Here is a 57,671-nt window from a genome sequence, read left to right on the forward strand (position 1 = left end):
CGTGTGCCATACTTTACAATGCAAACTGAACAAAGCGTCAGTTTTTTTGACCCATCGTTCAGACATCGAACAATTCCAAGAAATGGCGCTCACCGACCCTGCGAGGTGAACGAGGCGTATGAAAAAATACATCCAGACTCTAACCACCCTGTCACTGATGGTTGCCACCGGTGTTGTGATTGGCCAGAACACTCGTTTCAGTGATCCAGATACCGTGATCAAAAACGAGTTCTGGAATAACCTTTATGCCACCGGTGGCACTTCTTTCTTTTGTGAAAAAGCGTTCAAGAAGAAAGGCTTCATGCTCCAGGATGGCTATATTTATCCGTTGTCAGACATTCGCACCGCACTCGATTGCGGGACATCACGCCAGTGCGAGCAGGACAACCGATACCGACAGATAGCCTCAGACCTGCACAACATGGTACCGGTCAAAAGCCGACTGGAAATGAAGCGGCAAACCGTGCGCTACGAGCAGCTTGACTCCCACGCCAACAGCGAAGACTGCGGCATTAAGGAGCAGGCAGGCTTTTTCGAACCACCCGAACGGGTAAAAGGGGATGTGGCGCGCACCATGGCTTACATGGTAGACACCTATGGCCTGCCCTGGCTGGGACGCCCTCCGATATTCAAAGACTGGAATCGCCAGGACCCGCCCGACGACACAGAGCTTAGCCGTCATAGCAAAATTGCCGAAGTCCAGGGTAACGAGAATCCGTTTGTCACCAACCCGAACCGAATCGAAAGACTGTAGCAGACCGGATAGAGACATAAAAAAAGCAGGCCCGAGGGCCTGCTTTTTTTATTGCGCTTCTGACCGCTTAGAACTCGTCAGCGGTCAACGCCATCATGGAGTCACTGCCGCTGCGGATCGCTTCGGCGAGAGACACCGTCTTCGGCAACAGGCGATCAAAGTAGAAACGCGCCGTTTTTACTTTGCCTGAATAGAAGCCGGAGGCGTCATCGGCGGCTTTCGGGGCTGCAGTCTTGACGATCTTGGCCCACATGTAGCCCAGTGCAGTCAGACCAAACAGGTCCAGATAGTCCACAGAAGCTGCGCCAACCACATCCGGGTTATCACCGGCCTGGTTGATAACGAAGTCGGTCACGTCTGACAGACGCTCAAACGCCGCTGCCAGAGGCTCCAGGAACGGACGCAACGCTTCGTCGCCACTATTCACTTCGATAAAGGCCGCCAGATCCTGAGCAAACAGCTCGTACAGCTTGCCCTGGCTGGCAACAACCTTACGCCCCATCAGGTCCAGAGCCTGGATACCGTTGGTGCCCTCATAAATCTGGGTGATACGACAATCACGAACCAGCTGCTCCTGGCCCCACTCACGGATAAAGCCGTGGCCACCGAACACTTGCTGACCCGCAATACAGGTTTCCAAACCGCGATCGGTCAGGAAGGCCTTGGCAACCGGAGTCAGCAGAGCAACCATGCCTTCTGCATGCTCGCGACGCTCATCATCATCCGCGTATTTGGCGATATCCAGCCACTGGGCAACGTAGGTCGAGAATGCGCGGCCGCCTTCGACATAGCTCTTCATGGTCAGCAGCATGCGGCGCACGTCCGGGTGCACCAGAATCGGGTCAGCGGCCTTTTCAGGCTGCTGTGCGCCGGTCGGGGCACGGCTCTGAATGCGCTCCATGGCGTATTCACGAGCACTCTGCAGAGAAGCTTCAGCGGCACCAATACCCTGGATTCCCACGCCCAGACGCTCGTAGTTCATCATGGTGAACATGGCCGCCAGGCCCTTGTTTTCTTCACCAACAAGCCAGCCCTTGGCACCGTCGAAGTTCATCACACAAGTGGCAGACGCCTTGATACCCATCTTCTTCTCAATGGAGCCGCAGCTCAGGGTATTGCGCTCGCCCAGGGAACCATCGTCGTTAACCAGGAACTTGGGTACCAGGAACAGGGAAATGCCCTTCGGACCCTTCGGCGCATCCGGTAGCTTGGCCAGCACCAGGTGGATGATGTTTTCCGCCATGTCGTGCTCGCCCCAGGTGATAAAGATCTTGGTGCCAGTCACGTTGAAGGAGCCATCGCCGTTTGGCTCAGCCTTGGTGCGGATAATGCCCAGGTCCGTACCGGCGTGCGGCTCGGTCAGGTCCATGGCACCGGACCAGACGCCCGAGTACATGTTCGGCAGGTATTTTTCCTTCAGTTCCTGGCTGGCGTGGGCGTCCATCGCCAGGCAAGCACCGGCTGTCAGCATCGGCGCCAGGCCAAAGGCCATGTTCGCGCCCTGCATCATTTCCTCGAACTGGGCAACCAGGGTCTTGGGCATACCCATACCGCCAAACTCCGGATTACCACCCAGGCCGTTCCAGCCGCCTTCTACGATGGTCTGGTAAGCCTCTTTGAAACCCTCTGGCGCAGTGACTTCGCCGTCATTCCAGCTGCTGCCCTGCTCGTCACCCTCGCGGTTCAGTGGCGCCAGCACGCCACCACAAATTTTTCCAGCCTCTTCCAGAATCGCGTCGGCCGTTTCCGGATCTACGTTTTCCGCAACCTTGGGCAAGGAAGCCCACAGTGAGGGCGCGTCGAAAACTTCATTCAATACAAAGCGCATGTCACGCAAAGGCGCCTGGTAATCGGCCATCTGTACTCTCCAGCATCTCTGTCAGTGTTATCGGGCGATGGTGCACATCTCACAACCAGCGGAGCCGGTCATCAGTACCAAATGCCCATCACGCGTTTAAAACGGGCGACTATATTACCCCAATCGTCCTGTTTAATTCACGAAAAAACCCGCCTCCAGGGAGAGCGGGCTTTTCTAGGATCGTCCTTCGAAACGCCTATCGCTTAGAAAGCGAAGGCTTCCTCAGGCATATCCATCAGGCTGTCAGCACCAGCCAGCATCATTTCAGCGTGCGCCTTGGAACGCGGCAGCATGCGCTTGAAATAGAAGCGAGCGGTCTGAACCTTGGCGTTGTAGAACATCTCTTCAGATGTACCTTCAGCCATGGTGTCCAGAGCAACCTTGGCCATGCGAGCCCACAGGTAGGCGAACACGGCATAACCGGAGTACATCAGGTAATCAACAGAGGCCGCACCGACTTCCTCACGGTTCTTCATGGCGCTCATGCCGATCTTCATGGTCAGCTCGCCCCATTCCTTGTTGATCGCTGCCAGCGGCTCGATGAATTCCTGGAGCTGCTCGTTGTCGGCGTTTTCCTTGCAGAACAGGTGAACCTGCTTGGTGAAGCCTTTCAGAGACTCGCCCTGGGTCATCAGCACCTTACGACCCAGCAGATCCAGCGCCTGGATACCGGTAGTACCCTCATAGATCATACCGATACGGGCGTCACGAACGTTCTGCTCCATGCCCCACTCGGAGATAAAGCCGTGGCCACCGAATACCTGCATACCCAGGTTAGCCGCTTCGTGACCGATCTCGGTCAGGAACGCCTTGGCGATCGGTGTCAGGAAGCTCAGTGCTTCGTCAGCCGCCTTACGCTCTTCTTCAGTCTTGCCACCGTGAACGATGTCCACCTGCTGTGCAGTCAGGTAGATCAACGCACGCGCGCCTTCTGCAACCGCTTTCTGGGTCAGCAGCATGCGACGAACGTCCGGGTGAACGATGATCGGGTCAGCAATGCCTTCCGGGTTCTTCGGTCCGCTCAGGGAACGCATAGCCAGACGCTCTTTGGCGTAGACCAGTGAGCCCTGGAAGCTCAGCTCGGAAGCACCCAGACCCTGGATAGCGGTACCGATACGAGCGGTGTTCATGAAGGTGAACATGCAGTTCAGACCCTTGTTCTCAGGTCCGATCAGCCAGCCCTTGGCGCCGTCGAAGTTCATAACGCAAGTGGCGTTACCGTGGATCCCCATCTTGTGCTCCAGAGAGCCACAGGAAACCGCGTTACGCTCACCGGCAGATCCGTCTTCATTCGGCAGCTGCTTGGGCACGATGAACAGAGAGATACCCTTGGTGCCTTCCGGAGCGCCCGGCAGACGCGCCAGAACGATGTGGACGATGTTCTCGGCCATATCGTGCTCACCAGCGGAAATAAAGATCTTGGTACCGGAAATCGCGTAGGAACCATCAGCGTTCGGCTCGGCCTTGGCGCGCAGAGTCCCCAGGTCAGAACCACAGTGCGGCTCGGTCAGGCACATGGTGCCGGTCCACTCACCGCTGATCAGCTTGGTCAGGTAAACCTGCTTCTGCTCTTCGGTGCCGTGTGCTTCAATGGTGTTGGTAGCGCCGTGGCTCAGGCCAGGGTACATACCCCAGGACCAGTTGGAAGTACCAACCATCTCGCTCATAACCAGACCGAGAGAGTGAGGCAGGCCCTGACCGCCGTAATTCGGATCCGCAGTCATGGAAGGCCACCCGCCTTCTACGTACTGCTGGTAAGCTTCTTTGAAGCCAGTCGGCGTCTTAACGCCGTCTTCGCTCCAGGTGCAACCTTCCTTGTCACCCACCTGATTGAGCGGAGACAAAACCTGCTCACAGAATTTGGCTCCTTCCCCGATAATGGCATCAACCATATCCGGAGTAGCATCCTCTGCACCCTCCAGGTTGGCATAGTGCTGTTCACTGCTCAGCAGCTCGCTCATTACGAATTTGATATCACGCAGGGGCGCTTTGTATTCAGGCATGTAATCAACCTCAGTTCGCGGACTTAGCTGAACAGGATGCAGCTATAAGCCTTGGGTTTACTCAGACACTGCAGCGACGGGCGCCACAGCCTTAATTAAACACTTGTTTGAAACATACGTTTCGAGGCACAGAATTGTCAATAGCCAGGCAAGAAATTTGTGTTGCCGTACGTCACCCATGGATGCAAACGCGAGCGCATACGTAAGGCCGCCCTCGGGCCAACCATGAATTCAGGCAGTGAAGAAGGGAATCAGGCCCTGAGGGAGCCCAAAAGAGATACAGAACGCCAGCCATCTGCAACGATGGCGGCGACTGAACGAAAAGTGTCGGTTGCGCTGAAGCTTTTGATAGTTGTAGGACACAGAACCCGCATACTGGCCCTGGCGATTCTCCTGGCGGCACCTTCCATGCCCACCGTGCCATTCCGAGCCCCTTGAACCCCTGTCGATAGCGCGTTACTGATCATTGACTCAAGCAAGCAACGCTTCAGGTCAATTTTCAAATAACGGACTGATATTCAAGTGCGCAGATAGGGTGACAGCATCCGCCTCCGGATTCCAGGGCAGGCTGCCCAGGCAGGGCGCGCCGATATGACCAAGAAGATAGTCGAAGGTTTCCTGTTCACAGCTCATGGTGTCCTTTTCCGGGCGATTGGCAACCCAGCCAGCCAGGCGAAGACCATCAGCGCGTACGGCTTCTGCCGTCAGCAATGCATGGTTAATGCATCCCAGCTTCAGGCTAACTACGAGAATAACCGGCATCTCCAGCTCTCTGGGGAGCGCGGCATAAGTCTCGCGCTCATTCAGGGGAACCCGCCAACCACCGGCCCCCTCAACCAGCATCAGATCGGAAGAACGCATTTGCAGCCCGCGGCAGTACCCCGCCAGCCGCCCCGCCGTTATGGATTTTCCCGCCTGCTGAGCAGCCACATGGGGGGCAATGGCCGGCTCCAACGCGATCGGATTGACCACGTCGTAGGCAAGCTCTTCGGTCATGGCCCCCTGAAGCAGCAACGCATCTTCATTGCGCAAGCCATCAGGCGTGTTGTCACACCCCGAGGCAATCGGCTTCATCGCCAGCGTGCGCTTACCCATCGAGCGGGCGGCCTCAAGAATGGCCGCCGATACCATGGTCTTGCCCACCCCGGTGTCAGTGCCCGTCACAAAATAGGTTTTACGTGCCATGGAGCTAAAATATCCTTCTCAGTTGCGAATGCGATTACGCCTGCCAATACACCCAGGCCGCTTCGTAGCTTGCCGCCACGCTGCCGTCCGGCTGCCTGGGGTAAGCCTTGCACATGGCGCGGACACGACCTGGGCCGGTCAGCGTCTTGCGGCGGGCATCTCCCTTGAATCCGGCGCCCAGCTGTTTCAGTTCGCCCGTCAGCGCCAGTGGAGAGTCGTAGGGCAAGGCAATGGTGCGACGCACAAATTGGGCTCCGGGCAATGCCTGCGTGACCAGTTCACGCAGTCGATGCTCCGGCTCAAAGCGATTGACATGAGGACGACCCGGATCTGCTACCTCCCAGGCCTTCTTCAACTCGTTCAGCGTGCCATCCATCAGCGTCGATAGCATCAAACGGCCGCCGGGCCTGAGCAACCTGCGACACTCCAGGAGCACCGGAACAGGGTCCGAACACCACTGGATCATCAGGTTACTGAAAATAAGGTCAACACTATCATCCGGCAGGGGCAGGTGTTCCGCATCGGCAACCAGCCAAGATACATCCCCGGTTACGTTGTTGCGCGCGCGCTCAACCATGCCAGCAGAAAGATCAACGCCCGTCACCCGACCGACAGATGCCATGCCTGCCAGCGCTCTGGTGAACCACCCCGTCCCGCAGCCAACATCCAGAGCACGCTCCCCCTGGAACCCAGCCCGCGAGAGCTCGGCAATCATAACATTCCCCATCAGGCGCTGAAGCCTGGAGGCCTGCTCATACGTGGCACTGGCCACGCCAAATTCCCGGGCGATATCCACCTTATCCGCAATCGGAAGGTCGTTCTGGCATTCCGACAGGTCCGGCCCTACCAAGGTATGCAAAGCGGCATTCACAGGCCTTCCTCCGTCCCTTCCAACAGTGACCGACACGCGGACAGGCTGTCGAGCAAACGGTCAAGATCGCCATGGGTGTGCGCTGCACTCAGCGTCACACGCAAGCGGGCCTCTCCCTCCGGCACCGTGGGTGGCCGGATGGCGGTCACGAGCACCCCCCACTCTTCCAGGGCCTTACTCAGTGCCAGGGCTTTCCAGTTATCACCCACCATGATGGGCTGGATTGGGGTTTCCGAGGGCATCAGTCGGTAGCCAAAGGCCCCGGCCTCTTGCCGGAACCGGGTTATCAGACTGCCAAGGTGCTCCCGACGGGCGTCATCCCGCTCAATGACATCCAGACTGGCGCAGGTCGCCAGCGCAATGGCGGGCGGCATGGCCGTTGTATAGATGTAGGTGCGGGCCTTCTGAACCAGATACTCCATCAGCACCTCGGGCCCGGCCGCGAACGCACCACTGGTGCCCACGGCCTTGCCCAATGTACCAATCAGTACCGGCACCTCCTGCTCCGACAGCCCCAGTTCTGCCACGCTGCCCCGGCCCTGAGGTCCGAGCACACCGATACCATGGGCATCGTCCACGACCAGCAGCGCATCGTGCTCACGACACAGTCGGGCCAATTCGCGCAACGGGGCCACATCGCCGTCCATACTGAACACACCGTCAGTCACGACCAGCTTGTGTCCGGAAGTTTTCTTCAGCATCGACTCCAGAGCCGCCACATCACCATGGGGATACCGGTGCACCCGGGCACGGCTGAGAATGCAGCCGTCAATGATTGACGCATGATTCAGGCGGTCAGAGAAAATAGTATCGCCCCGCCCCGCGAGCGCGGCGATGATCCCCATATTCGCCATGTAACCGGTGGAGAAAAACAGCGCGGAACTCCGACCAGTGAACTCAGCCAGACGCTGCTCCAGTTGATGATGGGCATCGTGGTGTCCACAGATCAGATGGGATGCGGCCCCGCCCAGCCCCGTTGACGGCAGAGCCTGGCGCAAGGCATCGAGGTTGGCCGGGTGATTGGCCAACCCCAGATAGTCATTACTGCAAAAGGACAGAATTTCCCGGCCATCCGAGGTCAGCACCGGTTGCTGTGGACCAGAAATCTGACGCCGGACCCGATGGAGCCCGGCCCGCTTCCGCTCTGCCAACTCAGCTTCGAAATCTCGCAACGACACACCCCGTAAAACGTGAGTTTACTCAGACAGTTTTAGTGACGGGCCACATCAGGATGCGGCCGATTCACGGGTGGCATCGTAAAACAAATGCCGGGTCGCTTCGTGCTCCACAGCGCCGGCAATCGCCTCGATTTGCTGATCTTCCGTTGCGCACTGCTCGCGCTGTTCGGGGCGAATGCCCAGGCGCTGGAACAACCGCATATCGGCATCGGCTTCTGGGTTAGCAGTGGTCAGCAACTTTTCGCCATAGAATATGGAGTTGGCGCCCGCCATAAAGCACAGCGCCTGCATCTGGTCATTCATGTTCTCCCGGCCGGCAGACAGGCGCACGTGGGAGGCTGGCATCATGATTCGGGCCACGGCAATGATGCGAATGAATTCGAACGGATCGAGATCCTCCACATCTTCCATCGGGGTACCCTTCACCTTCACCAGCATGTTGACCGGCACACTTTCCGGATGCTGTGGCAGGTTCGCCAGCTGAACCAGCAAACCAACGCGGTCATCCTCGTCTTCGCCCATGCCCATGATGCCGCCGCAACACACCTTCATCCCGGCCTTGCGGACATTGTCCAGCGTATCCAGGCGGTCCTGATAGGTACGGGTGGTAATGATATGGCTGTAGAACTTTTCGGAGGTATCCAGGTTGTGGTTGTAATAATCCAGACCCGCATCGGCCAGCTCTTTTGCCTGATCTTCCTTCAGCATGCCGAGGGTCATGCAAGTCTCCATCCCAAGGGATTTGACCTGTTTCACCATGTCCAGCACGTAGGGCATGTCTTTCTTAGAAGGACTTCGCCAAGCCGCCCCCATACAGAAACGCGATGCGCCACGCTCCTTGGCTGCGCGGGCTTCCGCGACGACCTTCTCGATCTCCAGCAACCGTTCTTTCTCAAGCCCGGTGTTGTAATGACCGCTTTGCGGACAGTATTTGCAGTCCTCCGGGCAGGCGCCGGTCTTGATGGACAGCAGCGTGCTGACCTGAACCTCATTCGGATCAAAGTGTTCACGGTGAACGCTCTGGGCACGGAAAAGCAGATCATTAAACGGTAATTCAAACAGCGCACGCGCTTCCTGAAGCGTCCAGTCGTGACGGGGTGCAGTAGCAGTCATAAAGGAGTCCTGTTAACCTTTTCCGGCCTTTGGGTTTACGGAAGAACCAGATGATAAAGAGCACAGACATCCTGTCAACCTTGTTAACACTAAAGGTTAACCGGTCTCGCAAGGCAGGGCTCTGCGTTGCTTGCCTGGATACCTCAGCGAGAGACGGCCTGTGCAGCCCTTGCCGGCATGATCTGCCGCGCAATAATCACCCGTGCCAGACCTGCGCAATGCCAATGCCCATGTCCGGCCTGGTGTGCGGCGACTGTCTGTCCAACCCTCCGTCCTTCTCCTGCTCGATCATCCCCTGGCTTTATCGCTTTCCGGCCGATGCCATGATTCGGCGTTTTAAGGATCAGGGGCAGAGACAATTCCTTCGCCCCCTTGTGGCGGACCTGGCATCACAGCTCGAAACCCTGATGCAAGAGCAAACCATTCCCAGACCGGACGCCCTTATACCGGCGCCCATGCACCGGAAGCGTCGCCTGGCCCGCGGGTTCAACCAGGCCCAGGTAATTGCAGAGGAACTGGCGAAGCAATTGGCGATACCCGTCGCCTCCAGCCTTGTGGCACGCAAACGCCACGTCGACAGTCAGCGTGGTCTGGGGAGAGATGAACGCCTGAAAAATCTGCGCCGGGTCTTTGAGTTGAAGGGGGAAGTTCCGAGCCGCATCGCCATCATCGATGATGTGGTCACCACAGGGGCGACCGCACGCAGCCTTGCATCCGCCCTCAAGAATCAGGGGGCACAGGACATACAGGTTTGGGCGCTGGCGCGAACGCCGCTTTAGGACAACCGGGACTTCACGTACTCGGCAATCGCGAGGCACGACGTCAGTCCAGGCGACTCAACGCCAAACAGATTAACCAGACCAGCCACGCCGTGCGCCTCAGGGCCATCAATTCGAAAATCGGCAGCCGGTTCACCCGGCCCGCTCAACTTCGGGCGAATACCGGCGTAGGCGGGTTCCAGGCGGGACTCATCAACCTCCGGCCACCAGCGCCTCAGCCCCTCAACAAACCGCCTGCCCCGCCCCGGGTCGACGTGGTAACCAATCTCATCGATCCACTCCACGTCCGGGCCGAACCGGGCCTGACCGGCGAGATCCAGGGTCAGATGCACTCCGAGACCACCTGGCTCAGGCACCGGATACACGAGGCAATCCGCCGGAGGCGTGCCGCGATAACTGAAGTAAACGCCCCGGGCGAGCCACTGCCGCGGTTTGCCATGGTCAGGCAGACCCTGCCAGTGTTTTGCCAGGTTGACCGCCCCCAGGCCCGCCGCATTGATCACGTTTTCAGCACGTAACTCACAAGGCGTATCGCCTCCGATAAGCAAACGGTGACTGCCCGAACAGGACTCGGCCTCCAGAACAGGTGTTCCGAACGCAATGCGACCGCCAGCGTCCTCAAGTTCGCCCACCAGAGACACCATCAGTCCATGACTATCGACAATCCCGGTCTCCGGCGACCAGAGCGCCGAGCAGATTGAAAGCCGGGGCAGTGCTTGCGCCAGATCCGGACCGTCGACCAGCTTCAACGCCACCCCGTTTGCTTCGGCTTTTCGCGCAATCCTTTCCAGCGATACGACCTGATCCGGCGAACTGGCGACAATCCATTTGCCACATTTGCGGTGGTTTACCCGGTGCTCACCGCAATAGTCGTACAGCAACTTGCGGCCACGGACACACAAGCGGGCCTTGAGACTGCCCTCGGGATAGTAGATCCCGGCATGAATGACCTCGCTGTTGCGCGACGACAAGCCCTCACCAAAACGCGGGCCCTGCTCAACAATCACCACCTCATGCCCGGCCAGGGCCAGGCTGCGCGCAATGGCAAGACCAACCACGCCCGCACCGATCACAACCGTTTGTACCTCAAGCGACTCTGCCGACAAACCTTACTCCCTGAACATCACCGTGTAGTGGGAAAAGCATAACCGATTGATCCAGCGCACTGCAGCGCGAAGCACCCATTACTCAGTGGATCAGACCAGTTATACTCTGCGTCAGGAATACTGAAAATGTGCACGGAGCCCAGCAGGTATGTCAGACAAAAAGCAGTTTTTACTGGTGATGGTTGTAGCCGCAGTGTTCGTCAGCTGGCTCGGCTGGCGCGGCTTTGAGGTCATCAGTCTGAACGAATTGCTGAAGTCAGACCCCGTGGTTGCCGGCTACCCCTATCAACACCGGGTACTTCGCGTGGAAGGAAACACAGCCATCATGAGCTCACTGCGCTCGCACAATGTCTCTACCCAGCAGGCACTGGGTGCGGTTTTTCCAAGCATGAAAAGTCTGGCCGAAAGTGACAAAGCCTGGCAGCGCGCCGAGCGCGAACTCGCCCAAATTCAAGCCCGGGCCGGCGACATTGTTCTGGGAGCCGAAGGTATCCGGCGAATTCGCTGGGAACTGGATGAAAACTGGTATCATATTCGGGCCATGAAATCCGATTACGAGACGGACTTCTGAGTCGCTGCCCTATGACCCACGACCACCAAACTGCTACAGAATCTTCCCACCCCTACGATGCCCTGACGCCAGATACCATACTGGACGCCCTGGAATCCGTGGGCTTCGACATCAATGGGCGCCTGTTTGCCCTCAACAGCTACGAAAACCGGGTTTACCAGGTTGGCCTGGAAGAAACCACACCGGTCATTGCCAAGTTCTACCGCCCCGGCCGATGGACTGAAGCCCAGATTCGTGAAGAGCATGACTTTACCCGGGAGCTGGTTGACGCCGATATTCCCGTGGTCGCGCCACTTGAAATGCCTTCTGGGGACACCCTGGCCAGCCACTCCGGCTTTTGCTTTGCTGTGTTCCCACAGCGAGGCGGCCAGGCTCCGGATGTCAGCGTAACGGATACCCTTTATCGCCTTGGGCAATGGCTCGGCCAGCTGCACAACATTGGCGCCAAGCAAACGTTCCGGCACCGGCCGGCCCTGTCATTACTCGATGGCCTGGTTGCGAATAATCAACTGCTGGTGGAAGGCGGATGGATACCGGAAGACTTGCGCCCTGCCTGGGACAGCCTGCTCCGGGATTTGATCGAGCTGTGCGCGGCCCGAATTGATGACGCAGGACCTGTGGTAGACTTGCGCCTGCATGGCGACTGCCACGCCGGCAACATCCTGTGCCGCGACGAGCAGATGCTGTTTGTGGACCTGGACGATTGCCGCACCGGGCCAGCCATCCAGGATATGTGGTTACTGCTCAACGGAGAGGATTCAGAGCGAGGAGCCCAGCTGGGAGAGCTGCTTGAAGGCTACGAGATGTTTCGGGACTTCAACCGGAGAGAACGGCACCTGATCGAACCACTGCGTTGCTACCGGCAGATTGCCCACTGCGCATGGCTCGCCAGACGCTGGGACGACCCGGCATTTCCCCGCTTCTTTCCGTGGTTTGGCAAACCCCGCTTCTGGTCTGATCAGATTCTTGCGCTCAGGGAGCAGTTGGCCGCCCTGCAGTCACCATCGCTGTCACTCCCCGGCCAACACTGAGTCATTCAACGTTTCACAGCATTTGAGGTAAGCATGCCCGAGCAAGAGGCCCAGTATACGGTTCGCAGCCTGATTTTGACGGCCGTGGTTTCCATCGTTGTAACGGTGCTCGTCCTTGAGGCCAGCGGCCGGATTGATCACTCCGACAACAAGGACCACGTTCCGGTTGGCACTTTTGAGGCCATTCACGTCAATCCGGACCAGCCCTTCCGGATGTCACACAAAGCCTCTGAACTGCACGCTACCTGCGAGAACGGGTATATGGCCATTGCCGCCGATGTCGACCCATCATTCCGCGGCATTCTGGTGGACTACAAAAACCGGGGCGTACGCTGTTACCGTCCCTCACCAACAGCCCCCTCTGTCCCCGATGCCACTGAATCCGCGGAGCCTGCTGACAATGAGTAAACCGAAGTCTCCGGGCAAGCCACCCGAACAGGCCACCGACCGACTCTTTGCCACCGAGCGGCGACCCGACGACTTCCGCTTTGATGCATCGGTGGCTCGGGTGTTTCCCGACATGATTCGCCGGTCAGTGCCCGGCTACACCACCATCATCCCGATGATCGAGGTGATTACCGAACAGTACGCACAGGCCGGCTCCAACTGCTACGACCTCGGCTGCTCTCTGGGCGCCTCTACGCTGGCCATGCGCCATGGCATCTCCTATCCGGACTGTGCCCTGTTCGGTGTCGACAACTCCAGCGCCATGATCGAGCGCTGCGAGCACTACATCGCCCTCGACGACAATCCGATGCCGGTCACGCTCAGGTGCGAGGACATCCTGCATACCGAGCTGAGCAATGCCTCGGTCACAACCCTGAACTTCACCCTCCAGTTCATCGCACCGGAGGAGCGCTCAGCCCTGCTGACCCGCATTGCCAGGGCAACCCGCCCCGGAGGCGTGCTCATCCTGTCGGAAAAAATTCAGTTCGAATCCGAGCGGGAGCAAAATACGCAAACCCGGCTGCACCATGATTTCAAACGGGCCAATGGCTATTCCGATCTGGAAATCAGTCAGAAGCGGAGCGCCATTGAACGGGTACTGATACCTGAGACCCTGGCCGCTCACAAGCAGCGACTGGTCGACGCCGGATTCGACGATGTGATGGTGTGGTACCAGTGCTTCAATTTTGTCTCCATGCTGGCCATCAAGAACGGTTAAACATCACTCGCACCCATGACACACTTCGATTGGCAAACCTGTTACCAAAGGCTCTTCGAAGAGCTGACCGCCTCCAATGGCCCCCAGGCACGCTGGGCCGAGCAACTTCGCAAACAACTCACGCTCCGGTTTGAGGAACGGCCCCACGGCGACATGGTGCGCTGGCTGAACGCCCTTGACGGCCTTCCCGAGCTGCCTGAGGTCAACGGAAACCTCACTTGCCCGGCAGTAACACTGGAATCCCGGACGCCCCTCTCGTCCGCTCAACAGGAGCAGCTCGAAGCCTCGCTGAAGGGCCTGATGCCCTGGCGTAAGGGGCCATTCGATTTCTTCGGTATCCACATTGATACCGAGTGGCGTTCAGACTGGAAATGGGATCGGGTATCACCCTACCTGTCAGACCTGAGGGGCCGCCGAATCCTCGACGTTGGCTGCGGGTCAGGCTACCACTGCTGGCGAATGCTTGGCGAAGGTGCCGGGCGGGTGATTGGCATTGACCCCGGTCTGCTCTTCCTGTTCCAGTTCCTCAGTGTCAAACGCTATCTCGGCCATGTACCGGTTGACCTGCTGCCCATTCGAATGGAGGACCTGCCGGAGAACCTGCAGGCCTTTGACACCACCTTCTCCATGGGCGTGCTCTATCACCGCCGTTCCCCTCTGGACCACTTGCTGGAACTCAAAGGCACCCTGCGCAAAGGCGGCGAACTGGTCCTGGAGACACTGGTTGTCGACGGACCCGAGGGCTACAGCCTGATGCCCGAAGACCGGTACGGCCAGATGCGTAATGTCTGGTTCCTGCCCAGCTGCGATACCCTGCTGCGCTGGCTGGACCGCACGGGATTCGAGAACGCCCGGGTGGTGGATGTCACGGAAACCACCACCGAGGAGCAACGAAGTACCGATTGGATGCGATTCAATTCGCTGAAAGACTTCCTCGATCCCGAAGACCCGACCAGAACCATTGAAGGTTATCCGGGGCCCAAGCGGGCCACCGTCATTGCCGAAAAACCCTGACACAAAAAAGCCGCCCCGTGGGGCGGCTTTTTTGCTTCGGTAGACTTACTCGCCGAAGGGATGACGCAGAGTGATGGTTTCCACCCGGTCCGGACCGGTAGAAATAATATCGATCGGCGCCTCAATCTGCTCCTCGAGGAAGCGGATATAGGCCTTGGCGTTCTCGGGCAACTGATCGATGCCGGTCAGCCCTACGGTGCTCTCACTCCAACCAGGAAGCTCGGTATACACCGGCTCAATGTCCTTGTAGTTGTCGCAGCCGATGGGCGGGCGAGTGATTTCGCCATTCGGCGTCTTGTAGCCCACGCAGACCTTCACGGTCTCCAGTCCGTCCAACACGTCGAGCTTGGTCAGGCAGATACCCGACACACTGTTGATCTGAATGGCATGGCGCAGGGCCACCGCGTCGAACCAACCACAGCGACGGGCACGACCGGTGGTGGTGCCGACTTCGTTACCCTTGATCGCCAGATGATTTCCCATGTCATCAAACAGTTCGGTCGGAAACGGACCGGAGCCAACGCGAGTGGTGTAGGCCTTGGTAATGCCCAGCACATAATCCAGGAACAGGGGCCCGAAACCGGAACCCGTAGCGGTACCGCCTGCGGTGGTGTTGGAGGAGGTTACATACGGGTAGGTGCCCAGATCGATATCCAGCAGGGAGCCCTGAGCGCCTTCGAACAGGATATGCTCACCGCGCTTGCGGAAGTCGTGCAGCATGTCGGTCACATCCGCCGCCATCGGCAGGATTTCCTCACCCATCTGCTTCAGCTCGGCCAGAGCAGCATCAATGTCTTCGGCCTCTTCCTTGAAGTATTCGGTCAAAACGAAGTTGTGGTAGGCCATAATTTCACGCAACTTCGCTTCGAAATCAGCGGGGTTCGCCAGATCGCCAAGGCGAATACCGCGCCGGGAAACCTTGTCCTCATAGGCAGGGCCAATACCCCGACCGGTGGTACCGATTTTGTCATTGCCACGGGCGCGCTCGCGGGCCTGGTCAATGCGAACGTGGGTACGCAGGATAATCGGGCAGGCTTCCGAAATGCGCAGTCGGTCGCGCACAGCGACACCATTGGCCTCCAGCTCCCGAACCTCTTTCAGCAGCGCTTCCGGGGACAACACAACGCCGTTGCCAATCAGGCACACCACGTGTTCGCGCAGAATCCCGGACGGAATCAGGTGAAGGGCCGTTTTCTTGCCATCGATAACCAGTGTATGACCGGCATTGTGTCCGCCCTGAAAGCGAACAACCGCGGCCACCTTGTCGGTCAGCAGGTCAACAATCTTACCCTTGCCTTCATCACCCCACTGGGTGCCCAGCACAACAACGTTTTTACCCATGATTTTCTCTCAGTGCCGCTGCCCTTGGGGCAGGCATTTCATCCAAATACGTGTAATTGATGGTAGAGACCCTCGGGTCTCAACCGAGATTCTCAACGACCCATTTACCATCACGCTTAACCAGGTGACGATCACAGCCTTTGACAACAGGATTCGTTCCAGCGTCCTCCGGCAAGGCACGGATAACCGAATGGTTCGCTCTCAATTCTAGGATAGCCTCTTCCAACGCCGCATCCTCATCCGATGGCGCCCAGATGGCGCCGGCCACCTTGAAGGGACGTTCACCGAGCGACACCAGCGCCCGAATATCCAGACTGAAGCCTGTTGCCGGCCTTGCACGGCCAAAATCGCTGCCGATGGCATCGTAACGGCCGCCTTTGGCAACCGAGTCGCCATGACCGGGAACGTAGGCGGCAAACACCAGCCCAGTGTGATAGTTGTAGCCACGAAGCTCGCAAAAATCGAAGCCAAGACTCACTTCCGGATAACTTTCTGCCAGCATTTCAGACACGCGGCTCAACTTGCCCAGCGCGGCATCCAGATCCTCCGAGAAGCCGATCAGGATGTCGCGAGCCTGCTCAAGCGCCTCGCGCCCGCCACTGACCCGGGCAAGATCTCTCAGCCTGGCTCCGGGCGAACCTGCCTCGCAGTGTCCAAGCAGTTCATCCAGTTCCGGTACCGACTTGCGCGCCATGGCGTCAAAAATGGCCGCCTCAGTCTCATGACCAAAGTCCGCCGCCCCCATCAGACTCTGGTAGATGGACACATGAGCGAGATCCAGGTGAATACGAGGCAGACCAGCAACCCGCAGGCTTTCAAGCATCAACCGGATGACTTCCATATCGGCAGCCTCGGAAGCGCTGCCAAACAACTCACAGCCGGCCTGAATCGGAGTCCGGCCGGTCAGCATATGACGGGGACGGGTATGCAGCACATGACCCGCATAGCAAAGACGGGTAATGCCATCCTGTGCAAGGGTGTGAGCATCGATACGGGCAGCTTGGGGCGTCATGTCAGCCCGGACGCCCATCATCCGGCCAGTGAGCTGATCCGTCAGTTTGAAAGTCTGGAGCTGAAGATCATTACCGGTGCCGGTAAACAGCGACTCCAGATATTCAACCAGAGGAGGTATAACCAGCTGGTAGCCCCAGCGCTGGCAGGTATCCATTACATCCCTGCGCAGGGATTCGATCCGTCCGGCCAGCGGCGGCAGAATGTCTTCCACCCCGTCCGGCAGTAACCAGCGATCAGATACTGTCATGAGATAACATTGTCCGTCAGACTCGCCAAGGCATACAGCCCGTTGGCGGTTACACAGGATTTAAGGCGACTCAGGGCAGTAAAACCCTGACACAAAACCGCTCGGATTTTACACGCTTGGACGACACAAAAAAACCGGAATACCGAGGTATTCCGGTTTTCAACTCGGGCACGCGGTTTACTGGGCGCCCATAGGGTCCTTGAGGAACTTCATGAAGTCACTGTCAGAATCAATCACCATGATATCGCCTTTACCGGAGAAGGTCTTCTGGTAGGCCTGCAAGCTCCGATAGAAGCTGTAGAACTCAGCATCGGAACCGTACGCATCCGCATAGATGTTGGCGGCTTCCCGATCACCTTCACCGCGCGTCTCTTCCGACTCGGCAAAAGCTTCCGCAAGAACAACCGTGCGCTGACGATCCGCATCCGCACGAATGCCTTCGGCAAGCTCACGACCGCGAGAACGGAATTCCTGAGCCAGCTTTTCCCGCTCGGTGGCCATCCGACGATAGACGTTGTCGCTGACCTGGCCCGGCAGTTCGATGGCCTTGACCCGCACGTCGAGAACCTCGATGCCAAATTCCTGGACAGAGGTTTCGTTGACACGATCCCTCAGAGCGTGCATCAGCTCATCACGCTGACCGGAGACCACCTCGTGCATGGTACGGATACCGAATTCGTCCCGCAGGCCGTTGTCCACGCGGGACAACAGCAGAGACTGGGCCCGGAACTCATCACCACCAGTCGCCCGGTAGAACTGGTCCACGTTAAGGATTTTCCAAGCAATGTAGGAATCCACATCCAGCGGCTTCTTCTCGGTGGTCAGGTACTGGCGCGAAGGCAGATCCATGGTCAGTACCCGGATATCGAATTCCCGCACCTGATCAATCACCGGCACCTTGAAGTGAAGGCCAGCCGGGATATCAGTTTCCACCAACTCACCGAAGCGTAACAGGACACCTCGATGGGTTTCCGGAATGATATAAACACTTGAGAGAACGAGCAGGACAACAATCAGGGTGCCTGCAAGCCCCAATACACCTTTAGGTCCCATGATTATCTGCTCCTCCGTCCGTTAGTCTCCTGTCTGGAGCGAAGCTCCCGGATGACCTGCTCGGTCAACTCCTGAATATCCACGTCCCCATTTCGGTCGCCGGATGACTGGCTGTCGCCACTCCGGGAACTGCGGGGCAGCGAGGCACCCTGTGTCAGACGATCAAGTGGCAGATACATCATGTTTCCACTGCTTTCGGTATCAACAAAGATCTTGCTGCTGTTAGAAAGTACTGATTCCAGAGCCTGCAGGTACAAACGCTCCCGGGTGACTTCCGGAGCCCGCTTATACACTGACAGCAGTTCGGTGAAGCGAGCCGACTCACCACGAGCGCGCTCAATCGCTTCCTGCTTGTAAGCGTTAGCTTCCTCAATCATCCGCTGAGCCTGACCACGCGCCTCAGGAACCACCTTGTTTCGATAGGTTTCGGCTTCTTCCTTCACGCGCTGTTCGTCCTCACGGGCGCGCTGAACTTCACGGAAAGCGTCCTGAACCGCGGGCGGCGGTTGTGTGCTTTCCACGTTCACCCGGACGATCTGAAGGCCCGTACCATACTCCTGAAGGAAACGCTGGAGCCGCTGCTCAACTCGCACCGCAAGCTCAGCACGCCCCTCGGTCAGAACATCGTCCAGCGACGAACTACCCACCTCGTGGCGCAACGCACTGTCGGTTGCGAAGGCAAGAGCCTGGTTCGAATCCCGTACATTCAGGACGTAAGCCTTGGCATCCTCAACCCGGTACTGCACCTGCAGATCAACGGTAACGAGGTTCTCATCCTGGGTCAGCATCTGACCGCTGGACTCGGCTGTACGCACGTTGGTAACAAGCACTTTGGTGACATCATCAATCAGCGGCACCTTGAAGCGCAGACCTGGCTCCTCGGTGCGGTTAAATTCACCGAATCGAAGGACTACTGCCCGCTCCTGCTCGTCCACCGTGTAGAAAGACTGGTAGATCACATAACCCAAGAACAGCAAAAAGCCCAGTGCCAGAACCGCACCGAATCCGCCGGAACTTCCGGAACTTCCGGAACCGCCTCCGTCGTTGCGGGAGCCTTTGCCACCCAGCATTTTGTTCAGCTTTTCGATACCTTTCTTTAGCGCTTCGTCGAGGTCTGGCGGCCCCTGATCATCGCCGCGCCGACCTCCGCCAGTTCCCCAGGGGTCGTTGTCATTGCGATTTCCACCCGGTTCGTTCCAGGCCATAGTGCTCTCCGTTCCTTACGTGTAGATGGCTGCAAATACTAGGGATTTATCATCGCCCCGGCAATAGCCCATGCGCTTTCAGGCATGGCGATCATCAAGGCGAACCGATTCTTCATTCATTCCTGCACGGCTGAGCAACTGCCGCCAGTCACGGTTCTGCAACCGGACCTCCAGCACCGCATCGCCGGTCTCCCGGTGCTCTTCACTCAATACCGAACCCGCCTCGTGCAACAGAGCCCTCAGTTTGCCGTCTGTTGGCCCAAGCAAGACAAAATAGTGGACGACGTCTTCGGCGAGGCGCTCCACAATCGCGTCGAACAGGTCATCGATCCCTTCGCCAGTTACCGCAGAGACCCATACCCGGATCGGGATTCCATCTTCGTTACGATCAATCCTTGGAGAAAAACCTTCAAGCAAATCAATCTTGTTGAACACCTGAAGAACCGGAATCTCGTCCGCACCGATTTCGGCGAGCACGGATTCCACCTGTTCGATATTGTCGTCCCTGCGGCTATCGTAGCAATCCACGACGTGCAGCAGTAAGGTCGCCTCGGTGGTTTCCTCAAGGGTTGCCCGGAAGGCTTCCACCAGTTTGTGGGGCAGGTGCCGAATGAAACCCACCGTGTCCGCCATCACTACGGGCCCGATGTCCGGGAGTTCCAACCTGCGCAGGGTTGGGTCGAGTGTGGCAAACAACTGATCAGCAGCGTATACGCTGGAGGTTGTAATTCGGTTGAACAGCGTAGATTTGCCTGCGTTGGTGTAACCGACCAGAGACACCGTCGGAATGTCAGCCCGCTGCCTGGCACGCCGCCCCTGATCACGCTGACGACGAACCTTTGCCAACCGTTTGTGGATTGACTTGATGCGCTCCCGAAGCAACCGTCGGTCGGTTTCCAGCTGGGTTTCACCCGGTCCGCGCAGGCCAATCCCGCCTTTCTGACGCTCCAGGTGTGTCCAGCCGCGAACCAGGCGTGTGGACATATGCTCCAACTGGGCCAGCTCAACCTGCAACTTACCCTCGTGGGTGCGGGCCCGCTGAGCAAAAATGTCGAGAATAACCCCCGTGCGATCCAGCACCCGGCACTTCAGTTCCCGTTCAATATTACGCTCCTGACTTGGGCTGAGGGCGTGATTGAACAGCACCACATCCGCCTCGTAAGCCTGGATCGCATCCCGGATTTCCTGCAGTTTTCCCTCACCCACAAAGAGGCGGGGACTTGGCTGCTTGCGGGAACCTCCTATCTGGGCCACAGGCTCCACACCGGCAGAAGTGACCAGCTCCCGGAATTCACCCGGGTCTTCAGCGTCATCGTAAGCGGTGAAATCGATATGAACCAGTACGGCGCGTTCGCCAACATCGGGACGTTCAAACAAACCAATTCAACTCCGGTGGAAACATTTCAACGGGCTATAAAAACAAACACCCGCGTCCTTGGAACCCTGAGGTTCGTCGGAAACGCGGGTGGCGATCTTCGGGCGGTCTGACAATTCAGTCTTCAGACTCACCCTCGCCTGCCGTGCCCTGCTGCGGCAGGCGAACATTGCGCGCCGGCACGACAGTGGAAATGGCATGCTTGTAGACCATCTGGCTGACAGTGTTTTTCAGCAAAATCACGAACTGATCGAAAGATTCAATCTGGCCCTGGAGTTTAATACCGTTCACCAGGAAGATGGATACCGGCACGCGCTCCTTGCGCAAGGCATTCAGGTAAGGGTCTTGTAACGAGTGCCCTTTTGACATGGGTGTTCTCCTGTTTTTAGTTAATTCAGATCGTCATCGTCAATTTTAAAAGTGGTGCGAAGCCCGATGTTTTTCAAGGCAGTCTCGGTGATCTTTGGGTCCCCGCTGTCGAGCCAGAACACATCCGACCACTTCCGCAACCAGGTCATCTGGCGCTTGGCCAGCTGCCGGGTTGCAGCAACCCCCTTGTTCACAAACGCGTCATAGTCAACGTTGCCGGCCAGGAAATCCCAGGCCTGCCGGTAACCGACACAGCGCATGGAGGGAAGATCGGGATGCAAATCCCCCCTCGCCATCAGTGAACGCACCTCATCAAGGAAGCCATGCTCCAGCATGTTTAAAAACCGCTGATGAATCCTTTCATGAAGCTGGCTCCGCGTTGACGGGGCTACAGCCAGCTGAATAACAGTATACGGTAGCTCTTCGGATTCGTCTGCCTGCCACTGGGTGAAATAGGTGAAATCCTCAACCCCATCTCGCTGATTTTGTGATGGATTGGCGAATTCAGCCTGCCAGAAGGATGAAATCGGCTTGCCGGTCAGGCGGTAGACCTCCAGCGCCCGCATCAGCCTCTGGCGGTTATTGGGGTGAATCAGGCGGGCAGCAACCGGGTCGTACAGCTCGAGCTCCCCGTGCAAGGCCTGCCAGCCTTTCTCCTCCGCTTCCTGCTGGATCGCGTGGCGGATTTCCGGACTGGCCGACGGTAAGCGTGACATACCGTGCAGCAGGGCCTTGTAGTACATCATGGTGCCGCCCACCAGCAGCGGAATGCGTCCGGCTGCACTGATGGCCGACATTTCCGCCAGGGCATCCCGGCGAAAATCCGCGGCTGAATAGGTTTCGGCCGGATCACAGATATCGATCAAACGGTGGGGAGCGGCCGCCAGCTCCTCGGCACTGGGCTTGGCGGTCCCGATATCCATGGTTCGGTAGATCAGGGCCGAGTCCACGCTGATGATGTCGCAGGGCAGTCGCTTACAAAGCTCGATGGCCAGATCGGTCTTGCCCGAAGCCGTGGGCCCCATCAGGAAGATGGCGGGCGGCTTCTGGGTAGAGTTGGCCCCGTTCTCGTGCGCCATAGGTCAGCGACCGCGTAGGAACAACTTGTCGAGCTCGGACAGGGTGACCAGCGTCCAGGTCGGACGCCCATGGTTACACTGGCCGCTGCGCTCGGTGGCTTCCATGTCCCGAAGCAGAGAGTTCATTTCAGGAATGGTCAGCTGCCGGTTGGCCCGAACGGAGCCGTGGCACGCCATGGTGCCGAGCAGCTCATGGGTGACGGCCTCCACTCGATCGCTCTGACCATGCTCGATCAGGTCCGACAACACATCCCGCACCAACTGTTCGGTGTCTGCTCCTCGAAGTAGCGCCGGCACCTGCCGAACGGCCAGGGTTTCCGGCCCTATACGCTCAATCTGCAGTCCAAGCTGTTGGAGTTCGCCTCCATGGGTCTCGACCAACGCGGCCTCCTTCTGGCTGACCGCCAGAGATACCGGCACCAGCAAAGGCTGACTCTTGAGATCCTGGTCCGCAAGCGCCCGCTTCATCCGCTCGTAGGTAATCCGCTCATGGGCAGCGTGCATATCCACCACAATAAGGCCGGCCTTGCCTTGAGCTAGAATGTAGATGCCGTGCAACTGGGCAATCGCGTAACCCAGCGGAGGCTCCTCGTCGCTGTCGGCGGGGGGCGTCGGACTTGCAACAGACAGATCGGCGATGGCGGCTGACGATTGTCCATTGGTAACGCCACCGCCAGTATTCAGCGAACTGTAGAACGCCATCTGATCGCTGGCGCGCCATTCCTGCTGGGGCTGGGAGGCCTGGTAGCCGCCGTAACCGGAAGCGCCCGGCGACGACGGCGAAGGAACCGCCGGCTGCGCAGGCTGCCCCCAGCTTGTTGCTGCGGACGTTGTGGCCTCTGCCCCTGTACCGGGCATTGCTCCCCCTTCCCGAACCACCGACTGCGCAACCGCGCCACGGAAGTGATCATCGGGCCGAACATCCGCGAGCGCCTTGTGCAGTGTCCGGAAAATGAAATCGTGGACCAGGCGACCATCCCGGAAGCGAACTTCATGCTTGGTTGGGTGCACGTTGACGTCGACCGTGGCAGGGTCCAGTTCCAGGTACAGGACAAACGCCGGATGCCGGTTATTGTACAGAACGTCGCGATACGCCTGGCGGACCGCGTGGGCCACCAGTCGATCACGGATCACCCTGCCGTTCACGAAAAAGTACTGCAGATCCGCCTGACTGCGGGAAAAGGTGGGCAATGCCACCCAGCCCCACAGGCGCAGCCCGGTCGCTTCGGCATCGATGACCACCGCGTTATCAATAAACTGCTGGCCGCAAAGGGATCCGATCCGGCGCTCTTTATCCAGCGGGGTCTCCGCGGGCCGCAGGCTTTGAACCACCCGCTGGTTATGGCGCAGGGTGAATCCGGCATCAAAACGGCTCAGGGCCTGGCGCCGGACACACTCTTCGATATGATTGAATTCAGTTTTCTCTGTGCGCAGAAACTTGCGGCGCGCCGGGGTATTGAAGAACAGATCCCGAACTTCCACGGTCGTACCGACCGGATGCGCAGCCGGTGATATGTGGGCGTCCATGTCCCGGCCTTCCACTTCCACCCTTGACGCCGCTTCCTGTTCTTCCGTGCGGGATGTCAGGGTGAGACGGGACACCGAGCTGATACTCGCCAGGGCCTCACCGCGAAAACCCAGGGACGCAACGGACTCGAGGTCATCAAGACTGGTAATCTTGCTGGTGGCGTGGCGGCTCAACGCCAGAGGCAGGTCGGATTCGCTGATACCGCTACCGTCATCCCGGATCCGGATCAGCTTGACGCCGCCCTGCTCTATTTCAACATCGACTCTGCCGGCACCGGCGTCCAGCGAATTTTCGACAAGCTCTTTGACAACCGATGCGGGACGCTCCACCACCTCGCCCGCGGCAATCTGGTTGGCGAGCCGCGGCGAGAGCAACTGAATGTGGGGCATGTTCTGGAAAAACCTCTTACTCAGGAAGCGGGTATACGAATGGTTTGCCCTACCATAACACGGTCGTCTGTCAGGCCGTTAAACTGCATCAGCTCGCTGACCGTGGTCTGGTTTTCCCTGGCTACGCCGGACAAAGTGTCGCCGGCCTTGATCTGGTAATGACTGACGGCCGAACTGCCCCTTTGTTTCTGCCACGCCAGCATGGTTCCCGGCGGCGGTGTTTTCTGGAAGTAGTCTTCAATGCCTTGCATGATCGCTGATGCCAATCGGTCACGATACCACTGGCTGTTCAGATTTTTCTCTTCCTCGGGGTTGGAAATGAAGCCAGCCTCCACAAGGATCGAAGGGATATCCGGAGACTTGAGCACCACGAAGGACGCCTGTTCTACCCGTGGTTTATGCAGCTTGGCCACGCGGCCCAGGTTACCCAGCACCGAGCTGCCCACACCGAGGCTGGCGTTGATACTGGCGGTCATCGACAAGTCCAGTAGCACGCCGGCCAGCATGTCATCCCGACCGTCCAGGGAGACTCCGCCTGTCAGGTCAGAGCGGTTCTCGCTCTGAGCCAGCCAGCGTGCGGTTTCACTGGTTGCACCGCGCTGGGACAGGGCAAATACCGACGCCCCCTTTGGCTGAGGAGTGCGGAAGGCATCAGCGTGCACCGACACGAACAGGTCGGCGTTGTACTTGCGCGCCAGCAGCGTCCGGTTTCGCAGGCCTATGTAATAGTCACCGGTACGGGTCAACTTGGCAGTGTAACCCGGCCGCTTATCAATCAGGGCCGCCAGGGTTTTTGCCATTTGCAGAACAACGTTTTTCTCGCGGGTCCCCTTCGGGCCAATAGCGCCCGGATCTTCACCGCCGTGCCCTGCATCAATTACAACAACAATATCGCGCTGGCCTCCAACGCTCTGTGTCACGGTCGGTTTGGCGGTTTTTTCAAACCTCCGGCCATTCTCGTCGATCAGGTCGACCACAAGCCGGTGGCCATACTGGCCGTTTGGCTCCAGCTGGAAGCTGCGGGGCTTGATGTCGCTTTTCAGGTCCAGCACTACCCGGAGGTCGCTACCGTTTCGGGGCGCACTCCGAATACGCTTGATAGGGCTGCCGGCCAGGTCCAGTGCTTCAAAGTCCGCGCCGAGCTCGGCATTTTTGAGATCAATAACCAGTCGCGAGGGGTTCTGGAGAGAAAAAATATTGTGGGCAACCTTGCCCGCCGTATCCAGCACGAGCCGGGTGTGGTCGGGTGCCGGCCAAAGGCGGACATCGTCCACGCGAGAGCCGGCATGCGCCAGAAAAGACACACTCAGCAGGAGTGCCGATACAGCGCCAAAAAGCGCTCTCGGGATTAATTTTTCCATACTCATACTGCTTTCCCGCCCAACCAGGCAATTGCGCAATCGTTAACTATTGCCGACCAGTTCCAGCCGGTTCAGAAGGTCCGCCCCGTCTTCTGTTCCTGCCCGTAGAACAACGGAACGGCCGTCGCCCTCACGTTCGAAGTGGATCTCGATGTCAGGTTCGGGCAGCAGGCCCTCGCCTCGCTCAGGCCACTCAATAAGGCACACATTGCCGCCTGAGAAATAGTCCCGGATCCCCATGTATTCCAGTTCTTCAGGATCACCAAGACGGTACAAATCAAAGTGATACGCCGGTACCGTGAGGTCTTCGTAGGGCTCCACCAGGGTGTAGGTCGGACTTTTCACCGCGCCCTTGTGCCCCAGCCCACGCATGATACCCCGGCTCATGGTGGTTTTGCCCATACCGAGATCACCGTCCAGAAACAGAGTAAAGCCCCGCTCGGATGCTATCACATGTCGGGCAACTTCCTGCCCAAGCGCTTCGGTTTCTGCCTCATTCTGCAAAAAAAAACGGCGTTCATTGCCGAAAACTGCCATCAATCCTCCCGACTACGGTTCGGCAAGCCCTCCGCTTCACGAAATATGAGCGGCAAGGCGTCAATCACATCACAGGGAATCAATCCCATGTAACCCTTATGTACAGAGGCCCGGTCAGCGGCCGCAAGGTGCACTGAGGCACCCAGTCCCGTTGCCCGCCGAACATCCTGCAATTGGCCGTAGAGCGCCCCTATAATGCCTGACAGGACATCGCCCATGCCACCGGTCGCCAGGCCCGGATTGCTGCCACTGACAATATCAGTCACTCCGTCGGCGGAGGCAACGACCGTGCCGGCACCTTTCAGCAGTACGGTACCGCCGAATTTTTTCTGCAGTGCCCTGGCCGCAGCAAGGCGGTCAGACTCCACCTCGGGCACCGTACATTCGAGCAGCCGCGCAGCCTCGCCCGGGTGAGGAGTCAGGACGTGATTGTCCGCCTGTATCGGAACCCGGGAGGACATCAGGTTCAGGGCATCCGCATCCAGCACCCTCGGTTTATCGCTGGTCACGACCTGATCCAGCATTTGCTGCCCCCAGAAATTAGTACCTATGCCGGGCCCACAAACAACGACCGACGCAGCCTCTAACAGCGGCGGCAACTCCGATCCGTGAATAACCCCCTGGACCATGACCGACGGGCAACGCGCCAGCGCAGCAGGAACATGCTCCGGTCGAGTTGCCAGTGAAACCAGCCCCGCGCCCGCCCGGCTGGCAGCCTCAGCGGCCAGCAATCCTGCCCCACCGAAGCCACGATCTCCGGCAACAATCAAGACATGACCAAAGCGCCCCTTGTGGGCATTGGCCTTACGGGCAGGGAGCCATGGCATGGTGCCCGGCCAGTCAATCCGGTTTGCCAACGGAATTTCACTGCAACCCTCGACAGCCTCTTCCGTATCCAGGGGATCGAACACCACCTGCCCACAACTGGCCGCCCCCTGTCCGGTGAAAAGTCCAAGCTTCAGGCCAATGAACGTGACGGTCATATCCGCCTGGATAACATCGCCAGCCGCCGCCCCGGTTGTCGCATTCAACCCAGAGGGCAGATCAATGGCCAGCACAGGGGCATTGCAGGCATTGGAACGTGCAATCATTCCGGAGAAAGGCTCGCGGGGCGCACCGGATACCCCGGTTCCGAGCATGGCATCCACCAACAGGCCGGCCTCCGAAAACAGACTGGCCAGGTGATCCTCGCCAATGTCATCGAGCTGCTGCACCTGCACACCATCGGCTGCCGCCTTCTGATACGCCCTTAGGGCATCGCCCGCCAGCTTGTCGGTCGGCGCAACGGCAAGGCAATTAACGGTCATGCCATGACGCACCGCATTGGCCGCCACCAGATAACCATCACCGCCGTTATTGCCAGCACCGCACAGCACCAAAACTTTACCTGCGTAGGGCCAGCGCGACACCAGCCGCCGGAACGCGCCGTGGGCCGCACGCTGCATCAGATCGAAGCCGTTTACACCCTGTTCGTCAATGAGATAACGATCTATTTCTCGGACGCCTTCGGCGGAATACAGTGTGTCTGGTAGACTGCTCGTGGCGAAGGGCGGCATAAGGCTCGGATCCCGTTGCAGAAAGCGGATGAAGAAAAAAAGCCAGCTATCTGGAAAGGATAGCAAAACCACCCTAAAGGTCGAAATTGAATCAGATTCACAACAAACCCCATGCGTTACAGTGAGTTGCCCTTGCCATGACAGGCACCACCAGCACCACACCGCCCCTGACCGATTCAGGCGACACACTCGCCGACGTGGCCCGACGCATTCCTGAGTGGGCGCGGGAGCTTGGCTTTTCCAGCGCCGGAATCACCACCCCGGATACGGGCGAGCACGCAGCCCACCTGCAGAACTGGCTGGCAAACGGTTATCAGGGCGAAATGGAGTACATGGGCCACCACGGGGACAAACGGTATACACCCTGCTCACTGGTGCCAGGCACCAAGCGTGTCATTTCTGTTCGCATGGATTACCTGCCCGCCCCGGACAACCCGAAAGAAGTACTCACTGACCGCGAAAAGGCTTATGTGACGCGATACGCCCAGGGTCGGGACTACCACAAGGTGATACGAAAGCGGCTGGCAACCCTGGCCAGTCGCATTGACGAAGCGGTCACCGGCCACAACTATCGCGCCTTTGTCGACAGTGCTCCGGTGCTAGAACGAGCCCTGGCTCAACGCGCCGGACTGGGCTGGATCGGCAAGAACACCATGCTCATCCATCCCAAGGCTGGCTCGTTCTTTTTTCTCGGTGAAATCTTCACCAGCGCCCCCCTGCCCGTTGATCAGCCTTTCGAGACTGAACATTGTGGCAGCTGCTCGGCTTGCCTCGATATCTGCCCGACCCAGGCATTTGTTGGCCCGTACCAACTGGATGGACGGCGCTGCATCAGCTACCTGACCATTGAGCTGAAAGGCAGTATTCCGGAGCAACTCCGACCCCTCATCGGAAACCGCGTGTTCGGCTGTGACGACTGCCAGCTGGTCTGTCCCTGGCAGAAATTCAGCAAGCCCACACAGGAAGCCGATTTCCAGCCACGCCACGGACTGGACAACAGTTCCCTGGCGGAACTGTTCCTGTGGACGGAAGAGCAGTTTTTGAAGCGCACCGAAGGTTCTGCGATTCGGCGCACGGGGTACGAAGGGTGGTTGAGAAATCTGGCGGTGGGCCTGGGCAACGCCCCATTGACCATTCCGGTTATGGAAGCCTTGAAGCGACGGGCGGACCACCCATCAGAGATGGTCCGTGAGCACGTGCAGTGGGCTCTCAGACAGCACGGTTTATAGCTGGAAGAAAGTCCCGCGATAGTGGCGGAGCTCGTTGATGGAATCGCGGATGTCGTCCAGCGCCAGATGACTGCCCTGTTTTTTCACCCCGGCCAGCACATCCGGACGCCAGCGACGCGCCAGCTCCTTGATGGTGGAGACGTCCAGGTTCCGGTAATGGAAGAAGCCCTCCAGCTCTGGCATGTACTTCACCAGAAAACGGCGATCCTGGCCGATGCTGTTGCCGCACAACGGAGACGAACCCGGCTCCACGTGCTGCTGTAAAAACTCCAGTGTCAGGCGTTCGGCTTCCGCTTCTCCGATCGAACTCTCTTTGACCCGCCGGGTCAGGCCACTGGCTCCGTGGGTTCTGGTGCACCACTCATCCATGGCGTCGAGTAGGCTGTCCGGCTGATGCACGGCAATCACCGGCCCCTCCGCCACCAGATTCAAGTGCGAATCCGTGATAATGGTCGCCATCTCAATAATCCGTTCCTGCTCCGGGTCCAGTCCGGTCATTTCCAGATCAATCCAAACCAAGCGATCGCCTTCTGCCATGACTCTTTCCTAACCTTGTGGTTGTCTTGATGATGAAATCAGTAAATTCGCCCCGTATTGTGGCTGATTAACGTATCATGTAACACCTCAACTCCACTGGACAGCGACTCGCGATCCCGAATGGCAAAACGGCGACTGAACAAACAGCAGCAATTCCGCATCAAGAAGATCCAGCAGGAGCGGGCCGAGCGGGCCGCCCGGAAAGAGAAGGCCATCGAGGCACAGGCTGAAGCCGGCGAACTGGGTCCGGAGCAACAAGGGCTGATCATTGCGCACTACGGCCAGCAACTGGATGTTGAAGTGCTGGAGGGTGAGGATCAGGGCACGGTGGTGCGCTGTTTTGTCCGGGCCAACATCGACAGCCTGGTCACAGGCGACAAAGTCATCTGGCGCCCGGGTAAAAACGGAACCGGCGTGATTGTGGCGCGCTGCGACCGCCAGAACCTGCTTCAGCGGCCTGACAACTTCGGAGCTCTGAAACCCGTCGCTGCCAACATCGACCACATCATCCTGGTCATTTCCGTTGAGCCCGAGCCCCACGACAACCTGATCGACCGCTACCTGGTCGCTTCCGAAACGTCGGACATTCCGGCCGTCATCCTGCTCAACAAGACCGACCTGATCAGCGACCGCAATCAGGAGCAGATCGATGCCCTGCTGAGCCGCTACGAAGCGCTCGGGTACGAGGTGGTCCGCACATCCGCGGTGGACGCCGGCGATACCCCGTCACCGGAAGTGCAAGCGCTGGTAAAAGGCCAGACCAGTGTCTTCGTTGGCCAGTCCGGCGTGGGCAAGTCATCCATTATCCAGACGCTAATTCCCGATGAAGCCATCCGGGTGGGCGCGATTTCTGAAAGCACTGGCAAGGGCACACACACCACCACCACCGCGAAACTTTTTCACTTGCCCATTGGCGGTGATCTGATTGATTCTCCGGGGATTCGGGAATTTGGCCTCTGGCACATGACGCCGGATGAAATCGAATACGGGTTCCGGGAAATCCGCGACGAAATCGGCCACTGCAAGTTCCGCAACTGCCGCCACATGGGCGACCCGGGCTGCGCCATCGACGCGGCGGCCGAAGCCGGCAGAATAAGCCCGGAACGCCTGAAAAGTTTCCACCGGATTCTTCAGGACATGGCCGAGCAGCAGGCCCGCGGACTCAAACTGAACTGAACCGGGACTGCCGTTCACCAGCTGAACTCGCCCAGGTCGGCACTGGTTCGGATGCGATGGTTAACTGGCTGCCTCGGATGAGCCATGGTCAGGCCGTGAAACCATTTCTATACATGGACCAGTCTTTGGTAAACTCTCGCGCTCTCGAGCGCAAAGGGTTTTATTAATGCTTAACAAGTTGTTTGTTCTGAGCCAGTACGTTACGCCGCAACTTGCGGTCTCTCGCCTTGCCGGCCGCCTTGCTGACGATGACAGCAACCCGGCGCTCAAGAATCGCGTGATCAAGTGGTTTATCGGCCGCTACGGCGTAGACATGAGCGAAGCGCGGGAACCCGATCCCACCGCTTACCCCAGTTTCAACGCATTCTTTACCCGTGAACTGAAACCCGGCATCCGCCCCATCGCCGAAGGCGAAAAAACCATGGCCTGCCCGGTGGACGGCGCCATCAGCCAGCTGGGCGAGATCACCAACGACCGGGTGTTTCAGGCCAAGGGCCAGTCGTTCGGCCTGACCGAATTGCTCGGCGGTGATGAAAAACGGGCCGAACCCTTCGCCGAAGGCGTGTTTTCAACCATTTACCTCTCCCCGAAGGACTACCACCGCATTCACATGCCGATGGCGGGCAAACTTCGGGAAATGGTTTATATCCCGGGCAAACTGTTCTCGGTGAATCCGGTCACGGCAGAAAACGTACCCAACCTCTTTGCCCGTAATGAGCGTGTTGCCTGCATTTTTGACACCGAGGCCGGCCCCATGGCGATGGTCCTAGTGGGCGCGATGATTGTTGGCAGCGTTGAAACCGTCTGGTCAGGCGTGGTGGCCCCGGGCGATGGCCAGCTTACCGCCACCCGCTATGAAGGCGATGAAGCGAGAAGCTTTGAGAAAGGCGAGGAAATGGGGCGTTTCCGGCTCGGCTCAACGGTAGTCCTGGTGATGCCGAAAGGCTCGGTGAACTGGAACGAAAACCTGTCAGCCGGCGGCAGCGTTCGACTGGGCGAAGCCTTCGGTACCCTCGCGTAACGCCGGAGGCCCGAAGCCGGCGATCCGGAGCTACGCCCGCTCGAAGGGAAACGCCAGTACATCGGCGATATCGCGGGTTCCCAGCTTGAGCATCAATAACCGATCCAGCCCGAGTGCGACGCCAGCGCACTCGGGTATTCCCGCTTCCACAGCAGCCAGAAACGCCTCATCAATCGCCATTTCCGGCTTTCCTGCACGCCTGCGCAACTGATTATCCTGCTCAAAGCGCCGACGCTGCTCGTCCGCATCCACCAGTTCCCAGTAGCCGTTGCACAGCTCGACACCGTCGATATACAGCTCGAACCGGTGCGCCACCGGGTGGCCATCTCGCTCGGACACTCTCGCCAATGCCGCCTGGGACGCCGGATAGTCCACAATAAACTCGGGCACGTCCTGCCCCAACTGAGGCTCCACCGCAAAACTCATGATCAGGTCCAGACAGGCATCCCGCCCCATACCGGCTAGTTGGTCCGGCTCAAGCCAGTGCTCACAGCACCGGCGTAACTCCCGGTCGGAGGCTTCAAAGGGATCAATATGGGCACAGGCCATCACCGCGTCGCGATAGGAAACCGTCCGGGGACGCCGGCAATCGAGCCAGCTACATACCAGATCTGCGACCTCCGCCCTCAGCGCTTCATCATCAAACCCTACCCGATACCATTCCAGCATCGAGAATTCCGGGTTATGACGCTGCCCCCGCTCACCGTCGCGAAATACTCTGGAGACCTGGAAAATCGATCCGGAGCCCGCTGCCAGCAGGCGCTTCATATGATATTCAGGAGAGGTCTGGAGCCAGCCTCCGCGACGCCCAGCGGCCGACACATGAGCACGCACGCCATCCAGATTCAGGTCGCTCACCCCATGGGCGGCAAGCACCGGCGTTTCAACTTCCATGACCTGCCGCTCATCAAAAAAGCCGCGCACAAACTTCAACTGCTGTGCGCGGCTTTTCAGAGCGGCCTGTGAGGCAGAGGGCTGCCAGACAGGTTGAGTCGTCATTGGTGGTTCAGCTGCTCTTCACACGGCTGACGTATTCGCCGGTACGCGTATCCACTTTCAGAACTTCGCCAATGCTGATGAACAGCGGAACGCTTACAACCGCACCGGTGGACAGGGTCGCGGGCTTGGATCCGCCCTGGGCCGTATCCCCTTTCATACCGGGATCGGTATCAACCACTTCCAGCTCCACGAAGTTGGGAGGCGTCACGGAAAGCGGGGCACCGTTATACAGAGTCACCGTGTAGACATCCTGCTCCTTGAGCCACTTGACGTTATCGCCCACCGCCTTGGCATCCGCCGCGAACTGCTCAAAGGAGCCATCCGTCAGCATGAAATGCCAGAACTCACCGTCGGTGTACAGGTACTCCATGTCCTGATCGAGAACATCCGCCGCTTCGAGGGATTCTCCAGACTTGAAGGTACGCTCCCAGACCCGGTTGGTCATCAGGTTACGCAGCTTCACACGATTGAACGCCTGCCCCTTGCCGGGTTTAACAAACTCGTTATCCAGCATGATGCAAGGGTCGCCGTCGAGCAAAACCTTAAGACCACTGCGGAATTCGTTGGTAGAATATGAAGCCATGAAATGTTCACCTGACAGAATGCAGTATATGAATGAAAGGTCGCTATGATACAGCGAACTCCCACCCGTATTGAAGCCCATCCCGCGGAAGACCGCCGAACCTGGCAGCAACTGCTCTCGAACTCCATCACGTCGCCAGCCGACCTGCTGGAGCGGCTGGAGCTCGCACCCGAAACCTGGCTTGAGGGGGCGAAGACCGGGCACAGGCTTTTCGCCGTACGGGTACCGGAACCTTTCCTGGCTCGAATGCGCAAAGGGGACCCCTACGACCCGCTGTTGCGCCAGGTACTCCCTCTGACCGACGAGACCGAATCCGCCGATGGTTTCGTGCAGGATCCACTGGCTGAGAGCGGCGCAATTCAGACCACCGGCCTGATCCGCAAGTATCGCAGCCGGGCGCTGTTGATGGTTACCGGCCAGTGCGCGATCAACTGCCGCTACTGCTTCCGGCGTCATTTCCCCTACGAGGATCAGCGCCTGTCTCCCAGTGACCGTCAAAAAGTGATCGAAACCCTGGGCGACAGCCCGGAAATCAACGAGGTCATCTTCAGCGGCGGCGATCCGCTGGTGGCCAGCGACCGCCTGCTGGCCGACTGGGCCGAAGCCATCACCGGGCTGCCCCACATCAGGCGCCTGCGCCTCCATACCCGGCTACCAGTGGTGATTCCGCAGAGGGTGTGTGACGCCCTGATCGACTGGATTTCCCAAACATCCGTGCGGGTGGTGATGGTGCTGCACATCAACCACCCGGCCGAAATCGATGCCAATGTTCGGGAAGCACTGGCCAGACTTTCAGAGGTGGGGGTTACGCTTCTGAACCAGAGCGTAATACTCAGGGGCATCAACGACAGCGCTGACACCCTTGAGTCTCTCAGCGAGTCTCTGTTTGATGCCGGGGTCCTGCCCTACTACCTGCACGCGTTTGACCCCGTTAGGGGTGCCCACCACTTCGATGTCGAAGACCAACGGGCCCAGGGCCTGATTCAGCAACTGCTTACCCGGCTGCCGGGTTTTCTGGTTCCGCGCCTTGTCCGGGAGATTCCTGGCGAAGAGAGCAAGACACCACTCAACATCAACCTGTGACCTGCAACACACACCGCCCCGGCACCCCAAACGTCAAACATTGTTAAGTGGTGAACCGTTCTCATTTTACGCCTAGTCGACTTCGTGAAAGTCCGGTAACGTTTGATACAAAACAACACACGTATTCACGGCATTTGTCTCAGCAAAACGCCTCAGCACAATTACAATCGCGTGAAAGGCCTGAGCCGTCTTTGAATACTTACCAAGATCCTGATACTGGCGTGAACTAATGGAAGGCACGATTCTGAAACCCGATCTGCGAGTCCCCGAGCAAAAGACGTCCACCCTGTCTTTTTGCGATCACACGCCGAAAGCATTCAGGGACTGGACCGGACAGTTGCCACTCGCCAACATCGGCGAAGCCTCCCGCCAGCTCTACCACGCCATCATTGAGCTGAACCAGCTGTACATCCATCCACAGCAACGGCTGCAGCTGCTGGAACAGATCAGAGGGAAGATTCGCTTCGTCTGCGACGAGCTGTCACGACACTACCTTGGCATGTCCGTGGCCTTGACGGAGAAACAGCGCAAGATTGCCAACCTGTCGCAGGCGCTGCAGATGCATCTGGCCTCTGGCTACAAGCTGTCCGTACTCGAATTACTGGAAGACGGCGGTGTCGACCGTAACCGAAAGCACCTGTCACTGGCCTGCCACCGGGCCATCTCGGAGTTGGCCGCCGGCATCGTTCGCTCTCACCAGCTGTACTGTCCAAGTCCGACCCGCAGCTGGCTCGAATGCCACCGCCTGTTCCGCTTCGCCCTCCGCAACAAGCTGGCCAACACTGAAATAGACGATGACACCTTGCAGCATCGTCGTTCCAGCACCGTGGCAGATGCCTACAAGCGGATCTTGCTGCTTGGCTGCGCCCGACCAAATCAGTTGCGCCAGCCAGAACTGGTGCAGGTATACGAGCTGTTTGAACTCTGGAGCGATTACGCTTCCTGCCAGACTGATGCAACAGATGACAGTCTGTTCGTCATTAACCTGGAGCATGACAACCCGCCCATGTACCGCAGCCTCCTGCAGGCGTCACCCTGTGAGGACAGCATCGGATTCGATAGCCGGAAACTCTCGTCAATGGTTGCGGAGACACTGCATAACCGCCGCAATCATCTGGACGCTGAAGCACCACTGCCAATACCCGCCAGAATTAACGACACCCTGCTAACCCACCTGAGCCAGGCTCTGGGGATTGTTGCAAAACGGAACTTTAACCGTATCGCGTGCCAGGGCACCCTTGAGGTCTGTGTGGGCCTGACCGCTGCCCACTATTTTGTCTCTGGCGAAAAGGTCTTCGGCGACTTCATCGATGGCAACGATTGGGATCTGAAAGACCAGACCAATCCGTTTGTCCGATCGGCTCGGGAAAAGAATGATCCCTGGGCCAACTCACCCGACAGCGCACCTCGTGAAGACATGCTCCACGCAGCCGACACACCTATTAACTTCAAGGGCGCTTCCGGCAGCAATTCCGCCACCTCAAAGGACGACAAGAACCAGCCCCGCGCGCACCACCCGACCCTGATCAACACCAGTCCGGGTGGCTACTGCGTGGTGTGGGAGACCTCCGCCCCATCATCGCTTCAGTCCGGTGAAATCCTCGGTGTCCGAGAACACCATTCCCACCCCTGGAGCATTGCCATGGTGCGCTGGCTCCAGCACACCAAAGGCGAAGGGACCCAGGTCGGCATCGAACTGCTGGCCCCCAGTGCCTCTCCCTGCGGTGTAAAGCTGATCCAGAAAGTGGGAAACAGCTCCGAGTACCTGAGAGGCCTGCTGCTGCCCGAAATCAGCGCCATCAACCAGGCAGCCACACTGGTGACGCCTCGCTTGCCGTTCCAGTCCGGCAGTCGGATTTCCATGCTGTACGATGGCCGGGTAGACGAAGGGGTGCTATCCAATAAAGTCGCATCGTCCGGAAGCATCAGTCAGTTCGAGCTAAAACTGCACAACACCGGCAATCGGAGCATGACCGGAACACAGGTGCCCAGCGCCAGTGAGGACGAGTTCGACTCCCTGTGGCCGTCCCTCTAGACACAAGCAGCAAACCCTCGGCATCGCCGAGGGTTGTTATTGGGAAATATCCCCTGCATCATTCAGCCTAAGTGACTATTTGGCCCATCGATGCTGGTGATCCAGCCATCGCATCCCGGGATTTTCAGCGAACTCCCCCCTGACCACAGGGCCGACTTAGACAACCGTTGTACCACGAGACGCCTAACGAATGCAGAAGAAGAACGCGACCGTACACCTCCTAATTCTCGATCCATCACAGAACGACGCTGAATCGCTCGTCAGCCTGCTCCGGAACTCCGGCAAGGCCACCCGCGCTCACCGCATCACGTCAGAGGAAGACCTTGAAGAAACCCTGAAAGCGGGACAGTGGGACCTGCTTATCGCCCGGGATCTGGACGAAGAATTCTCCGCGGATGACGCGTTGGCGATGATTCGCCGGATGGACAAAGACGTTCCATTCGTTTTACTGACCAATGAATACAGTCACGAACGAACCGTTGAGATCATCAAGGCCGGCGCACAGGATGCACTCCCCGTCGATCAGACCGATCTGCTGGTTCTGGTCGTGAACCGAGAGCTGGCTGCCCTGGAAGAACGCCGCCGCCGTCGACTTCTCGAGTCCCACCTGCGAGAAGCGGAACAGCGCTGTCAGTTGCTGCTAGAAAGCTCCAAGGACGCCATCGCCTACATCAACGATGGCATGCACATATATGCCAACCAGTCGTACATGGAGTTCCTGGGTTACGACGATATCGACGAACTGATCTGCATCCCGGTGCTTGATACCCTGACTCCGGACAGCCAGGGCAAGTACAAGGAGTTCATGAAGTCCTTCGTCGAAAAGGGCGAAGATGGCATGACTATGAATTGCGTTGCCCGCCGCAGTGACGATCACGAGCTGAACGTCACCATGTCAGTATCAGCAGCCACCTACGACGGTGAGACCTGTACCCAGATCGTCCTTCAGCCGGAGCACAGTGACGCCGAACTGGAAGAAAAACTGCGCAAGATCAGTAGCCAGGATCTGCTGACCGGCCTGTACAACCGTCAGTTCCTGATGGACACACTGTCTGAAAACATCGCCAATGCCGCTAAAAGCAGCGAATCCGGCGCACTGGCTTATATCGCACTGGATAATTTCATGAGCATGAAAGGCCAGGTGGGCATTGCCGGTGCAGACCTGCTGCTCGGCGACCTGGCCAACCTGCTCAAGGAACAGGCCGGTGACGAAATGACTCTGGCGCGCCTGAGCGACGATGCCTTTGCCATCATGCATCAGCCGTGCGATGAGAAAACCATGACGGACGTCAGTGAGCGGGTCCGCAAGGCGGTGGAAGACCACCTCTTCGACATCAATGGCCGGACTGTCCAGCTCACTGTGAGCATCGGTATTGCCGCCATCACAGAAAACTCTCCGAAAGCCGAGGAGTTGATGGCCAGGTCCCATACGGCATCGGCCGATGTTCGTAAACAGGCAGGCAAGGAAGAGGGTAACGGCGTACTGGTATACAATCCAGCTGACTACGAAACCCTGGACCAGAGTAATTCGGTCGAAGCTATCCTCAAGGCACTTGAAGACAATCGCTTCCGCTTGCTGTTCCAGCCGATCATCAACCTGCGCGGCGAGGGTGAAGAGCACTACGAGACCTTCGTTCGCATGGTCAACAAGGATGGCGAGGAGGTCTCTCCCTATGACTTCCTGCCACCGACTGGACCGGCCGATACCGCCATCAAGATTGACCGCTGGGTAATCCTGCAAACCATCAAGCAGCTGGCCAGCCATCGTTCGCAGGGACACGATACCCGTCTGTTCCTGAACGTCACGGCAGAAACCCTCCAGGACAAGACCTTCAGCGCCTGGCTCAGCGTGGCCCTGAAAGCAGCCAGACTGCCCGGCGACTCGCTGATTTTCCAGATCCGCGAAGGCGACGCCAACAACTTCCTCAAACAGGCCAAGGAATTCACCAAAAACCTGCAGGAACTGCATTGCAAGATTTCCATTGCCCAGTTTGGCGGCGCCATCAATCCATTCAACACCCTGAAGCACATCGACGCAGACTATGTGAAAATCGATGGATCCTTCACCGAAGAAATCCAGAAGAGCGACGAAGCCAAGGAGCAGTTCAAGGAAATGGTCAAAACCCTGCAGAACAACGGCAAGCTGACCATCATTCCATTGGTGGAGAACGCGGGCGTTCTGGCCACCCTGTGGCAGGCCGGCGTCAACTACATCCAGGGCTATTACCTGCAGGCCCCGGCACCTGAGATGAACTACGACTTCGGCGATCAGTAAATTCGCCAGCCCAACGAAAACGGCGCCCGAAGGCGCCGTTTTTCATTTCTGCGAGGGCTCTCAGATGCCTGCGTCTGCAAGCCCCTGATTGGTCTCGCTCTCCCGGAAACCGATCAGGTACAGAATGGCATCCAGCCCCAGGGTTGAGATGGCATGACGGGCCGACTCCTTTACCAGCGGCTTGGCACGGAAGGCAACTCCAAGTCCTGCCTGGCTTAGCATAGGCAGGTCATTGGCACCATCACCCACGGCAATCACCTGGGCGCGGGATATGCGCTCTCTTTCGGCAATTTCCAGCAGCAACTCAGCCTTGCGCTTGCCGTCGACAATCTGTCCTGAAACCTTGCCGGTCACCTTGCCGTCGACAATTTCCAGCTCATTGGCGTAGACATAGTCGATGCCCAGCTTGTTCTGCAGGTGGCGGGCAAAATAGGTAAAGCCGCCCGAAAGGATTGCCGTGCGATAGCCCAGCGCTTTCAGACTCTTGATCAGGTGCTCTGCCCCTTCTGTCATCTTGAGGCGTGCGGCTACCCGTTCCAGCACCGATTCATCCAGTCCCTGAAGGAGCGCCAGACGCTCGGCGAAGCTCTGACTGAAGTCCAGCTCCCCTTGCATCGCCCTCTCGGTGATTTCGGCCACCTGTTCGCCCACACCGGCCTCCAGCGCCAGTTCGTCGATTACCTCGGCCTCAATCAGGGTGGAGTCCATATCGAACACCACAAGGCGACGATTGCGGCGGAAGATGGAATCCTGCTGGAACGCAATATCCACGTTCATCTCACCGGCAATATGCAGGAAGTCCGCCCGCAACTGTTCCAGATCCGCCGGTTGTCCGCGCACCGAAAATTCCACGCAGGCGATGCGGTTTTCCGACGAAGTCAGGGACGGGCGCGCCGACAAGCGGGTGATATTGTCAATATTCAGGCCATGGCGAGCCGTGATGGCTGAAACCCGGGCAATCTGCTCCGCCTTTATGTCCCGGGACAGCAGCGTCACGATGTAGCATGCCCGGTTCCGACCCTCTGCCCAGGACAGGTACTCCTCGACGGTAATCGGGGCAAAATGCACCTGAAGATCCAGTGCGTGCAAGCGAAACAGCAGGTCCCGGATGACCGGTGACGATTTCGACGCATCCGGGATCTCGATCAGGATCCCCCAGGTCAGGTGATCGTGGATGACCGCCTGACCAATATCCAGAATCCGGACATCATACTGCCCCATAATTCCGGTAATTTCCGAGGTCAGCCCGGGCTTATCGCGCCCGGACACGTTAATCAGGATGAGTTCACTCACTCTCGAGCGTCTCCTCTGGCTGAGCCGGGGCAGCTGAAGGAATCACATCGATGGCATCCACCCTCTGAAGCCCTCTCGGCAGTTTATGCCCCCGACGACCGCGTTCCCCGAGGTAATGTTCCAGGTCACTGAACTGTAGTCCCATTTTGCGCTTGCCGGCGCGGACTTCCAGCTGATCGTCCTCGGCGAATACGGCAACCGCCACGACGAATTCTTCCCGGTTCTGTACTCGGGCAGACGGAATGCTGATGATCTTGTTGCCCTTGCCCTTTGCCAGTTCCGGCAATTCGCTGAGCGGGAACACCAGCATGCGGCCCTCATTCGAGATGGCGGCCAGGTACAGGGTTTTATCCGAAACCGGCACAGATATGGGCGACATGATACGGGCACCCTTGGGCACCGACACCAGCGCCTTTCCGTTACGGTTCTTGCTGACCATGTCATTGAGGGATGCCACAAACCCGTAGCCACCATCAGTGACCAGCAGAGCTTTCTGGCTGGCCTCCCCCATCAAAAGACCGGCAAACGTCGCACCAGAAGGCGGATTGATGCGCCCGGTAAGCGGCTCCCCCTGCCCCCGCGCAGAGGGCAAACTGTGGGCCATAAGTGAGTAGGCCCGCCCCGTCGAGTCGATAAAAATGGCAGCCTGGTTGTTACGCCCCCGGGCAGCCAGGGCAAACCGGTCACCGGCCTTATAGTTCAGTCCGTCAGGGTCAATGTCATGACCCTTCGCCGCTCGAACCCAGCCTTTCTCGGACAGCACAACGGTTACCGGATCATTCGACACCAGATCCGCTTCGCTGAAGGCACGAGCCTCATCACGCTCTACTATAGGCGAGCGACGATCGTCGCCGTAGGTTTCGGCATCAGCCTGCAGTTCACTCTTGATCAGTTCCCGCAACCGGTCGTCGGAACCAAGAATAGACTGCAGCTCATCACGCTCTGCAGACAGCTCATCCTGCTCGCCGCGAATCTTCATTTCTTCAAGCTTAGCCAAGTGGCGCAACTTCAATTCCAGAATGGCTTCCGCCTGTTCCGGAGACAGGCCAAAGCGAGCGATCAGCTCATCCTTTGGTTTGTCCTCGGTACGGATGATCTCGATAACCTCATCGATATTGAGGTATGCGATCAACAGCCCTTCCAGAAGGTGCAAGCGGGACAGGACTTTATCCAGTCGGTGCTGGAGACGCCGGGTGACCGTGGTTCGACGGAACACCAGCCACTCGGTCAGGATTTCACCCAGCCCCTTCACCCCCGGTCGACCGTCGTTGCCAATCACGTTGACGTTCACACGGTAGGTCTTTTCCAGATCCGTGGTGGCAAACAGGTGGGCCATCAGCCCTTCCAGGTCCACCCGGTTGGAGCGCGGCGCAATCACCAGTCGGGTGGGGTTCTCGTGATCGGATTCATCCCGAAGGTCGCCCACCATTGGCAGCTTTTTGGTCTGCATCTGCTGCGCGATCTGCTCCAGAACCCGTGCACCGGAGACCTGGTGCGGCAAATCGGTGATGACAATCTCACCGTTCTCCCGAATCCAGCGCGCCCGCATCCGCAGGGAGCCGCGCCCGGTTTCGTACATCTGACGGATGTCTTTCTGGGGTGTAATGATTTCCGCCTGGGTTGGGAAATCCGGGCCCTTGATGTGCTCGCAAAGCTCATCAACGGTTGCGTCCGGTTGATCCAGCAGGCGAATACACGCCGAAGCGACTTCACGAACATTGTGAGGCGGGATATCCGTGGCCATACCGACAGCAATCCCGGTGGTGCCATTAAGCAGCACATGGGGAAGACGCGCAGGCAGAACGGAGGGCTCGTCCATGGTGCCGTCAAAGTTCGGCACCCAGTCCACGGTACCCTGCCCCAGTTCGCTCAGCAGGACTTCGGCGAAAGGCGCCAGACGCGACTCGGTGTATCGCATGGCAGCGAAGGATTTTGGATCGTCCGGTGACCCCCAGTTACCCTGCCCGTCAACCAACGGGTAGCGATAAGAAAACGGCTGCGCCATCAGCACCATGGCTTCGTAACAGGCGCTGTCGCCGTGGGGGTGGAATTTACCCAGGACGTCACCCACGGTACGGGCTGATTTCTTATATTTGGCGGTGGACTTCAACCCCAGCTCGGACATGGCGTACACAATGCGCCGCTGTACCGGCTTTAAACCATCCCCGACGTTGGGCAACGCCCGGTCGAGGATGACGTACATGGAATAATCGAGATAGGCTTTCTCCGTATAATCCCGGAGCGAAACCCGCTCAAAGCCCTCATCCGTTGTCTGAAACTCTGGCATGGATGCCTCTTTTGCGTCTTGTACCTGTTTTTTTATGCTGCCAGCGATGCTACCTGTAACCTGCGGAATATTCACCAGCACCGGGGCGAGCCACATTATATGGACGCCGGCTCCGATACTCCAACTTCCAATAGCGGAAACCCCGAATGGAGGCTCATCGACCCGGTCCGTATTCTATTAACTATTCGTCAGTAACCGTTTCAATGTCCAAACGCCAACGGAACTCTATGAAACCCAACCTGAAAGCCTGTGGACAAGCCATGATGACCGCCATGGTCAATGCCGTACTGGCCGTTGCCCTGATGCTTCTGGTCGAGTTCGCGATCAGTGGCTCGTTTCAGGTGCCCGAGCCTTATCTCTGGGCCGGCTTGCTCATCTGGCTGGTCATCTTCGCCGGACAGTTCTGGCGTCAGCGCCACCTGTGCCGTTCCGCCCAGTCCCACGAATAACCTGCCCCAGGAGCACCTCCCGGTCGTCCGCCTGAGATCAGGCACGTGCTTATCGTGCTTATCCAGTGAGTCCACCTGAGAGGGCTGGTCCACACTCCTCGCCTCAACCCCCTCTCAATCCCCGCTTGTCGCAGACTTTTTCCCGACGTCTATACTTGTGTCCATGATGTGAGCACGCCGACTCCATCTCACTGCATCCGACCCAGGTGCGGACAAGGACCAGCGCGGCATTCCCCGGGTCATCAGGTAGCAAAAAAACCAGCGCGAGATCCCGTCGTTTTCGCGCCCACCTCAGGATCACATGCCTGACGTTCAGTGAATCCATCGGTTACGGGCGAGGGCCCGAAACTTCTGCAGACGCACCCCGGGAGGCATGGCTATGCGCTGGAAAAGCGGCAGGCGAAGCGAGAACGTCGAAGACAGACGGGGACAGACCACCCGATACGCTGCGGCCGGTGCAGGAAGTGCCGTACTGCTCAGGTTCCTGCCGATGCTTTTTCGCAGCAAGATGGGGCGGACGATCCTGATTGTTGGTGTGATCCTGATCTTTGGCGGAAAAATGCTGGGCATCGATATCCTACCCTTCCTGCTCGGTGGAGGCGGGGGACCTACCACCGTCGAGAACCAGCGGGAATTCACCGCAGCCGAACAGGAACTCGCCGATTTCACCTCAGTTGTGCTGGCCGACACCGAGGACACCTGGAAAGCCATCTTCAGCGAGCGGGGCGCAGCTTACCGGGAACCGACACTGGTGCTGTTCACGGGCCAGGTACAATCCGCCTGCGGGTTTGCCAGCGCTGCCGTAGGCCCCTTTTACTGCCCGGGTGACGAGAAGGTTTACATAGATCTGTCGTTTTTCGACGATCTGGCCCGCCGCTTCGGAGCGCCCGGCGATTTCGCCCAGGCCTATGTGCTCGCCCATGAGGTTGGACATCACGTGCAAACCGTACTGGGCATCAGTCAGGAAGTCAGACGCCTGGGCCAGGGCCGTAGCAAGCAGGAAGTGAATTCATTATCCGTCAGACAGGAACTACAGGCCGACTGCTTTGCCGGAGTGTGGGGCCACATCGCCCATCGGGACCGTCAGATACTGGAACCCGGCGATCTTGACGAAGCCCTTCAGGCCGCGGCCGCGATCGGTGATGATCGTCTGCAACGGCAGGCCGGCGGTCAGGTGGTGCCCGACAGTTTTACCCACGGCACGTCAGAACAACGGGCCCGCTGGTTCCGCCGGGGGTTTGAAACCGGCGATATTGACAACTGCAACACGTTCGAGGCCAGACAGCTCTGAGCGCCTACTGAATTGACAACCCCGGGGCCGAACTTGCTCCCGCCCCGGGGCATGATCAACAGACCTGACAGGTCACTGGTTACTGGCGAATGCCCTCAACGGAGATAATGACCTCCACAGTTTCGGACGCCTTTCCAAGGTCCATGGGGATACCAAAATCCTTCAACGCGAGCTCGGTCTGGGCTTCGAATCCCATCCGATAACCGCCCCAGGGATCCTCGCCGTGACCAAGCATCTTGGCGTCGAGTGTGACCTCTTTGGTAACCCCGCGAAGAGTAAGGTCACCGACAATGTCTGCCTCCCCATCGTCACCCAGCTCGACGCGAGTGCTCTGGAAACTCGCTTCAGGGAAGTCATCCACATACAGGAAATCCTCGCTGCGCAAATGCTTGTCGCGCTCTGCATGATTGGAATCAACACTGGAGGTATCGATAGTGACGGACACCGAACTGTTTTCCGGGTTCTCCTCGTCATACACGAACTGACCATCGAACTCATTGAAGCGGCCGTACAACCAGCTGAACCCGAGGTGGGAAATCTTGAAGGTAACGAACTGGTGGGCACCTTCGTCATCAAACGCATAGGTACCTCCGTGCCCGTCGGCGTGGACACTGCCGATCATGGTCATCGAAACGGCAGACGCAAGCAGTAGTTTTTTCATGGCATTCTCCTTTTTTTGGTTCGGTTCGTTCGGAACAACAGACAACAGTGGCGATCTACCTTTAGCGGCCAACCATACGCCGCAAGGTATCGTCTCGATCAATCAGGTGATGTTTGAAGGCCGCCGCAGCGTGCAGGCCCGCCAACACAACAATGGCCCAGGTGGTCCAGTAGTGGATGTCTCCCGCCACCTCTTCCAGGCCTTTGACCTGCCCGGTTACCGAAGGCACCGTGAACCAGTCAAACACATGGATCGACGAGCCGTCGGCCGTTGTAATCAGATAGCCACTGACAAAGGCAACAAACAACAACAGGTAAAGAACCCCGTGCACTCCATGGGCGATGCGCACTTCCCATTTGGCCTGACCGGGGAGCGGGCAAGGGCCCCGGTTTACCACCCTCCATAGCACGCGGAATATCATCACCCCGAATAACAGGATGCCCACGCTTCGATGAATGTCCGGACCGGTTTTGTACCATTCATGGTAATAATTGAGATCCACCATCCAGAGACCGAGCCCAAACAACGTAAACACAGCCACTGCCACCAACCAATGAAGTAGGATGCTGACGACGCCAAACCGGCTTGAAGAGTTAAAAACTTGCATAGCTCGCTTCGTGTCCTTGTCCCTTGAATGAGATGGCTGCCCTGGAAAAGGATTGTTGGGAGCTTAGGAAGCTCTCCATTCGAATGAAATCAAAATGTTCTGCTGACCAACATCAAAATATTTGATCAAACAGCAGATGGCGCCCCGCCTTTAGTCGTATACGGCTTTTACGGATTGTTCAAAATAACATCAACGTTACACTTTTAAGCAAGTCCTGACGCCCTGCTCCGGGCAAAACCATCGAAAGGTAGAAACGACAATGGAAGTGGAATTCGACGAAGACGTTGTTGTCCCCAGCAACAACTGACAAACAGGCGGCACGCACGGCCGCCGCCATCTCCTCTCACCGCCCGCGCAGCCAGATACAAAAGGTTCCGTGTCTGGAACATTAAGCCGTGGTGACGATCGCTTTTTGATAACCTGCCCGTTGCGGTAGCCGACCTGACGACAAGCGGGCCATGCTCGCGACTTGTGGGCATGGCAGGCGCTTGAAAGCCTGGCATTGTCGTACAGTGATTCTGAACAGCCAGAACGTCGAGACGGCCTGCCAGACACTGCTCAACCCTCCGGCAGTATCACGTTGCTATCTTGTGCACGATCGAGGCCGTTCAAATTGACGTGACGGTCGCCTTCATGTGCATCGCCCTGTCCCTGGGGCACTATCACGACGGTGCACTGAGGGAGCTGAGCTGCGATATCCTCGCCAACCCGGTTCCTGATCAGTTTAACCGACCGTAAGCCCGTAAACCTGGGCAATCACCAGCACCGTTACGGTTCCGATGAAGATGTTCATTGGCAAACCGACCCGGACGAAATCCAGGAATCGATACCCTCCGGGTCCGAACACCATCATATTGGTCTGATACCCCAGCGGCGTGGCAAAGCTGGCCGATGCCGCCATCATCACTGCCATCACAAAAGGTTCTGCGCCAATACCCATGGTGGATGTCATGGACAGTACGATGGGGATAATCAGAACCGCGGCCGCGTTGTTGGTGATGATTTCCGTCAACACAGACACCGCCAGGTAAACCAGCAAGATGGCCATCAGCACTTCTCCGCCACTGAAATCCAGAATGGATTCCGCCAGCAGGGCAGCCGCTCCGGTTTCCTGAAGTGCCGCACCTAATGCAAAAGAAGCGCCAATAGTGAGGATCACCGGCACATCGACGGACTTCTGGGCCTGTTCCACCGAACAACACCCGGTCAGAATCATCAGCCCAGCCCCAAGCAGGGCTGCGTTTAGCATGCTGACCACGCCACAGGCCGCTAACCCCACCAGTACCAGCAGAATTCCCCAGGACAGCCAGGCGCGGTCATGGCGCGGGCGCTCGGTGTCGAGATCGTTGATCAGCAGAAAATCCTTGTTGTACCGCTGTCGACTGACGAAGGCCGGACGTGCCTCCAACAGCAATACATCGCCCTGCTTAAGGCGGATGTTTCCAAGGTTACCGGATACCCGCTTGCCACCCCGGGCAACGGCTATGACCACTGCCCCATAACGGTCCCGGAACCGGGCATCCCGGATGGTCATCCCCAGCACATCCGACTGCGGTGACAGGACGGCTTCCACCAGTCGCCTTTCGGCACGATCCTGGCTCAGACTCGGTTCGTCTTCATGCACGGAGGGCACAATCCCGTTGATGCGCATCAGGTCTGAAATCGACTGGGTATCACCGGCGAACACGAGGCGGTCCCCTCCCCTGAGACGTTCTTCCGAAGGAACCGCGGTGACGACGCTGCCATCGCGCTCAATCTCCACGAGATACAGCTGTTCGAGTTCTCGGAGCCCGGCCTGGCCAACAGTTTGTCCCACCAGCGGGCCATCGAAGGAAACCGCCACCTCCAGCGTGAACTCCCGCATTGAGCCGAATTTCTGCTGGTCCTTCCGGTCTGGCAAGAAGCGGGGCATCACCAGCAGCAAAACCGCCACACCAATGACCGCAACAGGGAGACCCACGGCGGTGATGGAAAAGATGGAAAACCCTTTCTCACCGGTCAGTTCCTGGTATTGACCGTTCACCACCAGGTTGGTGCTGGTGCCGATCAGCGTGAGCGTCCCTCCAAGAATGGCGGAGTAGCTCAGGGGAATCATCAGCTTGGAGGGAGCAATGCCAATCTTGCGGGACCACGCATGCACCGCTGGAATCATGGTAGCGACGACGGGGGTGTTGTTGAGAAATCCGCTCAGGAAGGTGACCGGCAAGGCAATGCGTGCCTGAGCACTGCGGACAGACTTCGGATGGCGCAGCAGATTGTTCACCAGTAGATCCACACCACCGGAGTGATGAATACCCGCTGCCACCACGAACATGGCAACAACCGTTATGAGCCCACTGTTACTGAAGCCACTGAGCGCCTGTTCCGCGGAAATAATACCCGAGGCACTCAGAATGATGAGGATACCCATCATGACAATGTGGGGTGCCACGCGCCCGAAACTCATGAAAATCAGGGACGCACCTGCCAATGAGAGTGCGAACCAGCCTTGCCAATCCATGTAGGGTCTGCCCAGTTTCAAAACTGGCAGGATAGCGACTCAGAAAAATACTTAAAAAGAATATATTTAAATTTTTATATTCTTTTTAAGTATATTAAGAAAGGAGTTTTAGGAGTGAACAGAAGGGCCCGGAAGTCGGGCCCCTCGGACAGATCACACAGGCACGTCGGCAATATTGCCGTAGGTTTCCAACCAGGAGCGACGATCAGAGGCACGCTTCTTACCCAGCAGCATATCCATACGGCTATCCGTATCGTCACCGTCTTCAATGGTCAACATGACCAGTCGACGGGTATCCGGCGCCATGGTGGTTTCACGAAGCTGCAGGGGGTTCATTTCACCCAAGCCCTTGAATCGGGTGACCGAAATCTTGCCTTTACGGTTCTCGGCAGCCAGACGATCCAGGATTCCCTGTTTCTCATGCTCATCCAGGGCATAAAAGGTTTCCTTGCCCAGATCGACCCGGTAGAGGGGAGGCATGGCAACAAACACATGCCCCGCTTCCACCAGTGGACGGAAGTGCTTGACGAACAGGGCGCACAGTAGCGTTGCAATGTGCAACCCGTCCGAGTCGGCATCGGCAAGGATGCAGATTTTGTTGTAGCGCAATCCGTCAAGCTTGTCGGAGCCGGGATCGACACCGATCGCCACAGCAATATCGTGGACCTCCTGAGACCCCAGCACTTCAGACGGGTCGACTTCCCAGGTGTTGAGAATTTTGCCGCGTAGTGGCATCACCGCCTGAAACTCACGATCCCGGGCCTGCTTGGCAGAGCCACCTGCGGAGTCTCCCTCCACCAGGAAGAGTTCGGACCGCGCGGTGTCACCACCGGAACAATCCGCCAATTTTCCGGGCAATGCCGGGCCAGAGGTCACCTTCTTCCGCGCCACTTTCTTGCTGGCCCGCAGACGGCGCTGTGCATTGCTAATGAAGAGTTCCGCCAGCGCCTCGGCCACGTCGGTGTGCTGGTTCAGCCAGAGGCTGAAGGCATCCTTGACGATACCGGACACGAACGCAGCTGCCTCGCGAGAAGACAACCGCTCTTTGGTCTGGCCCGAGAACTGGGGCTCCTGCATCTTGAAGGACAGGACGTAAGCGGCACGCTCCCAGATATCTTCCGGCGACAGCTTGACGCCCCTGGGCAACAGATTTCGGAATTCACAGAATTCCCGCATGGCCTCCAGCAGACCGGTACGCAACCCATTCACGTGGGTACCGCCCTGGGCTGTCGGGATCAGGTTTACATAGCTTTCCATCACCGCTTCGCCGCCTTCGGGCAGCCACTGAATGGCCCAGTCCACCGCTTCCGAGTTACCGGAAAACGTGCCGGTAAACGGATCCAGCGGAACCGCTTCAAGGTCCGCCAGTGCGGTGCGCAGGTAATCGCGAAGGCCGTCTTCGTAGTGCCACTCCTCCTTGTCGCCGGTCTTTTCCTGCAGGAAGGTAACCGTGAGTCCTGGGCAAAGTACCGCTTTGGCTCGCAGGTTATGGCGCAGGCGGCTGACGGAGAAATTCGGGCTGTCAAAATAGCTGACATCCGGGGTGAACTTCAGGCGGGTACCGGTGTTGCGTTTGCCCACGGTGCCGATGACCTCAAGGTCAGAAGCCTTCTCGCCATTCGCAAAAGTGATCTTGTGCAGCTGTCCGTCTCGCTTGATCAGGACTTCCAGGTGCTTGGACAGCGCATTGACGACGGACACACCGACCCCGTGCAGACCACCGGAGAAGTTGTAGTTACCCTGGGAAAACTTACCACCAGCATGGAGGCGGGTCAGAATCAACTCCACGCCCGGCAGGCCTTCCTCCTTGTGCATATCGACCGGCATACCCCGACCGTCATCCTCGACGCTCAGCGAACCATCGCTGTACAAAATGACGTCGATGCGGCTGGCGTGACCGGCAAGGGCCTCGTCCACGCTGTTGTCGATGACTTCCTGAGCCAGATGGTTCGGACGACTGGTTTCAGTGTACATCCCCGGGCGCTTGCGCACCGGGTCAAGGCCGCTCAGTACTTCAATGGCGTCGGCGTTATATTGTTGTTGGCTCATAGGTAGGAAGTAACTCTCAATTTAAAACTGAAAACTGAGCCATAGCTTAGGGATTCGGTGGGAAAGATCAACGGTTGTTTTGAACAGGCACCACTCGCAAACCATCCCAGCCCTCTGCAGTGACAGCAATCACCGCGCAGGGGGTGGTGATCATCTGCGGCACCATGGCTCCGGGCTCGGGCGCCTTGACAGTGACCGAGAGATCCAGCCGCCCATCGACAATTTCCGAATCCGCCAACATCACGCCATACCCGCCGGTGGGCTTCTGGCCCAGAGCCGCCAGAACCACATGTTCCCGGCTAAAATCCAGCTCCCTGAGTGGCGCCAGGGACAGAGTCCGCGCCGGTAACTGTTCCAGACGATCAACATCCGTGGTACTGCGCAGTACCACGTGCCCCGGAGCGGTAAGGCCACAGTGAGAGGACTGCCCGATCTGCCGGGCAAGCGGCGCACCGGTATCGGTCTCGGTCTGACTCAGAGCGCATCCAGCGGTCAGACTCAGGACGGCAACGCACGAAACTACAGGTATAAATCGGCACTTCTTCATGGTTCAGCAATAGCCTTGGTCGGAATCTCCGCCGGCTCGGCGGACAACAGTTGATACCCTTGAAAGCCCGGTCTTGGCAAGAGGTCGGGCGTTCTGGCGGAAATCGAAGGACGTGAATAGCTGGTGGTCATTCGAATGCCGGTCACCGGGCCGTTGTCTGGCAGAGTAATGACTTCCCGCAGGCCTGCAACCGGATATTCGGCGCAAGCTTCTCCGGAATGACAGATCAGACCATCGTTATCCAGGTCCGTGCCGGCCACCAGAAAATAATCACCGGGCGGCACTTCGTTAGCCAGCAGGGGCTCTTCACCGTCGTCCGGTACAAAACTGAAACGGTATTGTCCATTTTCGGCCACCACATTGGCCTGCCCGACGGTGACATAGAAGTTGCCCTGTGGCTCCGGAGCCACCAGTAACACGAAGTGCCGCCCCGCGTCTTTCGCGTTCTGATCAGACACCACCCGGCCAACCACCGGAATTTCAAGGGTGCGCGCCTGATCGGATGTGTACTCGATGACCAGAGTCGTGCGCTTGGAAACCTCGTTACCCAAGGCCTCCGGATTCAGGGTCATCGGCAATTCGAATCGTGTACTCAAGGCGCCTGTCAGGTCGGCGTTCAGGATCAACCAGTCGGGAGGCGCAGAAACCGAATTGACTCGCACACTTTGCAGCTCACTGCCAAAAGCCTCCAGCACGACTGTGGCAGACCGCTCCCCTTCCGTGGACAAGGTCACAATCGCAGGAGACGCTGTCAGAAGCTCCGGCACCGTATTGTTCTGGGCTGCTAATGCCGACTTGCCCGCATCCATCAGCCCCCATCCCAGACGGTTATCCCTGTTGCACGGAGGTGTGACACAGGTTTGTACGGTAAGATCCCCGGCAACCAGGAGGGCGTTGAGACTGGCAAAGTCCAGGGTGCCGTTGATACTTTTCATCAGCGCCATCACGCCCGACACATGGGGCGCCGCCATCGACGTCCCCTGCAAGCCTATGTAGGTTTCCTGGGCGGTTCCATTGATTACCGATGCACTGGTGCTGACAATCACATCTCCCCGACCGTCGGCATTGCCGTCCCGGCTCGCGTCGCCGCCAGGGGCAGCCAGGTCGATCCAGTTTCCTCGGTTGGAATAGGAAGCCAGCTCACCGGCGCCGTCCACGGCGCTGACAGCAAATACATTACGAAACGCCGCCGGAAACGATTCCGTTGAGGTCGCAGAATTGCCCGCAGCCGCTACAAAAACGACCCCGCGGGCAGTTGCCTCGTCAATGGCATCCTGCAATACCTGTATGAACGGCAAGCCGCCCAGACTCAGGTTCACAATATCAGCACGGGGTGACCCCGATTCGGGTCCGTTCACCCAGCGAATGGCGTTCAGCAGGTCGGCTGCGGAACCAACGCCTCCCTCACCCAGGACCCGCACAGGCATCAGCGAGGAACCGAAAGCGACACCCGTGCCGCCAGCGTCGTTAGCCAGAGCAGCGACCGTACCGGCAACATGGGTTCCGTGGAACACACTGTTACCGACACTGTTGCCGGGATCACTCGGGTTATTGTCTGGCCCCGGTTGCCCATCGTTATCGAATTGTTCGGACACAAAATCCAATCCGGGAACCACATTGGCGTCCAGATCCCTGTGCCAGCTGGTGCTACTGCGCCGGTACAGACCGGTATCCATCACGGCGACCGTCACCCCGGCTCCGCCTCCGGGTGCCAGCTGCCAGGCAGTCGGCGCATTCAACAGACCATAGTGCCACTGCTGATTTTCATAAAGCGGTTCCGTCAGCGGGCTCGCCAGTGCCTGCATCTTATAGTTGGGCTCGACCGAAGCGATTCCAGGTTGCTTTCGCAGGGACTCTATCCACGCCAGGGTACCGGCCTGCGCCCCGGCATCCCGCATGCTGGTCTTCTTTGCCGGCGCAGCAACCCGCCAGAATCCGGGAGCCACTTCACCCATGGGCGTCATACCCGTCTGCTGAACCAGGGCGCGGGCATTTGTCCCACTTGCGGCTGCAGTGAGCCCAACAATCGCCTCTCCTTCGATCACCTCGTGGTCCGGCCAGCTAAGGTTGCGCGCCAGCCCGGTCGGGGCCAACGCCGAGGACAAAACATACAGCACCGGCAAATCGCCAAGGACGTCGACGCGAACCGTGTAAACGCCCTCCTCGCCTGTATTGGTCAAGCCAAACGTGGTACCGGTAGAGCCCGAGTTGGAAGCCAGCGCCTCACCGTCCCGCTCAAATGTCAGCCGTACACTTGAGGGCCCGGCCCGGGTGGCAAATGCCTGCAATTCCACCGCCTGCCCGGCAGCGAGAGCCATGGAGAAGGAATCCTGCGGATCTGCCGGATAGGAGATGGCAGGGAAATCAGGCGCACTCGGGTAGGTGCCCTGAGTAGCGCTGACATATCCCGACAGAATAAATTCCTGGGGCAAGCTCTGGTCAGTGCTTCTTGGCACTGCATTAAACCTGAGCGCATCCGCGTTATCGAAGTCAACACGGGTACCGGCTTCGATATCAATCGTGCCAGACAAGGCAGTGTTAAAAGGTTCTCGTTCACTGCTGTCGGAACCGCCATCGCATCCTGCAAGCAACAAAGTGACGCTACAAACAGCGCAAGATAAAGCCTTAACCGTCTGATTTATAAGCGACATTTTTTTCAACTCCATGAATTCGCCCAGCATACACGCCCGCACTCAGCCTGTGCTTTACAGAGTGTAAAAAGCGATACGACAGTCAATCAGGGGCAGATGCCAAAAGCCCGCTCCGCCATGATGGACGAGCGGGCTCAGAAGAAGGGCCTGTCTACAGGGTGTAGAACAACATCGGCACAAACGCCACCAAAAGGAGCGTTGGCCCCATGACGGCCAGGGGGAGCAGCAACCGTTCATAACGGTGCCAGAAGGAGCCGGTGCACTCGCCGGCAATCACCTCGGTTTCGCCAACCACCTGCCGGGTGAGCAGGTGATTGAGCGCCACCGGCGGGCTCAGGTAACCCAGCTCAAACGCAACCAGGCAGACAATCCAGAAGTGCAAGGGATCGATGCCCAGACCAATCGCCGGCTGGGCAATGGTTGCCGACACCAGAATCACGGCACCGAAGGGATCCATCACCATGCCAATGACCGTGAGCATTACCACGATGACCAGCATGGCCAGCCAGGGACTGGTGAGGTTATCGGGGAACAGGGCATGGACAATGTCAGACCGTTCCAGAATGCCACCGAGGCAGATGGAGAAGCCGATCAGGCACAGCAGCGCTCCGATGTGGACCGCCGAGTCGCTGGCAGCCGCCGTGCTTCGACTCCAGAACGCCTGAAACCGGGATTCGCCTTCGCTGCGGGTGTCTTTGCCAGCATCCAAAAACACCAGCGCCAGCATCACCAGCGGAAGGATCATCGGTGCACTGTATTCGTTAAAGTTCAGCCCCAGAATGCCCCAGATCGCTACAATCACCAGAGCACCCGCTGCGACGTAAGGCAGCAGCGGGCGCAACTCGCCGATCGAGGCGCGGAACGCCCCCGGCGCCGGACGGGGCCGCCAGTTACCCTGGGTTTTGCAGACAATAATCGAGAACAGGGTGGCGGACATCAGGAACACCCAGACGCCCCAGCCATACATCTCCGTGGTCGTGACCTCTTTATTAAGGGCAGCGATCACCACGATCAGCAGACAGGGATTGAGCACCACACCGAGGCTTCCGGACATGGCCGTCGTCGCCAATGACAACTGACGGCCCGCTCCCGACCGGCGCAATTCGTCGTAGACCACGCCGCCGACCGCAAGGATGAAAATACCCGAGGCGCCAGTAAAGGCGGTGGGAAACGCCGTGGCAAAGATAATCACCGATGCCAGCAGGGGTGCCGGCAGATGGTAGGGCTTGATGACATTCAGCAGCAGCTCCGGCAACCGGGTCTGCTTGAGCACCATACCCACCAGAACATACAGCCCGATGTTGATGAACATGGATGACAGGTTGGACATCATGCCAAAGTAAATGGCCAGCCCCGAGGCGTAGCCATCCACCAGGAAAAAATAGCCCATGGCGATGAATCCCATACCGCAGTACAAAGGAAGGACCAGCCCGGAGGACAGCGACAGGCGACCGGGTTTCATCCGCTCCGGAACGTTCAGGAAACGCACTGCGTTGATCACCATGAACAGGGCGAACACGCCAGCCCACGCCATTTGCAGATCCACCGTGCGATCCGCACCCGGCGAGTCGGCCAGCTTACCCAGGTAGGCGTACAACGAACCGACCATCAGGCCATTCACGAGGAATTGCCCCCCCTGACTCAATCGCCACTCAGCCCGGTTACGAGGCAGGCGCAGGGCAATGTGATCGGCGTCCAGCGCCGCGATGGCTGCGGCCATGGCGAACATGGCGATGAACAGGTACTTGGTCAGTTCGATGTTACTGAGCAGGAAATCCGCCAATCCCTGCTCAACCGCCTTGAAAGCACCCAGTGCCGGTGTCGCCAGCTTGAGGTTTTGCTCGTACAGCGCGTACTCCTGCTGGCACAGTTCCAGGTTTCGTTCCAGGGACTGGCGGATGGCATCCGGATTGGGGGGCGAGCTGAACAAATCGTCTGGATCGGGCTGATAGGCCGCTACCCGCTTTTGCACCTCCGCATCCACATCCATTTCCAGCTGACAGGATGGTTCTGCGGCATCTGGGTTCAGAAGATAGTAGTTCGGCCAGAGCTGTTCACCGACCCACAACAACCGGGAGTGCAGCGAATTGCCCATCCCCAGCACCAGAGTGAACAGCAGTAACAGCAACAGAATCACCCCGTGCAACCGATGCACGGGATACAACGTCCTTGTCTCAGGAGCGGTCAGGGCTCGCCAATTCATGGGGTAAAGTCCTGTTATTCGCGGTTAGCGGCTGTGCACTCTGAAGCTGACGGATTACTCGCGCAGCGAATCTTGCTCAGCAAGCCCAGCATCTTTGGGTGATAAACGCTTGGCGCGCCGTTCAGCCCATCCCGCATTTCCAGACGGTTCTGACGAAACATCTCCTGGTAGCCCTCGACATCCTTGGCCGGGATACGAACCCACTTCTGATCAGGAATGGCTTCCTCCTGGCCAGAGACCAGATTCATCGCTTGCGGGAACATGCCCCAGGCCACTTCTCGGGCTTTCTGAGCCTTGTCGTCCTCGAGAACCGCATCGCGGGCAACAATCTGTACGGTTACCTGGGCCAACGGGTAGTCCACAATGCCGCCGGTCTCACCAAGGCCCTTATAGAGTTCCAGAGCCTCGTAGGCGAACGCAGGTGCATACGCGGTATCCACCGAGCCGTTGTTGAACTTGCCAGCAAAGTTGGTGATATCGGACGGAACCACCGTGGCCTTGACGAAGTTGACCATGTGGATGGCGTCTTCCTGGTAGTCCAGCGTGGCAATTCGCTTACCCGCCAGTTCACCGGCGGTGTCGATGCTGCGATCATTGACAAACAGATAGCCAGCGCCCACCGGCAGAATACCCAGCACTTCGTAGCCATTTTCCTTCATCAGCGGCGCTGCCTTGGGCTGAGCCAGTGTCGCCAGCAGGGTTTTCAGGTCGTCATACGTGGGCAGCGCACCCACCGCGCCAATGCTGCCTGTAAACTGGTTGTAGGGGCGGACCCGAATGTCAGTAGCCGCCACCGCATCGCACTGGCCGGCATTAAAGTCCCCGATGGCCACCCCCTCATCCGTGTAGGGCTTCAGTTGCAGATCCACACCATGCGCTTTCATCTCCAGCGCATAGTCCTTGATCATGTTGTACAGGTCGCCATTGGCACCGATCACGTCGAAGACACACACAGACACGGATTGTGCCGATGCCAGTGGTGCCATAGCGGCCAGGGTGAGCGCACTCAGGGACTTGCGAATCATAACGACCTCCCAGTCATTTTATAGTTATCAGCATTGCGGCTGCTCCCAGCAGCCGGGGGATTAAAGCAATCCGTCCAGGTCCATGGTTTCCATGTCGGTCGCCGGACGTTCCGGACTCAGTGTGCCGAAAGCACCTTGTGGGGTGCGGTGACCATAGTTGGCAGCCCAGTATTTATCGGACGCAAACAGGACAATGGTTCCGGCGACCACATCCACCAGTCGATAGTCTTCCCAGACGTTCATCCGGTCATCGGCCGCGGCGAATTCAGCAATGGTTTGCTCCAGCACATCGGGACGACCAAAGGTTTCTGCAGCCACGACCTCAATGGCCATGGCCGCTCTCATACCGGCACGAATGGACATGTCTGAACTCCGGTCCAGCATCTGCCATGGATCGGTGGAGGCATCGGGTTTGGTATCCGGAAGCAGCAGCCACACCAGTGCCCGCACGGCTGTGGGCAGTCCACCCCACTTGGCGTTATCAACGCAGGTGGCGGCACGCTCAGCCTGGGGAGCGATGTTTCTCGGAATGTCGGCTCGCGCACCGGAGTTGGAATCGTTCACGATGGCCTGCATGCCATTGAGCAGGCCAAGAAGAAAGGTCAGTTCGTCCTGATCGTTATCAAAGTCCGGGCATACCAGCGGCTCGGCGGCAGGGTCAAATTCATAGGCAGCCATCGCCCTTTCAAACGAACGGTAGCGTCGAGTGGCAGACTCCGCATTCAGTCGTTTCGCCAGTTCCCGGGCGTTCTTGGCTGCATTCACATCACCGGCGTAATCCGCCCGCAGATAATCCAGCTCTGCTTCCCAGGCCCGGTATTCAGAACAGTTTGCCGCCAGTGCCATCATCAGCGAGCCGCTGTTGTCCGGCGCGTCAACGACTTCTGAAAACGAGTAGAGAAGCGGATCCACGCCCTCACCCAGGGCGCAGGCCATGGCCGGGTCGGACATCCGCATAACGTAGGGGGTGGCTTCGGTCCAGGAATAACCGGACATAACCATGCCAGAGGTTTTGTAAATCGGTTCCATCGAGCAGCCCGCCAGTGGCAGCAAGCCAATCAGGGTCAACGTTTTTAAGTGCGCAGACAGTCTGCCGCCGACACTCGTTGTCAGTGAAGAGATCATGGTTCGCCCTACTTTCCTTGTTATTCTGTCCAGAATGACTGATTCATTCTTTTACCACGGGCTCGGCTGCACATACCGTGATCCGCAGCGCGGTCTGATGGTTGATTCAGAATACAGACAGAAAGAAGGATGCTTGTAACACTGTCGGACAAAAATGGCTGTGGCGACCAAATTTTAGGGCCAATCAGGCCAATGGCCCATCAGAAAGCACTCAAAAAGCGGATATAAAACGTGTAGTTACCGGGGAAAAGCCATCATGGCCATGACCTGGTCGGTGAGGCCATCGAGGCTCAACCCTCCGCCTTCCGGTCGATACCAGGTAATGGTCCAGCTCAGGGCGCCGGTCAACATCCGCCGCACGAC

49 protein-coding genes (1 of these 49 cut by a window edge) are annotated in these 57,671 nt (G+C 58.2%); 16 read left to right on the forward strand and 33 right to left on the reverse strand.

What is annotated here, in order from left to right:
• Positions 1-118: 118 nt before the first annotated feature.
• Complete coding sequence (locus K8I84_RS07020; protein ID WP_223794025.1) at positions 119-754, forward strand: endonuclease; 636 nt, start codon at positions 119-121, stop codon at positions 752-754.
• Between the two features lie 67 nt (positions 755-821).
• On the opposite strand, the gene K8I84_RS07025 is transcribed toward K8I84_RS07020, so the two are convergent.
• The 6 genes from K8I84_RS07025 to bioB all read right to left on the reverse strand — a co-directional run bounded on the left by K8I84_RS07025 (position 822) and on the right by bioB (position 8,962).
• A complete protein-coding gene (locus K8I84_RS07025; RefSeq protein WP_223794026.1) occupies positions 822-2,612 on the reverse strand; it encodes an acyl-CoA dehydrogenase C-terminal domain-containing protein in 1,791 nt (596 codons plus the stop codon).
• Positions 2,613-2,815: 203 nt separating this feature from the next.
• On the reverse strand, positions 2,816-4,615 hold the full coding sequence (locus K8I84_RS07030; RefSeq protein ID WP_223794027.1) for an acyl-CoA dehydrogenase C-terminal domain-containing protein: 1,800 nt from the start codon (positions 4,613-4,615) through the stop codon (positions 2,816-2,818).
• A 492-nt stretch (positions 4,616-5,107) separates the two neighbouring features.
• Positions 5,108-5,800: a dethiobiotin synthase gene (gene bioD / locus K8I84_RS07035; protein ID WP_223794028.1), complete on the reverse strand. Its 693-nt coding sequence runs from the start codon at positions 5,798-5,800 to the stop codon at positions 5,108-5,110.
• Positions 5,801-5,834: 34 nt separating this feature from the next.
• Complete coding sequence (gene bioC, locus K8I84_RS07040; protein ID WP_223794029.1) at positions 5,835-6,671, reverse strand: malonyl-ACP O-methyltransferase BioC; 837 nt, start codon at positions 6,669-6,671, stop codon at positions 5,835-5,837.
• A complete protein-coding gene (bioF, locus tag K8I84_RS07045) occupies positions 6,668-7,843 on the reverse strand; it encodes an 8-amino-7-oxononanoate synthase (RefSeq protein WP_223794030.1) in 1,176 nt (391 codons plus the stop codon). Before bioF ends, bioC begins: the two co-directional genes overlap by 4 nt.
• A 54-nt stretch (positions 7,844-7,897) precedes the next feature.
• Entirely contained in the window at positions 7,898-8,962 is a 1,065-nt protein-coding gene (gene bioB / locus K8I84_RS07050; RefSeq protein WP_223794031.1) for a biotin synthase BioB, read from the reverse strand.
• 50 nt (positions 8,963-9,012) lie between these two features.
• Here bioB and K8I84_RS07055 point away from each other — a divergent pair, with 50 nt between their 5' ends.
• Positions 9,013-9,741, forward strand: coding sequence for a ComF family protein (locus tag K8I84_RS07055; RefSeq protein ID WP_411722661.1), 729 nt, complete (start codon positions 9,013-9,015; stop codon positions 9,739-9,741).
• Here K8I84_RS07055 and K8I84_RS07060 read toward each other — a convergent pair.
• Positions 9,738-10,847, reverse strand: a complete 1,110-nt coding sequence (locus K8I84_RS07060) for an NAD(P)/FAD-dependent oxidoreductase (RefSeq protein ID WP_223794033.1) — start codon at positions 10,845-10,847, stop codon at positions 9,738-9,740. The genes K8I84_RS07055 and K8I84_RS07060 overlap by 4 nt on opposite strands.
• Positions 10,848-10,995: 148 nt before the next feature.
• On the opposite strand from K8I84_RS07060, the gene K8I84_RS07065 reads away from it, so the two are divergent.
• The 5 genes from K8I84_RS07065 to cmoB are packed head-to-tail and all read left to right on the forward strand — an operon-like array spanning position 10,996 to position 14,628.
• Positions 10,996-11,418, forward strand: coding sequence for a hypothetical protein (locus K8I84_RS07065; protein ID WP_223794034.1), 423 nt, complete (start codon positions 10,996-10,998; stop codon positions 11,416-11,418).
• Positions 11,419-11,429: 11 nt separating this feature from the next.
• On the forward strand, positions 11,430-12,449 hold the full coding sequence (locus K8I84_RS07070) for a serine/threonine protein kinase (RefSeq protein ID WP_223794035.1): 1,020 nt from the start codon (positions 11,430-11,432) through the stop codon (positions 12,447-12,449).
• A 33-nt stretch (positions 12,450-12,482) separates the two neighbouring features.
• Positions 12,483-12,857 (forward strand): kinase, encoded by a 375-nt coding sequence (locus tag K8I84_RS07075; RefSeq protein ID WP_223794036.1) that lies wholly within the window; start codon positions 12,483-12,485, stop codon positions 12,855-12,857.
• Entirely contained in the window at positions 12,850-13,614 is a 765-nt protein-coding gene (gene cmoA, locus K8I84_RS07080) for a carboxy-S-adenosyl-L-methionine synthase CmoA (RefSeq protein ID WP_223794037.1), read from the forward strand. The genes K8I84_RS07075 and cmoA overlap by 8 nt, the downstream gene beginning before the upstream one ends.
• Positions 13,615-13,629: 15 nt before the next feature.
• Positions 13,630-14,628: a tRNA 5-methoxyuridine(34)/uridine 5-oxyacetic acid(34) synthase CmoB gene (gene cmoB, locus K8I84_RS07085; protein ID WP_223794038.1), complete on the forward strand. Its 999-nt coding sequence runs from the start codon at positions 13,630-13,632 to the stop codon at positions 14,626-14,628.
• Between the two features lie 45 nt (positions 14,629-14,673).
• Here cmoB and K8I84_RS07090 read toward each other — a convergent pair whose 3' ends face one another.
• From K8I84_RS07090 to K8I84_RS07140, 11 genes are all read right to left on the reverse strand, one after another.
• Positions 14,674-15,969 (reverse strand): adenylosuccinate synthase, encoded by a 1,296-nt coding sequence (locus K8I84_RS07090; RefSeq protein WP_223794039.1) that lies wholly within the window; start codon positions 15,967-15,969, stop codon positions 14,674-14,676.
• A gap of 79 nt (positions 15,970-16,048) precedes the next feature.
• On the reverse strand, positions 16,049-17,230 hold the full coding sequence (locus K8I84_RS07095) for an ATP phosphoribosyltransferase regulatory subunit (RefSeq protein ID WP_223794040.1): 1,182 nt from the start codon (positions 17,228-17,230) through the stop codon (positions 16,049-16,051).
• A gap of 177 nt (positions 17,231-17,407) precedes the next feature.
• Positions 17,408-18,283 (reverse strand): protease modulator HflC, encoded by an 876-nt coding sequence (gene hflC, locus K8I84_RS07100; protein ID WP_223794041.1) that lies wholly within the window; start codon positions 18,281-18,283, stop codon positions 17,408-17,410.
• A gap of 2 nt (positions 18,284-18,285) precedes the next feature.
• On the reverse strand, positions 18,286-19,488 hold the full coding sequence (gene hflK / locus K8I84_RS07105; protein ID WP_223794042.1) for an FtsH protease activity modulator HflK: 1,203 nt from the start codon (positions 19,486-19,488) through the stop codon (positions 18,286-18,288).
• A gap of 78 nt (positions 19,489-19,566) precedes the next feature.
• Positions 19,567-20,865 carry a ribosome rescue GTPase HflX gene (gene hflX, locus K8I84_RS07110; RefSeq protein ID WP_223794043.1) on the reverse strand — a complete coding sequence of 433 codons (1,299 nt, stop codon included), beginning with the start codon at positions 20,863-20,865 and terminating at the stop codon, positions 19,567-19,569.
• Between the two features lie 115 nt (positions 20,866-20,980).
• A complete protein-coding gene (gene hfq, locus K8I84_RS07115) occupies positions 20,981-21,232 on the reverse strand; it encodes an RNA chaperone Hfq (protein WP_223794044.1) in 252 nt (83 codons plus the stop codon).
• A 20-nt stretch (positions 21,233-21,252) separates the two neighbouring features.
• On the reverse strand, positions 21,253-22,311 hold the full coding sequence (gene miaA / locus K8I84_RS07120; RefSeq protein WP_223794045.1) for a tRNA (adenosine(37)-N6)-dimethylallyltransferase MiaA: 1,059 nt from the start codon (positions 22,309-22,311) through the stop codon (positions 21,253-21,255).
• 3 nt (positions 22,312-22,314) lie between these two features.
• Positions 22,315-24,228 (reverse strand): DNA mismatch repair endonuclease MutL, encoded by a 1,914-nt coding sequence (gene mutL, locus K8I84_RS07125; RefSeq protein WP_223794046.1) that lies wholly within the window; start codon positions 24,226-24,228, stop codon positions 22,315-22,317.
• 20 nt (positions 24,229-24,248) lie between these two features.
• Positions 24,249-25,595 (reverse strand): N-acetylmuramoyl-L-alanine amidase, encoded by a 1,347-nt coding sequence (locus K8I84_RS07130; RefSeq protein ID WP_223794047.1) that lies wholly within the window; start codon positions 25,593-25,595, stop codon positions 24,249-24,251.
• A 36-nt stretch (positions 25,596-25,631) separates the two neighbouring features.
• The gene (tsaE, locus tag K8I84_RS07135) at positions 25,632-26,126 is read right to left on the reverse strand and encodes a tRNA (adenosine(37)-N6)-threonylcarbamoyltransferase complex ATPase subunit type 1 TsaE (protein WP_223794048.1); all 495 of its coding nucleotides are present in this window, start codon (positions 26,124-26,126) and stop codon (positions 25,632-25,634) included.
• Positions 26,126-27,682, reverse strand: coding sequence for an NAD(P)H-hydrate dehydratase (locus tag K8I84_RS07140; RefSeq protein ID WP_223794049.1), 1,557 nt, complete (start codon positions 27,680-27,682; stop codon positions 26,126-26,128). The genes tsaE and K8I84_RS07140 overlap by 1 nt, the downstream gene beginning before the upstream one ends.
• A gap of 137 nt (positions 27,683-27,819) precedes the next feature.
• Here K8I84_RS07140 and queG point away from each other — a divergent pair, with 137 nt between their 5' ends.
• Entirely contained in the window at positions 27,820-28,911 is a 1,092-nt protein-coding gene (gene queG, locus K8I84_RS07145; RefSeq protein WP_223794050.1) for a tRNA epoxyqueuosine(34) reductase QueG, read from the forward strand.
• Here the strand turns inward: queG and orn are convergent.
• On the reverse strand, positions 28,906-29,448 hold the full coding sequence (gene orn, locus K8I84_RS07150; RefSeq protein ID WP_223794051.1) for an oligoribonuclease: 543 nt from the start codon (positions 29,446-29,448) through the stop codon (positions 28,906-28,908). The genes queG and orn overlap by 6 nt on opposite strands.
• A 120-nt stretch (positions 29,449-29,568) precedes the next feature.
• On the opposite strand from orn, the gene rsgA reads away from it, so the two are divergent.
• Together rsgA and asd are read left to right on the forward strand one after the other, a co-directional pair.
• Positions 29,569-30,624: a small ribosomal subunit biogenesis GTPase RsgA gene (gene rsgA, locus K8I84_RS07155; protein ID WP_223794052.1), complete on the forward strand. Its 1,056-nt coding sequence runs from the start codon at positions 29,569-29,571 to the stop codon at positions 30,622-30,624.
• A 166-nt stretch (positions 30,625-30,790) separates the two neighbouring features.
• A complete protein-coding gene (asd, locus tag K8I84_RS07160; protein ID WP_223794053.1) occupies positions 30,791-31,645 on the forward strand; it encodes an archaetidylserine decarboxylase in 855 nt (284 codons plus the stop codon).
• Between the two features lie 30 nt (positions 31,646-31,675).
• Here asd and epmA read toward each other — a convergent pair whose 3' ends face one another.
• Positions 31,676-32,644, reverse strand: a complete 969-nt coding sequence (gene epmA, locus K8I84_RS07165) for an EF-P lysine aminoacylase EpmA (protein WP_223794054.1) — start codon at positions 32,642-32,644, stop codon at positions 31,676-31,678.
• A gap of 7 nt (positions 32,645-32,651) precedes the next feature.
• The gene (gene efp, locus K8I84_RS07170; RefSeq protein WP_223794055.1) at positions 32,652-33,227 is read right to left on the reverse strand and encodes an elongation factor P; all 576 of its coding nucleotides are present in this window, start codon (positions 33,225-33,227) and stop codon (positions 32,652-32,654) included.
• Between the two features lie 45 nt (positions 33,228-33,272).
• Here efp and epmB point away from each other — a divergent pair, with 45 nt between their 5' ends.
• The 3 genes from epmB (at position 33,273) to K8I84_RS07185 (ending at position 38,620) form a co-directional block, all read left to right on the forward strand.
• A complete protein-coding gene (gene epmB / locus K8I84_RS07175; protein WP_223794056.1) occupies positions 33,273-34,310 on the forward strand; it encodes an EF-P beta-lysylation protein EpmB in 1,038 nt (345 codons plus the stop codon).
• A gap of 229 nt (positions 34,311-34,539) precedes the next feature.
• A complete protein-coding gene (locus tag K8I84_RS07180; protein ID WP_223794057.1) occupies positions 34,540-36,345 on the forward strand; it encodes a GTPase in 1,806 nt (601 codons plus the stop codon).
• A gap of 190 nt (positions 36,346-36,535) precedes the next feature.
• Entirely contained in the window at positions 36,536-38,620 is a 2,085-nt protein-coding gene (locus K8I84_RS07185) for an EAL domain-containing protein (RefSeq protein WP_223794058.1), read from the forward strand.
• Between the two features lie 60 nt (positions 38,621-38,680).
• Here K8I84_RS07185 and serB read toward each other — a convergent pair whose 3' ends face one another.
• Both serB and parC read right to left on the reverse strand, forming a co-directional pair.
• On the reverse strand, positions 38,681-39,913 hold the full coding sequence (gene serB, locus K8I84_RS07190) for a phosphoserine phosphatase SerB (RefSeq protein WP_223794059.1): 1,233 nt from the start codon (positions 39,911-39,913) through the stop codon (positions 38,681-38,683).
• Positions 39,906-42,200 (reverse strand): DNA topoisomerase IV subunit A, encoded by a 2,295-nt coding sequence (gene parC, locus K8I84_RS07195; protein WP_223794060.1) that lies wholly within the window; start codon positions 42,198-42,200, stop codon positions 39,906-39,908. The genes serB and parC overlap by 8 nt, the downstream gene beginning before the upstream one ends.
• Positions 42,201-42,427: 227 nt before the next feature.
• Here parC and K8I84_RS07200 point away from each other — a divergent pair, with 227 nt between their 5' ends.
• On the forward strand, positions 42,428-42,649 hold the full coding sequence (locus tag K8I84_RS07200) for a hypothetical protein (protein ID WP_223794061.1): 222 nt from the start codon (positions 42,428-42,430) through the stop codon (positions 42,647-42,649).
• 379 nt (positions 42,650-43,028) lie between these two features.
• Positions 43,029-43,940: a neutral zinc metallopeptidase gene (locus K8I84_RS07205; RefSeq protein WP_223794062.1), complete on the forward strand. Its 912-nt coding sequence runs from the start codon at positions 43,029-43,031 to the stop codon at positions 43,938-43,940.
• Between the two features lie 79 nt (positions 43,941-44,019).
• On the opposite strand, the gene K8I84_RS07210 is transcribed toward K8I84_RS07205, so the two are convergent.
• Positions 44,020-44,601: a YceI family protein gene (locus K8I84_RS07210; RefSeq protein WP_223794063.1), complete on the reverse strand. Its 582-nt coding sequence runs from the start codon at positions 44,599-44,601 to the stop codon at positions 44,020-44,022.
• Positions 44,602-44,662: 61 nt separating this feature from the next.
• Positions 44,663-45,208 carry a cytochrome b gene (locus K8I84_RS07215; RefSeq protein WP_223794064.1) on the reverse strand — a complete coding sequence of 182 codons (546 nt, stop codon included), beginning with the start codon at positions 45,206-45,208 and terminating at the stop codon, positions 44,663-44,665.
• 588 nt (positions 45,209-45,796) lie between these two features.
• Between K8I84_RS07215 and K8I84_RS07220 the strand changes: the two genes are divergently transcribed.
• Positions 45,797-45,946, forward strand: coding sequence for a hypothetical protein (locus K8I84_RS07220; RefSeq protein WP_223794065.1), 150 nt, complete (start codon positions 45,797-45,799; stop codon positions 45,944-45,946).
• Here the strand turns inward: K8I84_RS07220 and K8I84_RS07225 are convergent.
• The 8 genes from K8I84_RS07225 to K8I84_RS07260 all read right to left on the reverse strand — a co-directional run.
• Complete coding sequence (locus K8I84_RS07225) at positions 45,933-47,708, reverse strand: SLC13 family permease (RefSeq protein WP_223794066.1); 1,776 nt, start codon at positions 47,706-47,708, stop codon at positions 45,933-45,935. The genes K8I84_RS07220 and K8I84_RS07225 overlap by 14 nt on opposite strands.
• A 153-nt stretch (positions 47,709-47,861) precedes the next feature.
• Complete coding sequence (gene parE / locus K8I84_RS07230; RefSeq protein ID WP_223794067.1) at positions 47,862-49,757, reverse strand: DNA topoisomerase IV subunit B; 1,896 nt, start codon at positions 49,755-49,757, stop codon at positions 47,862-47,864.
• Between the two features lie 67 nt (positions 49,758-49,824).
• The gene (locus K8I84_RS07235; protein ID WP_223794068.1) at positions 49,825-50,304 is read right to left on the reverse strand and encodes a protease complex subunit PrcB family protein; all 480 of its coding nucleotides are present in this window, start codon (positions 50,302-50,304) and stop codon (positions 49,825-49,827) included.
• Positions 50,301-52,955: a S8 family serine peptidase gene (locus K8I84_RS07240; RefSeq protein WP_223794069.1), complete on the reverse strand. Its 2,655-nt coding sequence runs from the start codon at positions 52,953-52,955 to the stop codon at positions 50,301-50,303. Before K8I84_RS07240 ends, K8I84_RS07235 begins: the two co-directional genes overlap by 4 nt.
• A 151-nt stretch (positions 52,956-53,106) precedes the next feature.
• Positions 53,107-55,158 carry a TRAP transporter large permease subunit gene (locus K8I84_RS07245; RefSeq protein ID WP_223794070.1) on the reverse strand — a complete coding sequence of 684 codons (2,052 nt, stop codon included), beginning with the start codon at positions 55,156-55,158 and terminating at the stop codon, positions 53,107-53,109.
• Positions 55,159-55,172: 14 nt separating this feature from the next.
• Complete coding sequence (locus K8I84_RS07250) at positions 55,173-56,183, reverse strand: putative solute-binding protein (protein WP_223794071.1); 1,011 nt, start codon at positions 56,181-56,183, stop codon at positions 55,173-55,175.
• Positions 56,184-56,243: 60 nt separating this feature from the next.
• The gene (locus K8I84_RS07255) at positions 56,244-57,308 is read right to left on the reverse strand and encodes a hypothetical protein (protein ID WP_223794072.1); all 1,065 of its coding nucleotides are present in this window, start codon (positions 57,306-57,308) and stop codon (positions 56,244-56,246) included.
• A 237-nt stretch (positions 57,309-57,545) separates the two neighbouring features.
• Positions 57,546-57,671, reverse strand: partial view of a TetR/AcrR family transcriptional regulator gene (locus K8I84_RS07260; RefSeq protein ID WP_223794073.1) — the final stretch only. Its footprint extends 492 nt past the window's final position; the window shows 126 of its 618 coding nt (coding positions 493-618); its start codon lies beyond the right edge, outside the window — the gene reads right to left on this strand; it ends in the stop codon at positions 57,546-57,548.

Origin of the sequence: Marinobacter sp. F4216, from assembly GCF_019931195.1 — a bacterium.
GTDB lineage: Bacteria > Pseudomonadota > Gammaproteobacteria > Pseudomonadales > Oleiphilaceae > Marinobacter > Marinobacter suaedae.

Bases quoted from the DNA above. Each gene is read 5' to 3' on its own strand.
- epmB (WP_223794056.1), top strand. From the start codon at position 33,273: ATGATACAGCGAACTCCCACCCGTATTGAAGCCCATCCCGCGGAAGAC.
- K8I84_RS07250 (WP_223794071.1), bottom strand. From the start codon at position 56,183: ATGATTCGCAAGTCCCTGAGTGCGCTCACCCTGGCCGCTATGGCACCA.
- parE (WP_223794067.1), bottom strand. From the start codon at position 49,757: ATGAGCCAACAACAATATAACGCCGACGCCATTGAAGTACTGAGCGGC.
- cmoA (WP_223794037.1), top strand. From the start codon at position 12,850: ATGAGTAAACCGAAGTCTCCGGGCAAGCCACCCGAACAGGCCACCGAC.
- K8I84_RS07245 (WP_223794070.1), bottom strand. From the start codon at position 55,158: ATGAATTGGCGAGCCCTGACCGCTCCTGAGACAAGGACGTTGTATCCC.
- K8I84_RS07065 (WP_223794034.1), top strand. From the start codon at position 10,996: ATGTCAGACAAAAAGCAGTTTTTACTGGTGATGGTTGTAGCCGCAGTG.
- K8I84_RS07235 (WP_223794068.1), bottom strand. From the start codon at position 50,304: ATGAAGAAGTGCCGATTTATACCTGTAGTTTCGTGCGTTGCCGTCCTG.
- K8I84_RS07225 (WP_223794066.1), bottom strand. From the start codon at position 47,708: ATGGATTGGCAAGGCTGGTTCGCACTCTCATTGGCAGGTGCGTCCCTG.
- K8I84_RS07210 (WP_223794063.1), bottom strand. From the start codon at position 44,601: ATGAAAAAACTACTGCTTGCGTCTGCCGTTTCGATGACCATGATCGGC.
- asd (WP_223794053.1), top strand. From the start codon at position 30,791: ATGCTTAACAAGTTGTTTGTTCTGAGCCAGTACGTTACGCCGCAACTT.
- K8I84_RS07020 (WP_223794025.1), top strand. From the start codon at position 119: ATGAAAAAATACATCCAGACTCTAACCACCCTGTCACTGATGGTTGCC.
- K8I84_RS07180 (WP_223794057.1), top strand. From the start codon at position 34,540: ATGGAAGGCACGATTCTGAAACCCGATCTGCGAGTCCCCGAGCAAAAG.
- K8I84_RS07185 (WP_223794058.1), top strand. From the start codon at position 36,536: ATGCAGAAGAAGAACGCGACCGTACACCTCCTAATTCTCGATCCATCA.
- rsgA (WP_223794052.1), top strand. From the start codon at position 29,569: ATGGCAAAACGGCGACTGAACAAACAGCAGCAATTCCGCATCAAGAAG.
- bioB (WP_223794031.1), bottom strand. From the start codon at position 8,962: ATGACTGCTACTGCACCCCGTCACGACTGGACGCTTCAGGAAGCGCGT.
- tsaE (WP_223794048.1), bottom strand. From the start codon at position 26,126: ATGGCAGTTTTCGGCAATGAACGCCGTTTTTTTTTGCAGAATGAGGCA.
- K8I84_RS07130 (WP_223794047.1), bottom strand. From the start codon at position 25,595: ATGAGTATGGAAAAATTAATCCCGAGAGCGCTTTTTGGCGCTGTATCG.
- efp (WP_223794055.1), bottom strand. From the start codon at position 33,227: ATGGCTTCATATTCTACCAACGAATTCCGCAGTGGTCTTAAGGTTTTG.
- orn (WP_223794051.1), bottom strand. From the start codon at position 29,448: ATGGCAGAAGGCGATCGCTTGGTTTGGATTGATCTGGAAATGACCGGA.
- hflC (WP_223794041.1), bottom strand. From the start codon at position 18,283: ATGGGACCTAAAGGTGTATTGGGGCTTGCAGGCACCCTGATTGTTGTC.
- hflK (WP_223794042.1), bottom strand. From the start codon at position 19,488: ATGGCCTGGAACGAACCGGGTGGAAATCGCAATGACAACGACCCCTGG.
- epmA (WP_223794054.1), bottom strand. From the start codon at position 32,644: ATGACGACTCAACCTGTCTGGCAGCCCTCTGCCTCACAGGCCGCTCTG.
- hfq (WP_223794044.1), bottom strand. From the start codon at position 21,232: ATGTCAAAAGGGCACTCGTTACAAGACCCTTACCTGAATGCCTTGCGC.
- K8I84_RS07095 (WP_223794040.1), bottom strand. From the start codon at position 17,230: ATGACAGTATCTGATCGCTGGTTACTGCCGGACGGGGTGGAAGACATT.
- K8I84_RS07090 (WP_223794039.1), bottom strand. From the start codon at position 15,969: ATGGGTAAAAACGTTGTTGTGCTGGGCACCCAGTGGGGTGATGAAGGC.
- mutL (WP_223794046.1), bottom strand. From the start codon at position 24,228: ATGCCCCACATTCAGTTGCTCTCGCCGCGGCTCGCCAACCAGATTGCC.
- K8I84_RS07255 (WP_223794072.1), bottom strand. From the start codon at position 57,308: ATGATCTCTTCACTGACAACGAGTGTCGGCGGCAGACTGTCTGCGCAC.
- K8I84_RS07205 (WP_223794062.1), top strand. From the start codon at position 43,029: ATGCGCTGGAAAAGCGGCAGGCGAAGCGAGAACGTCGAAGACAGACGG.
- K8I84_RS07240 (WP_223794069.1), bottom strand. From the start codon at position 52,955: ATGTCGCTTATAAATCAGACGGTTAAGGCTTTATCTTGCGCTGTTTGT.
- cmoB (WP_223794038.1), top strand. From the start codon at position 13,630: ATGACACACTTCGATTGGCAAACCTGTTACCAAAGGCTCTTCGAAGAG.
- K8I84_RS07070 (WP_223794035.1), top strand. From the start codon at position 11,430: ATGACCCACGACCACCAAACTGCTACAGAATCTTCCCACCCCTACGAT.
- K8I84_RS07055 (WP_411722661.1), top strand. From the start codon at position 9,013: ATGATAAAGAGCACAGACATCCTGTCAACCTTGTTAACACTAAAGGTT.
- queG (WP_223794050.1), top strand. From the start codon at position 27,820: ATGACAGGCACCACCAGCACCACACCGCCCCTGACCGATTCAGGCGAC.
- miaA (WP_223794045.1), bottom strand. From the start codon at position 22,311: ATGGCGCACGAGAACGGGGCCAACTCTACCCAGAAGCCGCCCGCCATC.
- K8I84_RS07200 (WP_223794061.1), top strand. From the start codon at position 42,428: ATGAAACCCAACCTGAAAGCCTGTGGACAAGCCATGATGACCGCCATG.
- K8I84_RS07215 (WP_223794064.1), bottom strand. From the start codon at position 45,208: ATGCAAGTTTTTAACTCTTCAAGCCGGTTTGGCGTCGTCAGCATCCTA.
- K8I84_RS07025 (WP_223794026.1), bottom strand. From the start codon at position 2,612: ATGGCCGATTACCAGGCGCCTTTGCGTGACATGCGCTTTGTATTGAAT.
- K8I84_RS07140 (WP_223794049.1), bottom strand. From the start codon at position 27,682: ATGCCGCCCTTCGCCACGAGCAGTCTACCAGACACACTGTATTCCGCC.
- K8I84_RS07030 (WP_223794027.1), bottom strand. From the start codon at position 4,615: ATGCCTGAATACAAAGCGCCCCTGCGTGATATCAAATTCGTAATGAGC.
- bioD (WP_223794028.1), bottom strand. From the start codon at position 5,800: ATGGCACGTAAAACCTATTTTGTGACGGGCACTGACACCGGGGTGGGC.
- K8I84_RS07075 (WP_223794036.1), top strand. From the start codon at position 12,483: ATGCCCGAGCAAGAGGCCCAGTATACGGTTCGCAGCCTGATTTTGACG.
- parC (WP_223794060.1), bottom strand. From the start codon at position 42,200: ATGCCAGAGTTTCAGACAACGGATGAGGGCTTTGAGCGGGTTTCGCTC.